Genomic DNA, 55,964 nt, shown 5'->3' with positions numbered 1-55,964 from the left:
CCCCATCGGGTTCGATGGGCTGCACGCGGGGTACCGGCTCGGCTACATCTCCTCCCATCCCGGCGCGGATCTCGCCCCGCTGAATGTGGAAGTGAGGGCGACGTTCGGCAATCTGTTTGTCAGCTATCCCTTCCTGCGCACCATCGAGCACAGCCTCTTCGGGCGCGTGGAGCTCAACTTCAAGAACAATGAAGTCAACATCGGGCCGGAGCTCAACGCCCTGGATGACAATCGCTGGCTGGCGGCCTCGCTGCGCTATCTCACCGAGTTTGAGGGCGGTTCCGCAACCGTGCTCGCCTCCGTGGCGCAAGGTCTCGATGATCTGGGTGCGCGCGCCAATGGCTGGGTGTTTCCCTCGCGATCCGGCGTGCCGGACGACTATCGCTTCGCTCGTCTCGACCTGGACGTCCGCAAGGAGGTGTTGCCGGACCTGAACGCACGCCTGCGCATGGCGGCGCAATATGCGTTCGATCCTTTGCCTTCGGTGGTGCGGCTGAACGTCGGCGGCGACCCGTTCGGGCGCGCCTTCGACAACTCGACGGCGGCGGGAGACAGCGGCATCGCCGCGACGTTCGAGCTCAGCCGGCCCCTCCCCTGGTCCGCGCCCGGCATCTCGGGCCTCCAAGCCTTCGCCTTCGTCGATTATGCGGCACTGTGGAGCCAGGAGGTCGGCGTGGACTATGCGGACGCCAGGCTCGGCTCCGCCGGCGCCGGCCTGCGCGCGCGGCTGGGCGAGGCGCTCAATGCGCAGCTGCTCATCGCCATTCCCTGGGAAGACTCCGCGGGACTTTCCACCACGGGCACGCGGGTGTTCGTTCAGATGGCACGGGTCTTCTGACGCACATGCATTCCGGGATGCCGGCGCGACCATGCGCCGGCCCCACCACCGACCTGACCCCTGACGTGGCCGCCCCGTTTGCAGGCGATCACATTGCTGGAGACCGATGTCATGGCCATGCTCACTTCGTTTGTTGGCCGCGGGGCACTGAAACTCGCCGCCGCCATTTTGCTCAGCTCCGCGGTGTTGCCGCTGCAGGCGCAGACCGTTCCCGTGACGCTTGGGACATTCCCGCCGGAAGACGTCATCCCGCTCGCCCAGGGCGGGACGGAGCGGGCGCTGGCGGACCTGCCGGCGGCGATCGAGAGCGTGCTGAAGCGCAGCGGCCTCCCGGGGGCGGCCGTCGCCGTGGTGCACGGCGGCAAGACGGTGTTCGCGCAGGGCTTCGGCGTTCGTGAGCTGGGCAAGCCGGGCTTGATCGACACGGCCACCGTGTTCCAGCTGGCCTCGGTATCCAAGCCGATCGCCGCCACCGTCGTCGCCGCGCAGGTGACGGCCGGTGTGGTGAAGTGGGACGACAAGGTGGCGCAGCTCATGCCGGGCTTTGCGCTGAAGGATCCCTATGTCAGCGCCAATGCGACGGTGGGCGACTTCTTCTCGCATCGCACCGGCCTGCCGCACGCAGGCGGCGACATGCTCGAGGACATCGGCTTCGATCGCGCCGCGATCCTGGCGCGGCTGCGCCTGCTGCCGCTGACGCCGTTCCGTATCTCCTATGCCTATTCCAACTTCGGCCTCACCACCGGCGCCGAGGCGGTGGCGCGGGCCTCAGGCCAATCGTGGGAGGACCTCTCCCAGAAGATGCTCTACGGGCCGCTGGGCATGACATCCACCAGCTCGCGGTATCAGGACCTGCTCAAGCGTGAGAACCGGGCGGTGCTGCACTCGCTGGAGGCCGGGCGCTTCACGCCGCGTTTCCAGCGCGACCCGGACCAGCAGTCCCCGGCCGGTGGTGTGTCGTCCAGCGTGACCGACATGGCCGAATGGATGAAGCTGGTGCTCGCCAACGGCCGCTACAACGGGAAGGAACTGATTGCCCCCGCCGCACTGCTGCCGGCCCTGCGGGCGCAGTCCTTCAGTTCGCCTGCCCCCACCGTCAACGCGCGATCCGGTTTCTACGGCTTCGGCTTCAACGTCGGGGTGGATGCGGACGGTCGGCCCGACCTGTCCCATTCCGGCGCCTTCGGCACCGGTGCGGGCACGCAGGTGCGCTTCCTGCCGTCCGCTGACATCGCCATCGTGGTGCTGACCAACGGCGCCCCCGTGGGGGCCGCGGAGGCGATCAGCAGCCAGTTCATGGACACGGTGCTCTATGGCGCGCCCACCCGTGACTGGTATGCGATGTTCAATCCGCTGCTGATGGCCTTCAATGACCCGTCGGGCGACCTAGCGGGCAAGACTGCGCCGGCGAAGCCCGCTGCCGCCCGGCCGGTGGCCGATTATGTCGGCACCTATAAGAATGCCTATTATGGCCCGGCGCGGATCACGCAGGCCCAGAGCGGCCTGGTGCTGGCGCTCGGCCCCGGCAAACTGTCCATGCCGCTGACCCACTGGGATGGCGACACGTTTGCAGTCGCCCCGCGTGGCGAGAACATGCCCTATGGCTCGCTGTCATCCGTGCGCTTCGTGGTGAAGGCCGGCAAGGCGACCGAACTCAAGATCGAATATCTTGACGCCGAGGGCCTCGCCACATGGACGCGGTGATCGGGGGGCTAGTCGCGCCCCCCGGCCCCCACGGCGCGCAGCGGTGTGCCGGCGAGCACGTCCGCCTCGATGGTCTCCAGCGAGCGGCTGCGCGTCTCCGGCACGAAGGCGAAGCAGATGGCCAGCGCCAGCAGGCACACCAGCATGAACAGGGCGATCACACCGGCGAGGCCCATCCACTCCACCAGGGAGAGGAAGACGAACGCCACCAGCATGTTGAACAGCCAGCTGGCGGCGGATGCGGCGGCGATGCCGGTCTCGCGGATGGCGGTGGGGAACAGTTCGGACATCAGCACATAAGGCAAGGGGCCGAGGCTGATGGCGAAGGCGGCGATGTAGAGGCCAAGGCCCGCGAGGCTCAGCCAGGGCCAGTCCAGCACCGCCGCGCCCACCACCGTGCCGAGGCCGATCGCCATGGCGGTGCAGCCGAGGATGAGCAGCGGCCGGCGGCCGGCGCTGTCCACGTAGCGCAGCGCCACCAGGGTGGCGATCACGTTCAAGAGGCCGATGCCGAACGTCGCCGCGAAGGCGGAGGTGCCGGCGGCAAAGCCGAGCTGCTGGAAGATGTGGGGCGCGTAATAGAGGATCGCATCAATGCCGCTGAGGTTCTGCAGCACGAACAGCGCGCTGCACAGCATCAGCACCGCCCCGGTGCTGCCCCGCGTCAGCAGCGGCCACAGCGATCCGCCGGATCGGGCCGCGCCGGCGGGCGCGCCCATCTCGGCGCCGATGCCGAGCCAGTGCGCGGCCTCTCCGGCGGCGGCGTGCCGGCCTTGCGCGGCAAGCCAGCGTGGGCTCTCCGGCAGGCCGAGCACGGCCAGCAGGCCGGCCGCTGCGGGGACGAGGCCCAGGCCCAGGATCAGCGCCCAGTGGATGGCCGGCGCGAACAGCAGCGGCGTGGCATAAGCGCCGAGGATGCCCAGGGTGACGGCCAGCTGGAACAGCCCCACCACGGCCCCGCGCCGGTGGGCGGGCGTGATCTCGGCCGCATACATGGGCGCGATCATGGCGGAGATGCCCACCGCGACGCCGATCAGCAGGCGGCCGAGCAGGAGGCCGGTCATCCCCGGTTGGGCCAGCGTGAGCCCGCAGCCGACGGCGGCCAGCAGGAAGGTGGCCACCATCGCCCACCGGCGGCCGATGCCGGACGACAGCGGCCCCGCCGCCACCGCGCCGAGGAAGGCCGCGCCCGGCAGGCTGGCGACGAACAGTTGCTGCCCGGTCAGCGACAGGGCGAACGCTGGGGTGATCACCTCCAGCACGCCGGCGATGGCGCCGGTGCTGTAGCCGAACAATATGCCGGAGCTCAGCACCATGAGAGACGGCATGGCGGCGCGCAGAAGGGTCTTCGGGACCATAGGGGGAAACTCCGTGCGCCAGCGCCGGGAAATCGCGTCGCGCATTTATTGAGCGATAGCTTATCAAATTGAAATGAGCTATGTAATCCGTAAAATTAGATCTGCATCCGGCAAAATATAATCTCACGGGTAAAGACAATGTCTTCTATTGAATCCGATAGCGAAAGTGTTCGCCATGAGCGGACAAACCGTCTGGCGATCGATGGTGGTGAGCCCGTGCGCACCGCGCCGCTGCCCTGGGAGTTGCCCGGCGCGCACTGGATCGGCGAGGAAGAACGGGTGCTGGTGGAGCGGGTGGTGCTCGCGCGCAGCCCGTTCCGCTTCTATGGCCTCGACCCTCAGCACATGGTGGACACGCTGGAGCGCGAATGGTGCGAAGCCTACGGGCACAAGCACGCGCTCGCGGTGTCCTCCGGCACCGCGGCGCTCGCCGTGGCGGTGGCGGCGCTGGAGATCGGACCCGGCGACGAGGTGCTGATCCCTGGCTATCTGTGGGTGAGCTGCGTGTCGGCGGTGGTGCGCAACGGCGCCATTCCGCGCTTGGTGGACATGGATGCCACCTACTGCATGGATCCCGCCGACGTGGCCCGCAAGATCGGTCCGCACACCCGCGCGGTGCTGTGCGTGCACATGAGCGGCGCGCCGGGGCATATCGAGCAGATCGCCGCCATCTGCAAGGCGCGCGGCGTGAAGCTGATCGAGGATTGTGCCCAGGCCGCGGGAGCGAGCATCAACGGAACCGCCGTCGGCCGGTTTGGCGACATCGGCATCTTCTCCTTCCAGCTGAACAAGAACATGACCTCCGGCGACGGCGGCATGATCGTGTGCGAGGACGACGCGCTGTTTCGGCGCATCGTGGCGCTCCACGATCTGGGCTATCCGCGCACGGCGGCGGGCCGGCTGGACGTGTCCGATCCCGAATGCCAGCTCTGGGGCATGGGCGCGCGCATGTCGGAACTGGCCGGCGCCATGGCGCTGGCCCAGTCCCGCAAGCTGCCGGCCATCACCGGGGCTATGCGCAACGCGAAATGGGCCATTCGTGCCGCCGTCGAGGGCATTGAGGGCCTCACCTTCCGCGAGGTGCCGGACCCGGCCGGGGATACCGGGCCGACGCTGCTGATGCTGCTGCCAGATGCGGAGAAGGCGAAATCCTTCATCGCCGCGCTGCGGGCGGAGGGCATCGCCGGCCCGCCCGGTTCGCTGTCCTGCATCACCATGCGGGAGTGGGGGCTGCATTGGTATTTCAACATTCCGAGCCTCGTGAACAGGCGCTCGAATGCCCGCGACGGCTTCCCCTGGACCCATCCCTCCAACGCGTTTGCCGCCGATTATGACTATGGCCACGGGGCACTGCCCGTCTGCGACGACGTGCATGCCCGCGGCACGCTGCTGACCATCAGCTCAAATCTGAGCGAAGAGGACATCCGCGACATCGTTCTCGCCATCCGCAAGGTGGCGGCGAACCTGTGGCGCTGAAGCGGACAGGACGACGGACATGATGATCTATGTGATTGCGATCGTGGCCGGCATCGCCGGCTTTCTCTTCGGTTTTGATGAGGGGGTCATCGCCGGGGCGCTGCACCTGCTCCATGCCCAGTTCGGCATCGACCCGTTCATGGAAGGCGTGATGACGTCGGCGGTGCCGTTCGGTGCCTTGTTCGGCGCGTTGCTTGCCGGGCGGCTGGTCGATGCGCTCGGCCGGCGGTGGGTGCTGCTGTGCGCGGCGCTGCTGTTCGCCGTCGGCGCGTTGGTCGCCGCTTCGGCGAGCGGCATTCCCATGCTCAGCGTCGCCCGCCTCGTGCTTGGCTTTGCCATCGGCATGGCCTCGCTGGTGGCCCCGCTCTACATCTCCGAGAGCGCGCCGCCCGAGAAGCGGGGCATGCTGGTCTCCATCTATCAGTTGGCGATCACGCTCGGCATCCTCGGGGCCTATCTCATCGCCCTCCTCTTCTCCGACTCCTGGCGCGCCATGTTCCTGTTCGGCGCGGTGCCCGGCGTCGCACTGTTCCTGGGCATGTATGTGCTGCGCGATACGCCGCGCTGGCTGGTCAAGCAGAGCCGGGGAGCGGACGCGCGCCTCGCCATCGCTAGCATCCGCAGCCTGCCGCCGGGCGATGCGCGCGTGGATGCGGAGCTTCAGGAGATCGCCCGCACCGCCGACAGCGAGCGGGGCAGGGGCACATGGGCCGAACTGTTCGGCCCGGTGGCGCGCCCGGCGCTGGTGGTGGGGATCGGCCTGTTCCTGCTCCAGCAATTGAGCGGCATCAACGCGGTGATCTATTATGCGCCGGTGGTGTTTCGCGAGGCCGGGTTTGACCTGTCTTCGGTGCAATTGATGGCCACCATCGGCATCGGGATCGTCAATGTTCTCATGACCGTGGTGGGCATGGGGCTGATCGACCGCATCGGTCGTCGCCCGCTGCTGATCATCGGCTTCTGCGGCGCGGCGCTGAGCCTCGGCATGATCGCCATCGCCGCCGCCACCGACGCGGAATCGCTGGATATCCTGGCTTTCATCGGTCTCGTGCTCTACATCGCCTCATTCGCGGTGAGCCTCGGCCCGCTGCCGTGGGTGATGATGTCGGAAATCTTCCCGCTCAATGTGCGCGGTCTCGGCATGGGCGCGGCCTCGCTGGCCAACTGGGGCTTCAACTTCCTCGTCGTCTTCTCCTTCCCGATGATGGTCGCCCATCTCGGCCTGGGCGGGGTGTTCGCCATCTATGCGCTGGTGTGCGCAGCGGGCGTCGTCTTCGCCGTGCGGCTGGTGCCGGAGACCAACGGCGTGGCGCTGGAGGACATCGAGCGCCACCTGCGCTCGGGGCAGCCGCTGCGCACGCTCAAGCGCGCCTCGGCCGGGCCGGATGCCGGCGTCCTGCTGAGCGGGGGGCGGGTGTGAGCGAGCCCTCCATCGATCTGGCGATGCCGGTCGCCGGCACCAATATGGACCTCGGCCGCCTTGTGGCCGCCCTGGTGGCGCGCAGCCCCTATCGGGACGTTCTGACTCCAATGCTGTCCGACATCACCCGCATCGCGCTGGCCAATGCACAGCTCAGCGCCGCCTTGGCGGACATCGCCCAGCGGTCCGAGGTCGCCATAACCGGCGTCCTGCACCGGAGCGATTTGGGCGCGCGCTCGGCCCCGCTCTCGGCCTTTCTCGAGCAGGTCTATTTCTCGTCGCCGGCCTTCCTGAAGTCGGTGGGGGAATGGCCCGTGGGAGGCGCACGTGGCTGAGGCCGAACACTGCGACGTCTGCATCGTCGGCACAGGGGCGGGCGGGGGAATCCTTGCCCATCGGCTGGCCATGGCCGGCCTGAACGTGGTCTCGCTGGAGCAGGGCGGGCTGCTGGCGCCGGATCATTTCCGCACCGAAGCGCCACCCGGCACGGCGCGGGACTTCGGCATCGGTCCCCGCACGGTGTGGCCGAGCGATCCGCACGACAGCCTCTTCATCCATCCCCTGTTCGCCGATCGCACCGAGGGCTCTACCGACCGGCCCAAGGGCGGATTCCAGCACTTTCAGGTGCTGAATGTGGATGGCCTCCAGACGCTCTGGAACGGGGTGAGCGTCCGCTTCTCACGCGCGGACTTCGCCGATTGGCCGATCGGATACGACGCGCTGGCCGACCACTACGCGGCTGTCGAGCAGCGGATCACCGTCTGCGGCACCCAGGAGAACATCCCCGAACTGCCCGACGGCCAGTTCGTGACCCCCAAGCCCCTGCGGCCGCCGGATGAACTGGTGGTGCGGGCGGTCAAGTCGCTGGGCGAGGCCTATTCGCACGCCATTCCCAACCGCAAGGCCATCAACACCCGCATCGGCACCGAAGGGGCGTGCGTCTCCACCGGCGTCTGCACGTCCGGCTGTCCGGTGGGTGCGGTCTATAAATTCTCGGCCCGTCTGCTGCCCGAACTGCGCCTCCGGCCCAATTATGAGCTGCGCACGCACGCAAAGGTGGTGCGGCTTGTGCGGGAGGACGGATCGCGGTCCATCTCCGCGGTGGAGTATGTGGACACGCGGACCAGCGAGCGCCGCAGCCTGAAGGCGAAGCTGGTGGTGCTGGCCACCGGTGCGGTCGAGACGCCCCGCATCCTGTTCAATTCCGCCGACGCGGCAAGCCCCACCGGCCTGTCCAACGACAACGGCCGCGTGGGGCTGGCACTGCAGGACAATCCCAAGGCGGTCCTGTCCACATCGCTCTGGAAGCTGTGGGGCCGGCGGCGCAGCTATGACATCGGCTATGGCGACCTGCTGATCCTGATGTCGCGCGGCAAGCTGCCGGACGGGTCGTCCTTCCCCTTCATCGGCCACGGCATCCACGGCATTCCCGATGTGCCGCATTATCTGACCGGCATGAGGGGCTTTCCGCCGGCCCTGAAGGTGCGGATGGCGCGGATGATGTTCTACAGCTACGTGACGCTCGGACTGTTCTGCGCCGGCGAGGTCGTGCCGGGCAACCGGGTCCGTCCCGGCCGGACGGAGGACCGCTATGGCGTGCGGCATGTGGATGTGGATTTCGCGGTCACCGACACCGGGCGCCAGCGCATGGACGCCATGCTCGCCTGGGGCCGCAAGGTGCTGCGGCGGGCATCCTCCACCCTCGTGCATGCCAGCGTGGACAATAGCGGCACCGGCATCCACTACGCCGGCACCACGCCCATGTCGGCGGATCCGGCCGGCGGCACGGTGGACATCAACCTGCGCAGCCATGAGATCGAAAATCTCTACATCTGCGATGGCGGTGTCATCCCCTTCCTGCCGGACAAGCACCTCACCTTGACCATCATGGCCCTTTCGGACCGCCTTGGTGATCATCTGATCGCCAAAGCCCAGCAGAGCGGCACGCGGGCGTGAGGAAGGCGGGGCCACCCGAGTAGTCCTTCTCGGGCGCACGAATGGTGCGCGGGCGTGGAGGCCGACGTCTCCATACCGTCGGCCTGTGAACCTGGGAGTCCGTCCCGCACTTCACGGGCACGCGCGAGGCTCGGAGGCGGGCGATAGATGCGGCGGCGTCAGGATCGGAGGGCGCTGGACGGGTGACGGGTGTCACCGCAGTCGGCAAGGTATTACCAGGTAAGTCCCTCAGATATCGGATTGCTTCGAAAGAGGCGGAATAGATCCTGGCGCGAAAGGGGGGCTTCAGGGTTGCAGTCGTGTGCCCGATCCTCATTGGAGATGGATCGACATGCAAACTGCCATCCCCTTGGGTATGGGCAGGTTGGCGGCATGGCCGAGCCGGTGGGCGAGCAGTTTCGGCAGCAGGTGGGTGTGTGGACCTTCCGGGCTGGTGCCGTCGGGCGGCGGAATCGGTTGAAACACCTCGATGCGGCCGAGCGCCGAGAGGAAGACGCGGTGCGGCCCTTTGGCGGCGATCTGGCCGAGCAGGTCCGGCCTCGTAAACAGCGCCGTGCCCTCGGCTGCGTGCAGGGCGGCGATCAAGTCGGCGTCCGTGGCCCGGATGAGGGCGTCCAGCGTCGGCGTGGCGAGACCGAGATCGAACAGTTCGCCGTCGCGATCCTGCGGGCGGATCGCCTGCGTATCCGGGCCGAGGGCGGTCAGCGCCGCGCGGGTGGCGCGTTGCGCTTGATCCTGCGGCAGGCAGAGCGCGAGTCCCGGTCGACGCCGCTCCGCGTGTCGGGATGGCGTCTCGTAGGTGATCACTTGCAGTGCGGGGTGGGCGTCCAGCCGCAGGGCGCCGCGCGCGGTCGAGAGTTCGAGCCGGCACGGCTGCCGATCGATGCGGGTGGCTTCGTCTGCGTCGCGCATGAACTCGGCCACGGCGCCGAACACGCCAAGGCTCCAGCCGCAGGTGGCGTCACGGGCGTGGCGTTCGGCCAGATCGATGGCGTCGCTATTCATGGGCGGGGGTCCTTATGCGGGTCCAGGGCAGGATGAAGGTCTCGCCGGCTCGCGTGCCGGCTTCCACGGTGACGCCATAGGCGGCGGCGAGAATATCGGCGGTGAGGACCGCGCCGGGTGTCCCGAAGGCGATGAGGCGCCCCGCGGAGAGCATCGCGATGCGATGGCAGAAGCGGCTGGCCAGCGTGAGGTCATGCAGCACCACCACCACGGTCTGGCCGTCACGGGCCTTGGCCCGCAACACCTCCATGGTGTGGAGTTGATGGGCGGGGTCCAGCGCCGCCACGGGCTCGTCGGCGAGCAAAGCGCGCCCTTCCACTGCCAGTGCCCGCGCCAGCAGCACGCGCATGCGCTCGCCGCCGGAGAGTGATCCGGCCGGGCGTGCGCGCAGGTGGGTGGTATCCGCCGCCGCCATGGCACGGGCGATGGCGGCTGCCTCTGTCGGGGCATCGCCGTGCGGCAAGCGGCCCAAGGCCACCACCGCTTCGACGGTCATGGGCCAGGAGACGGCACCGCCTTGAGCGAGATAGGCCAGTTGCCGACCCATCTCCGCCCGGCCAATGGAGGAAGCCGCCCGCCCGTCGAAGGTGACGTTGCCGCCTGCGGGGGGCTCCAGACCGGCGAGCAGGCGCAGCAGCGTGGTCTTGCCGGCGCCATTGGCGCCAAGCAGGCCGAGCACTTCGCCGGGGCGGGCCTCCAGCGAGACGCCGTCCAGCACTGTGCGGGTGCCGCGCACGGCACGCAGATCTTGCCCGGTGATGATCATTCCGCCTCCCGCCGCAGGCGCCACAACAAGGCGAGGAAGAAGGGCGCGCCGATGAGCGCGGTGACGACGCCGAGCTTCAATTCCGGCCGGATCGGCAGTAGCCGCAGCGCGATATCCGCTGCCAGTGTCAGCGCCGCGCCGCCAAGGCCGCTGGCCAGCAGCAGGCGGCCGGGCCGGTGCCCCACCAGTGGCCGCAGCAGATGCGGCACCACCAACCCCACGAAGCCGATGGCTCCCGCCACCGCCACCGAGGCACCCACCGCCGCGGCGGTGCCGCCGATTACCAGCAGGCGCAGGCGGCGCAGGGGAATGCCGAGGCTCGCCGCCGTGTCCTCGCCGAGCGTCAAGGCATCGAGGCCGCGCGCGGTGGCCAGGACCAGGCCCCAGCCGACCACCATGAACGGCAGAGCGAGTGCCACATGATCGAGACTGCGGTCGGCCAGCGAGCCCATGAGCCAGAACACGATCTCCAGCGCGGCGTAAGGGCTGGGGGAAAGGTTGAGGGCCAGCGCCGTCAGGGCGCCGCACAAGCTGTTGAGCGCAACGCCGGCCAGGATCAGCAGCGTGGTGCCGCCGCCGCGGCGGGCGAGCGCCAGCAGGAGGGCGGTAGCGACTGCCGCCCCGGTGAGGCCGCCCAGTGGAAGCGCGAGCGCGAACGCATTGGCGAAGCCGGAATAGAAGGCGATTACGGCGCCCAGCGCCGCCGCGCCGGAGACGCCGACAATGCCCGGGTCCGCCAGAGGATTGCGCATGAGCCCCTGCATGGCGGCGCCGGTCAGTCCGAGGCTGAACCCCACCGCCGCGCCGAGCAGCGCGCGGGGCAGGCGCAATTGCAGCAGCACCAGTGCCGGCAGGCTTTGCCGGCCCGCCAGCACGTCGCCGAGGGCCGCTTTGAGATCCAGCGGCGCATAGCCGATGGCCAGCGACCCCAGGAGCAGAACCGCCACCAGAAGGCCGAGGCCGGGGATGAGCCAGCGATGCGACCTGCTCATGGGAGATCCGCCCGTGCGCCGTCGGCGAGCAGGCGCGCCGCATCGACCAGTTCCGGGCCGGCGCAGGCCCACAAGCGGCCCGGAACCGAGACGCGGCGGGCCGTGCTGGCGACGAGCGCGGGGTGGCGCAGCACCTCTTGCGCCAAAGAGGGCGGCGCGCCGGGCGCGGCGTCGGTGATCAGCACATCCGGCTGCGCCGTGACGATCTCTTCCACGCTCCATTGCCCCATGCGGTCGGTAGGGTGGCGGCGGGCGAGGTTGTGCAGCCCCGCCCGCTCAATGAGGGCATCGGCCATGGAGCCCGACCCGGCGGTGAAGCCGTTGGGCCGCACCACCACGGCGCCCGGCGGCTGTGCCGGCGGCGACGGCAAGGCTGCAAGGCCGGTTTCCAACTGCCGGGCCAAGTCTGCGCCCCGCTGCGGCTCGCCGATCCGGTCGGCCACGGCGCGGATCTGCGCGGCCGCGGCTTCGGGCGTCGTCGGAACGGACAGCTCCAGCACCGGAATGCCGAGGCGCTGGAGCAGACGCACCGTGGTGCGGGTGGTGAAGGTGCCGGCGATGACGAGGTCCGGCGCCAGCGGCACGATCTCCTCCGCCAGGCCGTAGTTCACGGGAATGCCCGCCGCCGCCTGCGCCACCGTGGAGCCGATGGGATCGCGGGCCAGATAGGTGAGGGAGGCGATGTGGGCCCGATCCGCCAGCGCCACCAGCAGTTCATCGGCGCACAAATTGAGCGACACGATGCGGCGCGGCTTCGCCGCCGTCCCGTCCGCGCGGCCGGGCAATGGCGCAAGCGCGGCCGCGACACAGGCGAACCAAAGGAGACGAGAAAAACGCCGCATCGTGCCCGCCCCCTTCAGTAAGTGAACTTCACGCCGCCATAGGCGCCGAATCCGGTACCGAGGAAGCCATTGGGATTTTCGTACTGCGTGTTCAGCAGGTTATCGACGCGGCCGAACACGGTGGCATTGCCATTGAGGGCGTAGTTGGCGGCCAGATTCACCACCGTATAGCCCGGCTGGTCCACGGTATCGGATGTGAAGCGCACGATGTCCCACCAGGACGACACGTAGACGAGGCTTGCCGACAGGGTGAGCGGATCGATGGGCTTCCAGTCGGCGGTCATGCTGAATTTGTTGTTGGGGCGCCGCAGCAACGTGCAGGTGGTCGTGCTGCGCGGCGCGCACGACGCCCCGAACGGCGCATCCTCTGGCAGATAGCCGATGGCCTGGGTGTAGGTGTAGTCAAACCGCAGGTTCAGGCGATCGGTGACCGCCATGGCGAGGAAGGTTTCCACCCCCTGCGTGGTGGCGCTGGCGACGTTGATGTTTACATAGGTTGCGGGGTCATAACTGATCAGATTGGTGATGTCGTTGTGGAAGTAGGTGGCGCCGAAGCTGGCCTTGCCGCCGAAGACCTGCTGCTCGAAGCCGACATCATAGCCGGTGCTTTCCTCGGGCTTCAGGTCCGCATTGCCATAATAGGGCGCGTAGAGCTGATACAGGCTCGGCGCCTTGAAGCCGGTGCCATAGGTGGCCTTCAGCTTGGTGCCGGTCTCCGGGAACAGCAGCGCCGGGGCGACGCGCCAGGTCGCGTGGCTGCCGAAGGTGTCGTCATCGTCATTGCGCCCGTTGAGGGCCAGGAAAAAGCGCTCGCCGAATGCCGCCTGCCATTCGCCATAGACCGCGGTGTTGCCGGTGCTGGCGGTGAGGTCCGTGTAGGTGGTGGAGGAGGTCATGCTCTCGTTGCGCCGTTCGAGGCCGAGCAACAGAGTCTGTCCTGGCGCGAACGTGAGGTTGGAGCGGGCGTAATAGGTCTGCCGATCACCGTCATAGGTGCCATTGGCGGAGGTATTCGGCCCGACCGTCGGGCGTGAGATATCCAGTTCGCTGATGCCGAAGGTGCTGACGAGGTTTCCGTCCAGCGCCGTCCAGACCCCTTCGCCCTTGGTCAGGAACTGGCGGGCAAACGAGGTGCTGCGCTCAGCCGCCGGGACACCGGCAAAGGTCGGCGCCGGATAGATGTCCGGCGTGAAGCCGAGCTGGGACGAGGTATAGCGCGCCATGAAATTGAGGGCGAAGGCTTCGGATAATTGGGCATCGAGCCGGGTGGAATAGGTCCAGTTGTCATAGGTGTTGGGGTTCAGCGGCCAGCCCGGCGGGGCGATATTGGCGGGCGTCACCGGCGTGTCGCTGGAGGCGAAATGGGCGACATTGAAGGCATAGGACAGTTTATCGGTCGCGCCGCTCACGCCCATGGCCTGGTTGAAGGTCCCGAACGCGCCACCTTCTACGAAACCGGTGAAGCGGGTGGGTCCTTCGCCCTTCTTCGTCGTCACCGAGATGACACCGCCGATGGCGTCGGAGCCATAGAGACCGCTCTGCGGGCCGCGCAGCACCTCGATGCGGGCCACATCCGCAGTGAGCAGCTGACCAAAATCAAAGGCGCCGTTGGGGGTGGAAGGATCGCTCGCTTCGACCCCGTCGATAAGCACCTTCACTTGGTTGGAATTGGTGCCACGGATGAAGACGGAGGTCTGTCCTCCGGGACCACCCGTTTGCACCACATTGAGGCCAGGAACGGTCTTTAGCGCATCGGGCACGGTGCGGATCTGCGCCCGGTCCAGATCCTGTGCGGTGATGACGGTGACCGAACTGGCCACCTGATCGGCTGGGGTAGGCGTGCCAGTGGCGCTGACCACCACATCCGGCAAAGCAATGGTGGAGGCCGCATCCTCAGCGCGCGCAGCGGCCGCCGGCAGGAGCAGGGGAAGGGCCAGGCATGAGGCGAGCACGAGCGATGGCGCGCGTGCGGCGCGTTGGGGAAACGGAAGCATCGGACCCTCGGCGGGACGTCTGTGGCACGTCACCGCGAACGAAGATCCTGCAGCCGAACCAAATCGGATGCATTCACCACGGCCAGTGCACCCCGCCTGACGTGCTCGCGTGTGACCACGACTGACGGCAGGTCTCCTGGCTCACGGGTCAACGCTTGTGCGCCGCCTTCCCAAGCCGTTACAGGCCCAGTGGCATTCGACGCAAAGCTCGCCGCTTACAGTTGCGGGGGCAGCCGCGGCATTGGGCGGAAAATTCCACCCGCACCGCGTTCCCTTTTGATCCCCGAGGGGAACCGTCGCGGCAACGCTAGAGGAAAGGAAGCCTGCTCGTCAACCAAGGCGATTTCCGATCCAAGGTCGGCCGCTGGGAGATCCACCAATTCACGTGTCCGGCCATTTCTGGCGCGCGGAGCGCCGGCAGCTTCGCTCCATACACATGCGTGCGCTTCGGGCGGCCGCAGCCGATGTGCGGGGCTGGCCACCGGCGCCCGCTTCCATGCCAGCCCGGGACCCGCGGGCGAAAGGCGCAAGCCGGACCCAGATTAATATGACTCCAATTCAGCAACTAGTTGCTATCGAGGCGGCGGTCGCAGGTGTCCAATCGGGCTCATGACGGCTCATGCACAGGCACCCACCTCCCTTTTCGATCTTGACGCGGTGCCGGACGAGGTCCGGCTCACCGCCGCCCGCGATGGCCTGGTGCTGACCTGGGGGGCGGAAGATCCGATCCCGTTCGCGGCCGAGGCGTTGCGGGCAAGCTGCCGCTGCGCCTGGTGCACCCGCCAGCGGGCCGACAACCGGTTTCCGGACGCATTCCCCGGCATCGCCATCACCCATCTGGCGCTGGTGGCCGACTATGCGCTGAACCTGCATTTTTCCGATGGCCACGCGCGCGGAATCTATCCCTTCAGCACCTTCCGTGCCCGCGCCGCCGCCCCTTCCGCGGAGCAAAATCCATGAGCGAGATCAAGACCGAGATCGTCGAGACCGACATCCTCGTCATCGGCGGCGGTACGGGCGGGCCCATGGCCGCCATCAAGGCCAAGGAGAAGAATCCCGGCCTCAAGGTGCTGCTCATCGAGAAGGCCAACGTGAAACGCTCCGGCGCCGTCTCCATGGGCATGGACGGGCTGAACAATGCGGTCATCCCCGGCTACGCCACGCCCGAGCAATATGTTAAGGAAATCACCGTCGCCAACGACGGCATCGTTCATCAGAAGGCGGTGATGGCCTATGCCACCGGCTCCTACCCGATGATCCAGTATCTGGACAAGATCGGGGTGAAGTTCGAGAAGGACGGTTCCGGCGAATACAATGTGCGCAAGGTCCACCACATGGGCACCTATGTGCTGCCCATGCCGGAAGGGCACCATGTGAAGAAGGCGCTCTATCGCCAGTTGCGCCGGCTCCAGGTGGTGGTCACCAACCGCTACATGGCCACCCGCCTGCTCACCGGCCCGGATGGCCAGGCGGCGGGCGCCATCACCGTCAACACCCGCACCGGCGAGTTCCTGGTGGTGCGGGCCAAGACCGTCATTCTCGCCTGCGGCGCTGCCGGGCGGCTCGGCTTGCCGGCCTCGGGCTATCTGTTCGGCACTTATGAAAACCCGGCCAATTGCGGCGACGGTTATGCCATGGCCTATCACGCGGGGGCGGGCCTGGCGAACCTCGAATGCTATCAGATTAATCCGCTGATCAAGGACTATAACGGCCCGGCCTGCGCCTATGTCACCGGCCCGTTCGGCGGCTACACCGCCAACAACAAGGGCGAGCGCTTCATCGAGTGCGATTACTGGTCCGGGCAGATGATGAAGGAGTTCTATTCCGAATTGCAGAGCGGCAACGGACCGGTGTTCCTCAACATGACCCATCTGGCCGAGGAGACCATCGGCGAGATCGAGACCATCCTGCATTCCAACGAGCGGCCCTCGCGCGGGCGCTTCCATGAGCGGCGCGGCACCGATTATCGCGAGAGCATGGTGGAGATGCACATCTCGGAGATCGGCTTCTGCTCCGGCCATTCCGCCTCCGGCGTGTGGGTGGACGAGAACGCCCGCACCACCATTGCCGGCCTCTATGCCGCCGGCGACATGGCCAGCGTGCCGCACAATTACATGCTCGGAGCTTTCGTGAACGGCGGCATCGCCGGCCAGGATGCCGCCGATTACTGCGCCTCCACCGACCTGCCGGCCTATGACGCCGGCCAGGTGCTGGCCGAGCAGGAGCGGGTGCTGGCGCCCACCCGGCGCGAGGACGGCTTCTCGCCCTTTGAGGTGGAATACAAGACCCGCCGGCTGGTGAACGATTATCTCCAGCCGCCGAAGGTCACCGCCAAATATCGCATCGCCCAGCAGCGCTTCGGCGAGATCCGCGAGGACCTGAAGCATCTGGCGGTGCGCGACCCGCACGAACTGATGCGGTCCTTGGAACTCAGCTCCATTCTCGACTGCGCCGACATGGCCGCGGCCGCCTCGCTCTATCGCACCGAGAGCCGCTGGGGCCTCTATCACTGGCGGGTGGACCACCCCGCCACCGACAATGAGAACTGGTTCTGCCACACCTTGCTCTACAAGGACGGTCAGGGCCGCATGGCCCACAAGAAGCGGGAGGTGGACCCCTATGTGGTCGAGATCCCGGACGAGGAAATGGGGGCCTACCATCAGCTCCGCACCCCCGCCATCGCGGCGGAATGATCCGCACCGACCCGCCCTTCTGCAAGATTTCGGAGCCCCCATGCCCCTCGCCAATCACGCCACCAGTGTCCCGGTCACCGTGGACGATGAAAAGTGCATCGCCGAAAAAGGCTGCCGCGTGTGCATCGACGTGTGCCCGCTGGATGTGCTGGCCATCAATCCCGCCTCGGGCAAGGCCCACATGAAGTATGACGAATGCTGGTACTGCATGCCGTGCGAGGTGGATTGCCCCACCGGCGCGGTGACCGTCGAGATTCCCTATCTGCTGCGCTGAGGGCCACGACATGGCGATGTTCGAGACCTTCGACGACGAACTGCAGGCTCTGGCGGTCCGCGCCCGCGACGGCGATGCGGGCATCCGCAAGGTGGCGATGATGGAACTGGCCGAAGCGGTGGAGGAGGGCGCCGCCGACCTCCTGCTGGCGGGCCTTTCCGACAGCGACGCCGGCGTACGCGCCGCCGCTGCCAAGGCGCTGGACGAGCACCAGGGCAGCGCCGTGGCGCTGGGCCTGATCGCGGCCCTGGACGATGCGGACGAGGCGGTGCGCCTCGCCGCCGCCGAGAGCCTCGCCGACAAGAAAGAGCCCGCCGCCACCGACCGCTTGATCGAGCGGGCGGGCGAGGGCAATGCCTTCGTTCAGGCGGCGGCCTTGCGGGCGCTGCGGGAGATGCAGGAGCCCGCGGCCATGCCGGTGGCGCTGGCCGCGCTCCAGCATCCGGACGCCACCGTGCGCCGAGAGGCTCTGGCGGTGCTGGGCTATCTGAAGGCGGAGGCCGCGCTGCCGGCGCTGCTGGTGGCCGCCAAGGACAGCGACGCCTCGGTGCGACGTTCGGTGATGGCCTCGCTGGTTTTCGTCAAATCCGGCACGCCGGGCGTTCCGGCCCTGCTTGCCGGGCTGCGCGATCCCCATTGGCTGGTGCGTGAGGAAGCCGCCTTCTCCATCGGCAAGGCCAAGCTCGCGGAGGCAACCTTGCCCCTGATCGCGGCCCTGGATGACGAAGCCTGGCAGGTGCAGGCCAAGGCCGTGAACGCGCTGGGGAAGATGCAGGCGACTGCCGCGGTGGCGGCCATTGGTGGCGCGCTGGGGCATGAACTGAGCAACGTGCGCAAGGAAGCCGCGGCGGCCTTGGGCGAGATTGCCGATCCTGCCGCCTTGGGCGCTCTGGAAGCGGCCTGCAATGATCCCGACCCCGATGTGCGCAAGCTGGTGCGGTGGGCCTTGGGCCGGTGCCAGGCCGTGGCGTGACGGTCTCGGCAGACTGCGGGCTATAAATTAATTAAATCAGTAGACATAATGTTGTTATGCTTGGTACGCTTCTTGCGGCGGTTCCAAACTGGAAAACGGGTTTCCAGGCCTACGGACCACGGAGGATCGCGTTGCTCGCACACGATGCGCCACCCCCTTCCCGCGGCACAGGATCGGTGCTCTTGTCCAACACCGCCACCGCCCAGGCGCTGCTGCTCAGCGAGAATGCGCTGCTGAGCGGCGGCCCACCGCAATTGCTGCAGCGCCTGTCGCTGAAGGAGCGCGAAGACGTGCTGCGGGAGGGCCAGCGCCGCGTGGTCTATCGCGGCAAGATGGTCTTCTCCCAGGGCACCCCGCACGACGGCATCTATCTCATCGAGAGCGGCCGCATCCGGGTGTTCTATATCGCCCCCTCGGGGCGCGAGATCACCCTGGCCTATTGGCAATCGGGACATTTCGTCGGCGGACCGGAATTGTTCGGCCAGAGCCCGCATGTCTGGTCCGGTGTTGCGGCCGCCAATTCCGTGGTCATCCACCTTCCCGGCAAGACCTTGCGCCGCCTCATGGGCCATATTCCGGCGCTGGCGCTGGGTTTGATCGAGGGCCTGACCTTCAAGGGCAAATGCTATTCGGCGCTGGCGCAGATGCTCGGCACCCGTTCGGTGACCGAGCGGCTGGCCCACCTCCTGCTGCATCTGTGCGACGCCTATGGCGTGAAGGAGGCCAATGGCATCGCCATCGGCACCGCCCTCACCCATGCGGACCTGGCCCATATGGTGGGCGCCACCCGGCAATGGGTCACCATCAGCCTCAAGCGCCTGCAGGAGCAAGGCGTGCTGACCGCCGAGAAGTCCAAGCTGGTGGTGCACGAGGTGGAAGCCCTGCACGCCTTGCGCGGCGGTGCTTGAGGCCAAGGCAGGCCATGAGGGATCTGCCGAAAAATTCACCAGGGCCTCATTGGAGGCAACTAATCGACTGTCCGGCCCGGTCTTCCTTTGAACAGCTCGAAGCTGGCGACGGAAGATGAGCTTAAGGCCGCAAAGAGCCGTGCTTCCCTTTCAGAGGTGACCCACATGCGGATGGACTGCTTCGCCTCCCGACCCCGCCTACGGGGTTCCCGCCTTCCCAGTCGTTTGGCTGCCGCCGGCCTTGGCGCGCTGGTCGCCGCCGGCCCCGCCCACGCCCAGCAGACGGTCAATGTCGGCATCGGCACCCAGGACACCACCACCAACACGGTCACCACCGGCGTGGTGATCCGTGAGTTGAAGCTGCTGGAAAAGTACCTGCCGAAGGACGGCAAATACGCCAACATCACCTTCAAGCTCGACTGGCAGAACTTCACCTCCGGCCCGCCGGTGACCAACGGCATGATGGCCGACAAGCTCCAGTTCGGCGGCATGGGTGACTTTCCGCTGGTGGTGAACGGCTACACCTTCCAGTCCAATCCGGACAGCAAGAGCCAGCTCATCGCCGTCGCCGCCTACAACATCTACGGCTCCGGCAACGGCGTGGTGGTGCACAAGGACTCGCCCTATTTCCAGCTCTCGGATCTCAAGGGCAAGGTGCTGAGCGTGCCGTTCGGCTCCGCCGCCCATGGCATGGTGCTCAAAGCCATGCAGGACAACAAATGGTCCGATGATTACTTCCGCCTGGTGAGCCAGAGCCCGGAAGTGGGCGCCACCAACCTCCAGGAAAAGAAGATCGACGCCCACGCCGACTTCGTGCCCTTCGCCGAGCTGCTGCCGTTCCGCGGCTTTGCCCGCAAGATCTTCGACGGCGTCGAGACCTCCGCCCCCACCTGGCACGGGGTGGTGGTGCGCACCGATTTTGCCAGCAAATATCCCGAAGTGGTGGTGGCCTACATCAAGGCCATCGTCGAGGCCGACGCCTGGGTGCGCAAGGATCCCAAGAGCGCGGCCGAGCAGATCGCCAAATGGACCGGCATCGACAAGGAAGTGGTCTACATCTTCCTCGGCCCCGGCGGCATCATGACCATGGACCCCACCATCAAGCCGCAACTGGTGGAAGATGCCGCACAGGATGCGGGCGTGCTGCAGAAGCTCGGCCGGATGAAGGAGTTCGACGTCAAGGCCTGGGTCAACGACAGCTATGTGCGCAAGGCCTATGGCGAACTGGGGCTCGATTACGACAAGCAATTGGCCAGCCTCGCCAATTACGAAGTCACCGGCGAGGACGGCTTCTGCAAGGTCGCCATCACCGAGCCGCGCAAGGCCGGCGAGATCTGGGTGGAGGGCGAGGGCATCAAGGCCTTTTCCAGCCCGCTCTGCACCCTGGGCGCGCTCGCGCAGATGAAGACCCAGGGCAAGAAGGTGGCGGTGACCTATCTGTTCGACACCCCGCGCGGCATCAAATTGTTTGCCAGCGAGGCCTTCTATGCCGCCGTGCCCAAGGACGGAAAAACCCAGATCCTGCCCTTCCTGCTGAAGAAGGACGCCGAGGCGGAAGCGGCCAAGTCCGGCGGCACCGTGATGAGCTTCGACGACGCGCTGAAAAGCGTCGCCGCGGGCCGAGGGTGATCGCCATGAAGCGCAGCGCCACCGCATTTACACCCGAGGCATTCACGCCCGAGGCCTTCCCTCCCAAGATCTTTGCCGCCGGCGGTTTTACGCCGGCGGAGCCGGCCCCCCATGCGCCACTCGCCACTGGAGTCGGAGCCGGGGACAGCGGCATGATGACATCGCTCACCCTTGCCCCTGTGCCCAGCGCTTCCGGCGCCATCCGCCTGCGCCCGCCGCGCGCGCCGCAGCTCGAGGCCTCGGCGCCCGCCGGCGGCGGACGCGCCATGCGCTGGTTCCGCCTGCACAAGGGCGAATTGCGCGCGGCGCTGCTGGCGCTGCTCTCCATCGCCGCCTTCATCGCGGCTTGGCACCTGCTGACCACGCACCGCATGACGCTGTACGTGCGCTTCTCCAACGTGCCCTCCCCGGAGCAGGTGCTGGAGAGCGCCTCGCGGGCATTTCGCAGCGGGCGATTCATTGATCATCTGCTCATCTCCTGCCGCCGTATCCTGTTCGGCTTCACGCTCGCGGCGGTGGTGGCGGTGCCGCTGGGGCTGCTCATGGGGCGCTACAAGCTGCTGAAGGAGGCGGTATTCCCGGTCTCCGAGGTGCTGCGGCCGATCCCGGCCATCGCCTGGGTGCCCATGGCCATCATGCTGTGGCCGAGCAATGAGGAAAGCATCGTCTTCATCACCTTCCTCGGCGCCTTCTTCCCGATCCTCATCAATACCCTGCATGGCATGTCCACCATGGACGAGGTGCTGGTGCGCGCCGCCCGGTGCCTCGGCGCCCGCGAGGCGGCCACCTTCCGCGAGGTCTATTTCCCCGCCGCCTTGCCGCACATCTTCACTGGCCTCACCGTGGGCATGGGGGTGGCCTGGGTGTCGCTGATCGCCGCCGAGATGATCTCCGGCCAGTTCGGCATCGGCTATTTCACCTGGGAGGCCTATTCCCTCGTGCAGTATCCGGACATCGCCCTGGGCATGATCTGCATCGGTGTGCTGGGCCTGATCTCCTCGGTGGCGATCCGCTTTCTCGGCCGCAAGGTGGCGCCCTGGTCCCATGCCCGTTGACCGCCGGAACCTCTGCCTCCCGCTTTCCGCCTGCCCATGGAGACTGCCGTGACCGCCACATCCAGCCAGCCGGACACCCGCCTGAGGCCGGAGCGGGGCCTGATCGAGGTCCGCGATTTCTGCCTGTCCTATGAAACCATGGACGGGGCCATGTCGGCGGTGGAGGAGGCGGACCTGCGGGTGGAGCCCGGCGAGTTCGTCTCCATCATCGGGCCGTCCGGCTGCGGCAAGTCCACCTTGCTGAATGCGGTGGCCGGCTTCCTCACCCCCACCGCCGGGAGCGTGCGGGTGGACAGTGAGCCGGTGCGTGGCCCCGGTGCTGATCGGGGCATGGTGTTCCAGCAATATTCCTTGTTTCCCTGGAAGACCGTGCGGGAGAATGTGGAGTTCGGTCTCAAGATGAAGGGCGTTTCCGCCCATGAGCGCAAGCAGTCCGCCCGCACCCTGCTGGGGCTGGCCGGGCTGTCGCAATTCGAGGACCATTATCCCGATCGCCTCTCCGGCGGCATGAAGCAGCGCGTGGGCATCGTGCGCGCGCTCGCCACCGGGCCGAAGGTGCTGTTGCTGGATGAGCCGTTCGGCGCGCTGGATGCCCAGACCCGGCAGATCATGCAGCAGATCCTCACCAATCTGTGGCAGCGGCTGGGGATCTCGGTGCTGTTCGTCACCCATGACATCGACGAGGCGATCTTCCTCTCTGACCGCATCTATGTGATGACCGCCCGCCCCGGCACCATCAAGGCGGAAGTCACCGTGCCCCTCGCCCGCCCGCGTGATGCCCAGGTGATGCTGTCGGCCGAATTCCTGGCCCTGCGCGGCGAGCTGGCGGCGCTGATCCGCGAGGAGAGCCTGAAAGCCATGGGCGGTGAGCTGAACGAGGATGCCCTCAAGGGCCTCGCCATCAATCTCCACGGCCAAACCCTGGCGGACGTGATCTGAGTGCGTCCACGAGGCGATCGCGCAGTCCTGAAAATCGACGTAACTAATTGACCGCTTAGTGAAGCGATGCGCGATCCCCCGCCGCCATTCCGTTAGTCTTGGACAATAAACGGAGTGGATCGCCGCTATGACTTACGTTGTCACCGACAATTGCATCCGCTGCAAATTCATGGATTGCGTCGCTGCCTGCCCGGTGGACTGCTTCTATGAAGGCGAGAACATGCTCGTCATTCATCCCGACGAATGCATCGACTGCGGCGTGTGCGAGCCGGAATGTCCGGCCGATGCCATCCGCACCGCCGATCATGCCGAGGGCGCGCCCTGGGTGGCGCTGAACGCCCGCTATGCGCAGGTCTGGCCCAATATCGCCGAGAAGAAGGAACCGCCGGACGATGCCCAGGCCTGGATGGGCGTGCCGGACAAGTTCACCACCGTATTCAGCGCCGCCCCGGCGGCGGAGTGAGGCCCCATGAGCACCATCGCCGCCGAAACCGTGCTGGAGGTCCGCCACTGGACCGAGCGCCTGTTCTCTTTCACCGCCACCCGCGATCCCTCGTTCCGCTTTCGCAGCGGCCAGTTCACCATGATCGGGCTACAGGTGGGCGAAAAGCCGCTGCTGCGGGCCTATTCCATGGCCTGCGCGCCCCATGAGGACCAGTTGGAGTTCTTCTCCATCAAGGTCCCCGACGGCCCGCTCACCTCCCGCCTGCAGGCGCTCAAGCCGGGCGATCCGATCCTGGTGGGCCGGCGCCCCACCGGTACGCTGCTGCTGGACAATCTCATCCCCGGCCGGCACCTCTACATGCTGGCCACCGGCACCGGCCTCGCCCCCTTCGTCAGCCTGATCAAGGATCCGGAGACCTATGAGCGGTTCGAGGCCGTGGTGCTGGTGCATGGCTGCCGCACGGTGGCGGAACTGGCCTATGGCGAGGCGGTGGTGGCGGCGGTGCGCGGCCACGATGTCCTGGGCGAGATGTGCGCCGGCAAACTGCTGCATTATCCCACCGTCACCCGCGAGCCGTTCCGCAACCAGGGCCGCGTGAGCGACCTTCTCGCCAGCGGCACCATCGCCGCCGATCTCGGCCTGCCGGCGCTGAATAAGGAGACCGACCGTGCCATGCTGTGCGGCAGTGCGCAGATGATCGCCGACCTCGGCGTGATCCTGGAGGCGCGCGGCTTCGTGGAGGGCGCTGGCGCTCGCCCGGCCACCTATGTGGTGGAAAAGGCGTTTGCGGAGCGCTGACGCCATCCGGACGCGCCGATTTTGCTTTCCGCCCGGCGCTCCCGCATGTGCGGATCCACGACGTCGGGCGAGGGGGCGACATCGCCGCCATGATCAACATGGCCAAGACGGTGCTGGCGCTCGATGACGACCCGCGCGCCACCGGTGGCGAGCGGGTGCTGGACGCGGACTTCATCGCCGAGCACACCGACGGATTTCCAGCCTTCGAAGCCATGGTGCGGGCGACCGCCTGGGACGAGATCCAGCGGGCCTCCGTCTTGCACCAAGCTTCGCTCGAAGCCGCCGCCCTGACCTTCGCCCGCGCCCGGTCGGTCATCCGGAGGCCTACGTCATCTTCTTGCCGGCGGCCGGCGTGCTGTCGACGGTCCCGCGCTGTGTCGCACGCGGATCGTCGGCTATGGCGCCATCGTCGCGGCAATTCTCGGCATGGTGTTCCTGAGCTTTGGGCTGTGGGTGCACCATATGTTCGCCGTCGGCATTCCCCACCTCGCACTGGCGTTCTTCTCCGCGGCATCGATGCTGGTCGCGGTGCCCACGGCGGTGCAGATCTTCGCCTCGATCGGCACGATGTGGCGCGGGCGGCCGGATGGGCAGCACCGTTTCCGCATGCTGCGGGCCCCGTCTCCAAGCGAGCGGTCGGCGTCTGTCAGCGCACGCGCGGTCTACGGCGCTGCGAGACAGGGCGACACGAACAATTCGCCGCGCCAGGCGCCTCGTGCGGTGCGGGTGGACACGACCACCCACATCACGCTGAGCAGCGCCACGAAGATGCTGCCCAGGATGCCGAACAACCCGATGGGAAGAAGGCTTCCCAGCCGCAACGTCGCCACCGCATAGACCCCCAGGGGAAAGGTATATCCCCACCAGCCAAGATTGAACGGCAGCCCTTGGCGCACATAGCGGATGGTGATGAGCAGGGCCATCGCGAACCACCATAGGCCATAGCCCCACAGCAACAGGCCGCCCATCAGGCCGATGCCGCGGGCAGCGCCGGCATAGGCGTCCAGGCCATTGGCGGCGAAAGCGGCGGGCGTCGCTTCTCCCAGCACCAAGAGCCCCAGAGCGCCGGTCCCGATCGGGCCGAGCGCGAGCCAGCTCGTGGCCGCCATGCTCACATGGGGGAGTTTGTGGATCGCCATGCGCAGCACCAGGATCACCAGCACGCTCATGGCCAGCGGCACCGACAACGCCCACAGCAGATAGCTGCCGATGAGCACATTCAGCTGGGTGTGCACGTCGCCCAGATGCGGCGCGAGCAATCCGCCGCTGACCGCTGCCACTTCCGCGGCCACCACCGGCAGCAGCCAGACCGCGGTCATCTGATCGATGGCATGGCTCTGGCGGGTGAACATCATGAAGGGAATGGCGATACCGCAGACGGCGGCGAGCCCGGCATCGATCAGCCAGAGGACCTCGGCAATGCGGACCGCCGTCTCACCCCAGCGGGCGAGGCCAAAAATCAGGAAGCCGTTGATGATGGTCGCAAGTCCCATGGGAATGCAGCCAAAAAACATGGACACGACGGAGTGCCCGAAGATGCGTCGCGCGCCATCAAAGAAGAAGATCCATCGCGCCGTATACAGCAGCGAGAACACGCCGAAGAGCCCGATATTGAACAGCCAGAGCCCCTCGCCGACGGTCCGCAGCTGCGGCCACGCCGGGAATTGCGCCAGTGCAATGGCGAGGATGCCGGTGCCCATCGTCGCGGCGAACCAATTGGGCGTGAACTGACGCACGGCTTCGCTGGGTTGACTGAGGCGCGAGAACGGCTTGAGGCCAAAGGCAACGGCACTCGCATGGGTCTCAAGGGCCATGAGACATATCCAGAGGGCATAGGTTCGATGGGACAGGGCAGGCGCTGCAGTCGCCCCTGGATACCGCAGATCCATTTTCCCTCATGCCGGCTTGGCTACCATGGCGCAAGGAAAAATCATGGAGTGGCCGCCGGTTTTCGGCTTGCCGGCTTCCTTTGGGGCGGCCTGATTGGCGCATCTGCCTTTGCGAGCAGGTCTGGTGCGACTTGACCAGTCATCCGGGCCGGATCGAGCCGGGCGAGGCGTCCATGCCGCACCGATCCTCGAGGGAGCGCGCGATGCGATGATCGCCCGCGTCGAAGGCGTGCCGGACGCGACAGCCCACCTCACCTTCATTGACGCAGATGCGCTGAAGGCTCCGGTTCAACCGCCCCGCCTGTTCGTGGGATCTCCCAGCGGCGGGGTGCGTCTGAACCGCCCCTCGAGTCCTGGTCGCCTTCTTCCCTAAGTTTTGAGGCAAGGAGAACGTCCCGGATCATTCGAATTCTAGGGAGGGATAAATTGGGGGCGGCCTGCCGCAGGCAGATCGTAATCCATTAAAGACAAGGACGAATTTTACGTTGAGTGGCGGAGAGGGAGGGATTCGAACCCCCGATAGGCTTGCACCTATGCCGCATTTCGAGTGCGGTGCATTCGACCACTCTGCCACCTCTCCAGCCGAGGCACGAGGGTATGATCCCTCGCCGTGGTGAATGCGCTTCTAGCTGAGAGCTTGGCGCGAGACAAGAGAGGCGGCGGCGGGAGCGCAAGGCTGGCGCAATCACCCACAGGGACTTGCGGCGTCCACCGGCCGGTGAGCCCCTTGATCCGGCCTGCCATGCAATGGCTGGACGCTCGCAGGACGCCTTCGGCTCATCCGGCGCGGGCCGGGGAGCGCTTCAGGGCTGCACGGGGACAGGGCGGGCCTGGCCGTTCGAGTCGATGGCCACGAAGGTGAAGATCGCCTCGGTCACCTTGCGGGTGTCCTCACTCTCGCGGGCCCGGCGCCAGGCTTCCACTTCGATCCGCATGGAGGTGCGCCCGACAGTCAGCAAGGTGGCGAACAGGCTGACCTCATCGCCCACGGAGACCGGGCTGAGAAAGGTAATGGCTTCCACCGCCACGGTCGCGGCACGGCCGCGGGCCCGGCGTGCGGCCACGTTCCCCGCCGCCAGATCCATCTGCGACATCAGCCAGCCGCCGAAGATGTCGCCGCTGGGATTGGTGTCCGCCGGCATGGCGATGGTGCGGATGACCGGAGCATCATTGGGCATCTGCGAGGAGGGGGGATGCATGGGGCGGCCTTTTGCTGGCGGGGCGCCGCTGCCCCAGTATGCGCAGGCGCGGCCTGTGCTTCGATGCCAAAGGATAAGGCGTGAGGCAAGCCGGTCGTGCCGGTCCGCGCCGGATACCTCCCCACAAGGCGCTGCAGGGCCGTCGATCGGGGCGGCGCGGATGGGCTTGCGCATTGACAGCGCAGGGGGGGACCGCGTAAAGGGACCGTTCTCCTGGGCACCTGTGTGCCTGTGAGATCCCAATCCGACCGGAAGAAGCCGGCCCTTCGAGGCTTGGCTGAACACGAAAGCGAGACAAGATGTTCGCGGTCATCAAAACAGGCGGCAAGCAGTATCGCGTTGTCGCCGATGACGTCATCACGGTGGAAAAGCTGACGGCGCAAGCCGGCGAGAGCGTGACCTTCCCCGTGCTCCTCATCTCCGGCGAGGCCACCCATGTGGGTGCGCCGTTCCTGGAAGGCGTGTCCGTCACTGGCGAAGTGGTGGAGCAGACCCGCGGCGAGAAGGTGATTGCCTTCAAGAAGCGTCGTCGGCAGAATTCGCGTCGCAAGCGCGGCCATCGTCAGGATCTGACCGTGGTGCGCATCACTGAGATTTCCGGGCTCAATGGCGAAATCGCCAAGGCTTCGGTTCGTGTCCGTCGGGCGCCGGCTGAAGCCGTCGCCGCAGACGCCTGATTTAAGGACGGAGAGCGCAAATGGCTCATAAAAAAGCAGGCGGCTCGTCTCGCAACGGGCGCGATTCTGACGGTCGTCGCCTTGGCGTGAAGAAGTTCGGTGGCCAGGCGGTCATTTCGGGCAACATCATCGTGCGCCAGCGCGGCACCAAGTGGCATCCGGGCACCAATGTGGGCATGGGCAAAGACCATACCCTGTTCGCCCTCGTGGAAGGCCGCGTCGAGTTCCGCACCAAATTGAACGACCGAACTTACGTATCGGTTGTCCCCGCCGCCCTCCAAGCGGCTGAATAAGCGGCGAGAATCCAAGGTGAAGGATCCCGCCGCGCTCGTCGCGCCGGTGGGAGCCTGACCAGGACGCCTGGGCTCCAGAAAACCGGGGGGACGAGCCATCGTCTCCCCGGTTTTCGTTCGTTCGTCTGCCTGACCGCCGACAAGGAGCCCGCCATGACCATCGTTGAACAGCCTTTGGGCGCGCCGCTCGCGGAGAGCTGTATCCCCGTCCTCGAAACCGAACGGCTCGTCCTCCGCGCGCCGCGCATCGAGGACATCGCGGCCATTGCGGCCTTGGCCAACAACCGCACGATCGCCGAAATGACGGCGAACCTGCCCCATCCCTATCGCCTGTCGGACGCCCGCGCCTTCGTGGAGACCCAGGCCCAGGTGAGCGATGCGGCCACCTATGCCCTGTTCGTAAAAAGCGAGGCCGGTCAGACGTTTGCCGGCATGTGCGGCTTCGGCCGGCGCCCGCCCGAGACCGTGCATGAGATCGGCTACTGGATCGGCGAGCCGTTCTGGGGCCGCGGCATCGCCACCGAGGCCATGCGCGCCGTGATCGACTATGTGTTTTCCGAGACCGACATCGACCTGCTGTCCGGCGCGGCGCGGGTGGTCAATCCGGCCTCGCGGCGGGTGCTGGAGAAATGCGCCTTCCAATGGTCCGGCGTCGGGCTGTGCCGGGTGCGGGCGCTCTCCGCCTCGGTGCCGGTGGATCGGTTCCAGCTGGAACGCCGCACCTGGGCCTCCCTGCGCGCCTGGGGCTCCACCGCCATGCCGGTGCGCTCCCGCGCCCATTGACGCGAAGGGGGCGGTCCGCCACGGGCCGCCCGGTCGCGCATGTCGCATCGCTGCGCTAGGCTGGCCATCAGTGGAGTACGACACCGATGACCCTTCACTTCACCAGCGATTCCCACTTTTGCGACATTCGCATTTTGAACCTGCAAAAGCGCCCATTTGCGTCACTTGCGGCCCATGATGACCAATTGGAGCAACGGTGGAACGAAACCGTTAAACCGGGCGACGATGTCTGGCATCTCGGGGATTTCGCGCGCGGCGAGCCGGAAAAAATTGCCGCGCTGCTCTCCCGCCTCCATGGCCACAAGCACCTCCTGATCGGCAATAACGATCCCGCCCACACGGCCCAGCTGCCCGGCTGGGTGGATGTGCAGCATTATACCGAGCTGGAGGTGGCGGGGCACAAGTTGGTGCTCTGCCATTATCCGTTCCGCTCCTGGAATGGCGACCGGCGCGGCAGCATCAATCTGCATGGCCACTCCCATGGCCGCCTGTCGCCCATGGCGCGGCAGATCGATGTGGGCGTGGATGTGTGGGACTTCCGGCCGGTGACGTTGGACCAATTGCTGGCCCATCCCCGCGGCATTCCGCGGCCATCGCCGGCGGCGGGCGGCCCTCCGCCGGAGCCCGCATGAGGGGATGGCGCGCATCCGGGGGCAGCGCTGACGCGCCAGTCGTGGCATAAGGCACAGCATCCCCTGCCGCGAAAGGTGAGCCATGAGCCGTCTTGACGATCTGCCCTACCGCCCCTGTGTCGGCCTTGCGGTGTTCCATGGCGAGGGCAAGGTGTTCCTGGGCCAGCGCCTGGGCGGGGCGGAGCATGTGGATGCGACCCATTCCTGGCAGATGCCGCAGGGCGGCATCGACAAGGGCGAGGCGCCCTATGCCGCCGCGCTGCGGGAGCTCTATGAGGAGACCTCCATGCGCTCGGTCACCTTGCTGGGCGAGATCGACGACTGGCTGACCTATGACCTGCCCGGGCGGGTGGCCGGCGAGGCCTGGCGGGGGCGTTATCGCGGCCAGACGCAGAAATGGTATGCGCTGCGCTTCACCGGCCAGGAGCGGGAGATCGAGATTCTCAAGCCCGGCGGCGGCGCCCACAAGGCCGAGTTCAGCGCCTGGCGCTGGGATACGCTGGATCGGGCGGTGGAACTGGTGATCCCGTTCAAGCGCCAGGTCTATGAGCGGGTGGCCAAGGAGTTTCGCCGGTTCGCCCAAGGGTGAGGCCGGTGGCGCGCCGGTGAAGGCCCAAGGCTAAAGTCGTTCGAAAATCTTGGACGTAACGCATCATTTTATTCGACTATTTCCTGATGCCGCCCCGTGCGAGGGTGCCGCCGGGTTTGAGACGGCGCCCTCTCGCGCCGCGCGATCTTCTGGAGGCCACCATGGCTAAGGTTCTGGTTCTTTACTATTCCACCTACGGCCACATCGAGACCATGGCGCAGGCGGTTGCCGAGGGCGCCCGCAGCGCCGGCGCCACCGTGGACATCAAGCGCGTGCCCGAGACCGTGCCGGAAGAGATCGCCAAGGGCGCCCATTTCAAGCTCGATCAGGCCGCTCCGGTGGCCACCGTGGCCGAGCTTGAGCACTATGATGCCATCATCGTCGGCACCGGCACCCGCTTCGGGCGCATGTCGTCGCAGATGGCGGCGTTCCTGGATCAGGCCGGCGGCCTGTGGGCCCGCGGCGCGCTGAATGGCAAGGTCGGCGCGGCGTTCGCCTCCACCGCCACCCAGCATGGCGGCCAGGAGACCACGCTGTTCTCCATCATCACCAATCTGCTGCACTTCGGCATGGTGATCGTGGGCCTGCCCTACAGCTACCAGGGCCAGATGAACATGAGCGAGATCGTGGGCGGCGCGCCTTATGGCGCCACCACCCTGGCCGGCGGCGACGGCTCGCGCCAGCCGTCCGAGATCGATCTGGCCGGCGCCCGCCACCAGGGTGAGTTGGTGGCCAAGACCGCCGCCAAGCTGTTCGGCTGATCGCCGCGGCGGCTCAGACCGCCGGAGACAGTCGCGCCGGCCGCCCACCCAGGCGGCCGGCTTTTTATTGGGTCCATGGGCTGAACTCCCGGACGAGCAACGGTCCCGACGCCGACGCCGGTGCCGGCACCGCGACGCGCGCCTTCCGGACCGTGGCTCAGCCGGCTTTGCCCGCCTTTTCGCCGTCCGCGGCGGCCTTGGCCACTTCCGCTTCATACAGTTTGCGGATCTCCACCACGTCCACCGTCGCCTGCGGCGGCTGCATGTCCATGTCGTCCATGGTGTTGGCGATGATCTGGGAGATCGCCAGATCGCGGAACCATTTGTGGTTCGAGGGGATCACATACCAGGGCGCATGGGGCGTGGAGCAATGGGAGATCATGTCGTCATAGGCGGCCATGTAATCGTCCCAATAGGCCCGCTCGGTATAATCGCTGGCGCTGATCTTCCACTGGCGGTCGGGATCATCCAGCCGCGCGGCGAAGCGCTTCAGCTGCTCTTCCTTCGAGATGTACAAGAAAAATTTGAGGATGGTCGTGCCTGCCAGCTGCAGGCCGCGCTCGAAATCATTGATGACATCATAGCGCTGCCGCCACACCGCCTCCGGCACCAATTTGTGCACCCGGGCCACCAGCACATCTTCATAGTGGGAGCGATTGAACACCGCCACGGTGCCCAGCGCCGGGGTATGGGGGTGCACCCGCCACAGGAAGTCGTGGGCCTTCTCCTCTTCCGAAGGCACCTTGAACGCGGCCACATGGCAGCCCTGGGGGCCGATGCCCTTCAGCACATGCCAGCACACCCCGTCCTTGCCCGCGGCATCAATGCCTTGCAGCACGATCAGCAGCGAGCGCTTCTTTTCCGCATACAGCTTCTCCTGGAACGTGCCCATGCGCTTGAGTTGGGCATCGATCTCCGGCTGCGCATCGGCACGCCCTGAGAAGGAGTTGTGGGCAGCGGGGTCCCGCTTGTCGAGGCGGAAGGCGGTGCCGGCGGGGGCAAGGCATAAGGTGCGATAATCCATGGCCTATTGTGCATGTTTCGCAGCGCATTTCGAGCCATCCGGCGAGCGTCGCGGGATCGACTCAACTGGCGCGTGCGGCGATGTGCGGAAAAATGCGGCACCGGCGGGTGTGAGCCGCCTGTCGCCAGCCACAGGCAAGCCTCGCGACCGAGTTTCCCCTGGTGGTGGGGACCATGAAGCTCGGGATGCAATCATGTCCAGTATTTCAGCCACGCAGAGTTCTACAACCTCGGCGTTATTTACGTCGAACAGCAACTCCAAGGTGTCAAAACTGGAAGCCGACAAGGCGAAGGCGGAAGCCGCCCTGGCCGAAGCCCAGAAGAACAATGACGCCCAGGAAGTCGCGGTCCAGGAGGCCTTGATCGAAAAGCTCACCCAGCAGATCGCGCAGGCGCAGCAGCAGTCCCAGCAGTCGCAGGGCACCGGCGGCGTCAGCTCGAGCAGCAAGACCAGCGAGACCTTCGCCACCTCCGAGACCTCGGACACGGCGGCCACCACCGGCACCACCGCCACATCGGGCACCGGCAGCACCACAAAGAGCGACGGGACCAATCCCTATGCGCCGGTGGTGAAGCTGGACCTTTCGGCCATTGCCGAGGCGGTGCAGGCCAAGGAAGCCAAGAAGGAAGCCGAGACCGAAGCCGCCGAGAAGGCCGCAGCCGAAAAGGCTGCGGCCGAAAAGACCGACCCCGCCACCTCCCAGGCGGCCACGACCTCGGAAGTCGTCTAGAGCGCTCCCGTGCGGAGCGGGGACCGGTTGGCATGACGAAAGCACGATCAAGCCGTTAGAGAGAGACATTCACCGGTTCGAAGAACAGGGTGATGCTCTCGACACCGGCGCCGACGTTCGGGTCCCGAATGATCGGCCTTCGCGCCGGATGCGCTGAGACGGGCCGTACCGCGCGCCCGTCTGAGCCCCGCTTCCGTCTCTCGGCAAAGAGGAAAGGGGTATTCCTCTTTGCGGTGAAACGCGCGTCGCCCCGGATCGGTGGCCCGTACCATCGAGTCCGGGGATCCGCCCTGCGCCGGGGCAAACCTGACCCCCACATCCAGAGGCAGCGGCGCCCGGCGGCACGTTTGCCGCTGGCGGGTCCGTGGCCTTTGGCGCCGGACCGCGTGCTCGAACCATGGCCAGGCTCCAGCTGTCACGGGCCTGTCACATCTCGCCCGCAAAGATCCCGCCCGCAGATCAGCGGCCACGGGACGCTCCCTATCAAACTGTGAGAGGCTGAGTCACCGATCATGGTGATCCATGACCGGATCAGGCTCTAGGGGCGTCGCATCTCAGCGGGTTTCCATGGAATATTTCCGGCGTTTCAAGTTCTTGTTCTCTGCCCCCGCGTTCGATGCGGACGATCTGGAGGGCATTCGCTTCAACCAGATCGTGGACGAGATCGAGCGCTCCGGCTTCGAGGTGGTGAAGGCGCGCAAGGTCGAGGACGCCGAGATCGCCGTGCAGACCGACGCCGCCATCGGCTGCATGATGGTGGACTGGGGCAAGAAGGGCCTGGAAGGCAAGACCGCCTCGCTCATCAATCTGATGCGCCGCCGCGGCCTGGATTTCCCCATCATCCTGCTGATCCGCCGTAAAAGGTTTGAAGACCTGCCGGTGGAGGTGCTGGACTTCATCGACGGCTATGTCTTCCTCTCCGAGGAGACCCCCGCCTTCATCGCCAAGAACCTCATCAGCCGCCTCAAGCAATATGCCGAGACGCTGAAGACGCCGTTCTTCGGCGCCCTGGTGGATTATGCGGAGGAGGGCAACCAGCTCTGGACCTGCCCCGGCCATAATGGCGGCGTGTTCTATTCCCGCAGCCCCATCGGCCGGGTATTCATGGAGCATCTGGGCGAGGCGGTGTTCCGCGACGATCTGGACAATTCCGTGCTCGATCTCGGCGATCTGCTGACCCATGAGGGCCCTGCGCTCCAGGCGCAGAAGGAAGCCGCCCAGATCTTCGGGGCGGAGAAGACCTATTTCGTGCTCAACGGCACCTCCACCTCCAACAAGGTGGCGCTGGCGGCGCTGGTGACCGACGGCGACCTGGTGCTGTTCGACCGCAACAACCACAAGGCCGCCCACCATGGCGCGCTGATGATCTCCGGCGGCGTCCCGGTCTATCTGCCCACCGAGCGCAACGCCCATGGGCTGATCGGCCCCATGCGCTGGGAGGCGTTCGACGAGACCGCGCTGCGCGAGCGCATCCGCACCCATCCTTTGGTGAAGGATCCGGACGCGTGGCAGAAGCCGCGCCCGTTCCGGGTGGCGGTGGTGGAGCAGTGCACCTATGACGGCACCATCCATAGCGCCGAGATGATCGTCGCCCGCATCGGCCACCTGTGCGACTACATCTTGTTCGACGAGGCCTGGGCCGGCTTCATGAAGTTCCATCCGCTCTATGCGGGGCGCTTCGCCATGGGGCTGAAGGATCTGGGGCCGGACGCGCCGGGCATCATCGCCACCCAGTCCACCCACAAGCAATTGGCCAGCTTCTCCCAGGCCTCGCAGATCCACATGAAGGATCGCCACATCCGCGGCCAGAAGCGCCGGGTGGAGCATCGCCGCTTCAACGAAAGCTTCATGCAGCACGCCTCCACCTCGCCGTTCTATCCCTTGTTCGCCTCGCTCGACGTGGGCGCGCAGATGATGAAGGGCCGTTCCGGCGAAGTGTTGTGGGACGATACCATTCGCCTGGGCATCGAACTGCGCAAGAAGATCCGCGCGGTGCGGCGCGAGTTCGAAGAAAAGGAAGTGCGGCCCGAGCGGCGCTGGTTCTTCGAGCCGTTCGTGCCCGACCGGGTGAAGATCCCCGACGTGCTGCGCGACGGCGGCGTCCATGACGTGGCGTGGGAAGCGGTGGGCACTGACCAGCTCGCCTCCGACCCCGCCTTCTGGCAACTGACCCCGGATGCGACCTGGCACGGCTTCTCGCGCATGGCGCCGGGTTTTGCCATGACCGACCCCAACAAGCTCACCTTGCTCACCCCCGGCTTCGACCGGGCCACGGGCGCCTATACGGAGCACGGCATTCCCGCGCCGGTGGTGGCGCAATATCTGCGCGAGAACCGCATCGTCGCGGAGAAGAACGACCTCAACTCACTGCTGTTCCTGCTCACCCCCGGCGTGGAGGCCTCCAAGGCCGGCACGCTGATCAGCGGGCTGGTGGCGTTCAAGAAGCTGCATGATGACAATGCGCTGCTGGAAGAGGCGATCCCGGAATTCTTCCGCCGCCGGCCGCAGCGCTATGCGGGCGTGCGGCTGCGGGATCTGTGCGGCGAGATGCACCGCTTCTTCCGCGACGCCAATGTGAGCGGGCTCCAGGCCATGCAGTTCTCGCCCGAGCATCTGCCGGAACCGGCCATGTCGCCCCATGATGCCGCCCGCGCCTTGGTGCGCAACGATGTGGACTTCCTGCCCATCGACGCCATCTCCGGGCGCATCGCCACCACGCCGTTCGTGGTCTATCCGCCCGGCATCGCCACCATCGTGCCCGGCGAGCGGCTGAGCGCGCGGGCGCAGCCGATGATCGACTATCTGAAGATGTTCGAAGCCTGCTTCAACACCTTCCCGGGCTTCGACGTGGAGATCCAGGGCGTATATCGTGAGGTGGATTCGTCGGGCCGGGTCCGACTTCACACCTATGTGGTCGCCGAATGAGCGCCACCCACGGAGCCGTAGAGCCGATGACGGACGACGATTTGCCGGTGCTGATCCGGCCGTCGCGGGATGGCGATGTGGAGGCGATGCTGGCGATCTATCGTCGCCACATCCGCCGGGGAGTGGAGGAGGGGGTCGAGGACACCGACACCCCGCAGCCGGACGACCTGCGCGACCGGCGCAAGAACCTGCGCAACCGGCGCTTTCCCCATCTGGTGGCGACCCGGGGCGGCGTGGTGGTGGGCTATGCTTATGTGGTGCTGTTCCGCAAGCGGCCGGCCTATCGCTATACGGTGAAGCATTCCATCTATGTGCATCACGACCATCTGGGCCGCAGCATCGGGCGGCTGTTGATGCAGGGGCTGATCGATGCCTGCGCGGCGGCAGGCTTCCGGCAGATGATCGGTTATATCGACGCCGACAATGCCGCCTCGCTGGCGCTGCATGACAAGTTCGGCTTTTCCCGCGTGGGGCTGCTGCCGGCGGTGGCCTATCGCTATGGCCGCTGGTCGGACAGCGTCATGGTCCAGCGCTCGCTGGGGCCGGGCCGCACCGAGCCGCCGCCGATCCTCACCACGGGTCGCTGATCTGGGCAAGCTGTTCTGGGCAAGCTGTTCTGGGGACGTGTTCCGGGACGCTGAGCCCGGTGCGCGGCCGCTGCGGCCTGCGCGTGCGGCAGGGGCCTGAGGCCCGCCCGCACGGTGCATCTCTCGTCACGCTTTGCGTCTTTCTTCCGTCTGTCCGCTCTTTCAGCGGTGCGCCACGGCGCGAGCGTCCCCCCGGCACGGTGCCGTGCGCTCAGCGCTGTGCCGCATCAGCGCTTGTCGGAACGCTTGGCGTCCTGGATCGCCGCGTCGTGATACCAGCCGCTGCCGAAGTCCACGGCGGGCGCCTGCGCCATATCGGCCATCAGCCTTGCGGCATCGTCATGGCTCGCAGTGGTCGCACGCCCGCGCAGCGGGAAGGCGTAGATCTTGGCGGTCCCCCGAGGGGAAGTCATAGTCATTGCTCAACTTTCCTTTCAAGCAGTGCGCAGCGATGCGCCACGCATGCAGCCTTCATAGCATGATTTGCCCGCCATTTACACAGTTTGCTCAAATTTAGATCAGCGTTTGACTGCATTATAGGCATGCGTGTTTTTGCTTCTTTGGATAGCGTTGTTTGCGAAGCACACGCGGGGTGCGGCAAAGTTCGCTGCGTTGCACCACGGCCCGGTCCGGTTAATGCGGACGGGTGCCGGCCCGCAGGCGCCCCTGCCGGGCGCGCGGCATTGGTGCGCCGCGCATGGGTTCCGGTTGAGGAACGCCGGGGTGGGCAGGAGGTTCCGGATGGGTCCGCCGGGTGCGGCGGCGCCGGATGATGCTGTGGGTCGCATCGTGTCGTGGGTTGTGTGGGGTGGATGTTGCCTGGTTTTGGTTGCGTCCGCTGTCGGTTGGCATGGTCCGTGCTTTCAGTCGGCTAGGCTTCTGGCGGCCGGGGGGCGCAACAGGAATTTCCGAACGCATCGCGTCATGAGCTTATGGGGAGCCTGCAATGGCAAAGTATAAACTCGAGTACATCTGGTTGGACGGGTATACCCCCGTGCCAAATCTGCGTGGAAAGACGCAGATTAAAGAGTATGACGAATTCCCGACCCTTGAGCAGCTTCCGCTGTGGGGTTTTGACGGCAGCTCCACCATGCAGGCGGAAGGCCGCAGCTCCGATTGCGTGCTGAAGCCCGTTCGCGTGTTCCCGGATGCGACCCGCACCAATGGCGTGCTGGTGATGTGCGAAGTGATGATGCCCGATGGCGTCACCCCGCATGCCAGCAACAAGCGCGCCACCATCCTGGATGACGAAGGCGCCTGGTTCGGCTTCGAGCAGGAATACTTCTTCTACAAGGACGGCCGTCCGCTCGGATTCCCCGAGGCCGGCTATCCCGCGCCCCAGGGCCCCTATTACACCGGCGTCGGCTACAGCAAGGTGGGCAGCATCGCCCGCCAGATCGTCGAGGAGCATCTCGATCTGTGCCTCGCCGCCGGCATCAACCACGAAGGCATCAATGCCGAAGTGGCCAAGGGCCAGTGGGAATTCCAGATCTTCGGCAAGGGCTCCAAGCGCGCCGCCGACGAAATGTGGATGGCCCGCTACCTGATGGAGCGGCTGACCGAGAAGTACGGCATCGACATCGAGTATCACTGCAAGCCGCTCGGCGACACCGACTGGAACGGCTCCGGGATGCACGCCAACTTCTCCACCACCTATCTGCGCGAGACCGGCGGCAAGGACTATTTCGAAAAGCTGATGGCAGCGTTCGAAACCGCCCGCGCCGACCACATCGCCGTCTATGGCCCGGACAACCATCTGCGCCTGACCGGCAAGCACGAGACCGCCTCGATCCACACCTTCAGCTATGGTGTGGCCGATCGTGGCGCCTCGATCCGCGTGCCGCATAGCTTCGTGAAGAACGACTACAAGGGCTATCTGGAAGACCGCCGCCCCAATTCCCAGGGCGACCCATACCAGATCGCCTCCCAGATCCTGAAGACCATTGCCTCGGTGCCCACCGAAGGCAGCGTGTCGGCTGCGGCCTGAGACGCGAACCGGTTCCCATCCGGGTCCGATCATCGAATGGCGCAGGCTCCCAAGCCTGCGCCATTCGCGTTTTCGCACATGCGTTGAGCGGCAACGCTCCGCCGGGCGACAGCCCGTTGCAGTCGGCTTTGCCGCCGGACCGCCGGACCACCGGACCGCCGCACCGGCTCCGAGGCTGCGGAGGCATCGCCCGCAGGCGCGACGCGCCCGCCCTGGCCGGGCGCTCAGTGTGCGCCGTCAGTCCTCACGCGCGTGCCCCGGCTTGCCCTTTCGCGGGGTAGCGGCCAGGGCCTTCAATTCCTTTTCGGTCATGGACTGCGCCATCTCCTTGGAGGCGCCCTTCAGGTCGCTCTCCTTCTGCTCGCCGCGCTTGGCCGACAAAGCGGCACCCGCGGCCATCTGCTGGGCCTTGGATTTTGCAGGCATAGGGGCTTCTCCCGCGTGATTGCCAATGAGGCAACGCGGAACCCGCCGGGTCGGTTCATTGTCGCTGCACCATCGACGCCGCTGGTCCGCCCGCCGGCGCGCCGGAACCATGTCCTTTGGTCGCAGCGCTCATGCGTGCGCCGCATTGCGTGCATCGGACAGGTCTGATAGCTACTTTATAGCAATTCTAAAAAGGTACTGTCATGATCCCCGGCTTCGCCGCGCGGCGGCAATTCTCTGACCTGACGGAGCAGGAAGTGCTCGCCTTGGCCATCTCGTCCGAGGAGGACGATGGCCGGATCTATGCGGATTACGCCGAGGCGGTGCGGGCAGAGTTTCCGGCCACGGCGCGGGTGTTCGAGGGCATGTCGGCGGAAGAGAACGCCCATCGCCGCCAGTTGATCGCCGAGCATGAGCGCCGGTTCGGCAATCATATTCCCCTGATCCGCCGCGAATACATCTCCGGCTACTATGCCCGCCGCCCGGTGTGGCTGGTGAAGAATTTGGGCATCGAGCGCATCCGCTCCGAAATCGCGCGCATGGAGCATGACAGCGCCAATTTCTATCTCGCCGCCGCCAAGCGCAGCAGCGATCCGGGCACCCGCAAATTGCTGGGCGATCTGGCGGAACAGGAGCGCCGCCACGAAGAAGTGGCCGAGGAACTGGAGGCGGTGAACCTGCCCCCCGACGCCAAGGCCGAAGAGGAGGGCAAGGCGCGGCGCCAGTTCATCCTCACCTGGGTGCAGCCGGGCCTCGCGGGGCTGATGGACGGCTCGGTGTCCACCCTGGCGCCGATCTTCGCCACCGCATTCGCGACCCAGAATTCCTACACCACCTTGCTGGTGGGGCTGGCCGCCGCCGTGGGCGCGGGCATCTCCATGGGCTTCACCGAGGCCGCCCATGACGACGGCGTCATCTCCGGACGCGGGTCACCGATCAAGCGCGGCTTTGCCTCGGGCGCGATGACGATGGTGGGCGGGCTAGGCCATGCATTGCCCTATCTGATCCCGCATTTCTGGACTGCCACCGCCATCGCCGGCGTGGTGGTGTTCGTGGAATTGTGGGCCATCGCCTGGATCCAGAACCGCTACATGGAAACGCCATTTCTGCGGGCTGTCACCCAGGTGGTGGTGGGCGGCGCCCTGGTGCTGGCCGCCGGCATCCTCATCGGCAGCGGCTGAGCGAGACGGCGCGCACAACCGGGCGTCCGTCGGCAACTGACGGCAGCCTCAGTCCAGCGGCGAGGCCTTGCCGCCGCGCTTGTTGTTGTACATGCGCAGATCGGCGCGCTTCACGGTGGTTTCCAGGCGCTCGCCCAGCTTGCTGGTGGCCATGCCCACCGAGATCTTCAGCAGGCTCTGGGAATAGAACTGGTTGTTCATTTCCACCAGCTTGAACAATTGCTCAACAACCAATTTGCCGGCTTCCGAATCCATCCCCGGCAGCAGCACGGCGAATTCGTCGCCGCCGATGCGCGCGGCATGGTTCGGCTTTTCCACCAGCGAGGTCAGCACCTCGCCCAGCCGCCGCAGCAGATCATCGCCGGCCGCATGGCCCAATTGGTCGTTGACCACCTTGAGGTCATCCAGGTCGACGATCAGGATGGTGACGGGCAGCGGGCCCTTGCGCTCCAGCCGGTTCATCTCGTCCACATAGAAGGAGCGATTGTACAGGCGGGTGAGCACGTCGTGCTTGCCGAGATATTCCAGATAGGCTTCCGCCTTCTTGCGGGCGGAGATGTCGATCAGCGCCACCTGCACCTGCGACCAAGTCCGCTCATGTCCCGGCAGCACCGAGAATTGCAGCATGAGATGCAGGGTGGTGCCGTCCAGGGCGAAGTTCACCACTTCCCGCTGCTGAAACAGCTTGCCGTCCCACAGGTCGATCAACTGCTCGCGGAAGTGCGGCAGCACCTCGTCGCGGAAGACGTCGCCGAGACGGCGCATCAGGGTCTGCTTGTCCGGGGCGGCGAACAGATGCAGCGTCTGGCGATTGACGTCGAGAACCCGGATCTCGCTCATGCATTGGGAGACGAATTCGGGATGCACGTCGGTGAACACCCGGAAATCCAGGATGCCCTGGTGCCGCACCGTATCGAGCAGGCGCTTCACCCCGGAGAAGTCCTCCACCCAGAGCGACACCGGAGAGTGCTCGAACAGACCCCGCGCATAGGCCTCGCTGAGCGCCAGCTGCCGGCGCATCTGCTGGCTTTCGGTGACATCTTCCAGCGAGACCAGGACGCGGCCCCAGCTCTCCTCATAGCCGGGCATGATGGCGCCGTGGAGCTGAACGTCCAGGCGCCGCCCGTTCAGGGTGTAGTTGCAGGTGTGGCTGGAGAAGGACTTGGCCCCGGACCACAGATGCACCAGTTCTTCCGCATGCACCGCCAGCATGTCGTCGCGGAACACCTTGTCCAGATTGGATGACAGTTCGGCAAAATCGCGGGCCTCGAACATCTCCAGCGTGCGGCGGTTGACCTTCACCAGGTCGATATGGGCGGAGCACACCTTCACCCGTCCCATGTCTTCCGCAAGGTAACCGCGCAGATCCCGCACCCCCGCCTGCCGCCAGGTCTCGAACAGGGCGCGCAGGCGGCTGTAGTCCTCGAGCCAGAGAGAGACCGGGGACAGATCGAAGATGGCTGCGTCATCAAGCATCGGAAGATCCGCAATGGAGGGCCGCTCGCCACGAGCGCAGAGGAGGTAGTGTCGTGCGCGTGCCGTCAACGCAGAGTGTTCGGCAGGGGGAGCGCGGAACCTGGGGAGCGATCCAGCACGTCCCGATGGCGCCAGACGGCGCCGGAACGATGACAATGAAAAGGCGGTTCGACGTTTCCTTTTGCGAAACTGGCAGGAAAAATCAACCGATCATTCGTGTGTCCCTTGCGCTGCATCACGGCGCGGCCAGCGCCGCAGATGCAAACTGAAACATATGAGCCCACCGGAGGCGTGTTGCAGGGCGTGTTCCTGCCCGCGGTGCCGTAGGGGAGGGGCAGGCATGGACGTCATGAGTCTCATCCGCCATGGGGCGCCTTTGGTGCCGCAAACCTGGCCCACGCCGGAGCCCGGCCCGGGGGAGGTGTTGATCCAGGTGGCCGCCTGCGGTGTCTGCCGCACCGATCTGCATGTGGTGGACGGGGAATTGCCGGACATGCCCCTGCCCATCGTGCCGGGCCACGAGGTGGTCGGCCGGGTGATCGCGCGCGGGGCCGGGGGCAGCCATCTGACGCTGGGAGAACGGGTGGGCGTGGGCTGGCTGGGACGCTCGTGCCAGGCCTGCCCCTATTGCCGCGCGGGCGCCGAGAACCTGTGCGATGCGCCGCAGTTCACCGGCTACACCCGGCCGGGCGGCTTTGCCACCCACATGCTGGCCGATGCCCGCTTTGCCTATGCGCTCGGCGAGGCGGGGGAGGATGCCCATGTGGCGCCGTTGCTGTGCGCCGGCCTGATCGGCTGGCGCGCGCTGGTGATGGCGGGGGAGGGCGCCCGCATCGGCCTCTATGGCTTCGGCGCGGCGGCGCACATCATCGCCCAGGTGGCGCGGTACCAGGGGCGGGAGGTCTATGCCTTCACCACGCCGGGCGACGTGACGGCGCAGGACTTCGCCCGCCACATGGGGGCAGTGTGGGCCGGCGGTTCCGATGAAACCACGCCCGAGCCGCTGGACGCGGCGATCCTCTTCGCGCCGGTGGGCGCCCTGGTGCCGGCGGCGCTGCGCGCGGTGCGCAAGGGCGGCCGGGTGGTGTGCGCCGGCATCCATATGAGCGATATTCCAAGCTTTCCCTATGCTTGGCTGTGGGAGGAGCGCAAGATCCTCTCGGTGGCCAACCTCACCCGCGCCGACGCGGCGGACTTCCTCGCTCTGGTGCCGAAGGTGGGCATCAAGACCGAAGTCACCCCCTATCCCCTGCGCGCGGCCAATGCGGCCCTGGACGATCTGCGCGCCGGGCGCCTCTCGGGCGCCGCGGTGCTGATCCCCTGAGGGGGCACCGCCGCGCCCGGCGTCAGCGTTGCAGCACATAAGTGCCGGGGGCAGGCTCCAGCGGGGCGTATCCCGCCGCCGGGGCACCCATCTGCGGCGGCGCCACGCGCTGCGGGGAGGAACGCGCCGCCAGCCAGGCGCTCCATTCCGGCCACCACGACCCCGCCTCGGCCTGCGCGCCCGCGACCCATTCGTCGGGGCTGATATAGGCATCGGAGGCGGCTTTCCGGCGGATGCGGAAATGGCGATGGGCATGGCCCGGCTCGCTGACGATGCCGGCATTGTGGCCGCCGGAGGTGAGCACGAAGGTCACCTCCGTATCGGCCAGGAAGTGCAGCTTGTAGACCGAGCGCCACGGCGCCACATGGTCGCGCTCGGTGCCCACGGCGAACATGGGCACCCGGATGTTGGGCAGAGCGGCGGGATGGCCGTCGACGATATATTGGCCGCTGGCGAAGGCGTTATCCAGGAACAGCTGGCGCAGATATTCGCTGTGCATGCGGTAGGGCATGCGGGTGGAATCGGCGTTCCAGGCCATCAGGTCGATCATCGGCGCGCGCCCGCCCATGAGATAGTCCTGCACCAGGCGCGACCACACCAGATCGTTGGAATGCAGCATCTGGAACGCCCCCGCCATCTGGTCGGCGGAGAGATAGCCCTGGTCCCACATCATGCTTTCCAGGAAATGCAGCTGGCTCTCGTCGATGAACAGCTGCAGTTCGCCCGGCTCGGTGAAGTCGGTCTGGGCGGCGAACAGGCTGACGCTGGCGAGGCGGTCATCGCGCACCCGCGCCATGGCGGCGGCGGCGATCGCCAACAGCGTGCCGCCCAGGCAATAGCCGGTGGCATGGACCTTGGCGCCCGGCACGATGGCGTTGATGGCGTCCAGCGCCGCCAGCACCCCGAGCTTGCGATAATCGTCCAGGCCCACATTGCGGTCTTCGGCGGTGACGTTGCGCCAGGAGATGCAGAACACCGTGTGCCCGCGCGCCACCAGATCCCGCACCAGCGAGTTATGGGGCGACAGGTCGAGGATGTAATATTTCATGATCCAGGCGGGGATCAGCAGCACCGGCTCGGCGAACACATCCGGCGTGGTGGGGCTGTATTGGATCAGTTCGATCAGATGGTTGCGATAGACCACCTGGCCGGGCGTCACCGCCACCTCCACTCCGGGGCGGAACGCCTCCGTGCCGATGGCGGGCTCGTTGGAGCCCATGGCCGCCATGTCTTCCAGCGCATTCTGGAAGCCGCGCATGAAATTGGCGCCCTTCTCCTCATGGGCGCGGGCCAGCACGTCGGGATTGGTCATGGGGAAGTTGGAGGGCGAGGACATGTCCAGCATCTGCCGGGCCACGAAGGCGGTCACGTCCTGAGCATGGCGCGAGGTGCCGGGCACCTCGTGGGTGGCGTTGTGCCACCATTGTTGCGCCATCAGGAAGCTCTGGGCATAGAGGCTGAACGGCCATTTCTGCCAGGCCGGGGTGGAAAAGCGCTCGTCGCCGGGCAGCGGCTCGATCACCGGCGGGGTCTTGGGATCGACGCTGGCGCGGGCCATGTAGCCGGCCAGACGGTTGGCCTTGCGCCAGGCCTTCAGCCCCAGTTCCGCCCGCTTGCCCGGCGCCGAGGCGAGATGGATGCCCCAGTCCGCACAGGCCAAAGCCATGGCCGCCGGCGACAGGCCGCCGGTCATGCGCGCCATCAGCGCCTCGGTCATGCGGTCATAGGCGCGGAACCCTTCCAGGCCCAGCGGCAGATCCTCCGGCGGCGGGGCGGGCAGGCGGGCCTGCGGGCGGGCGGGCTTGGGTTCGGTTTCGGGCGCGGGTGCGGCGACGAACGGGGCATTCATCTTGGGCGCTCCAGGGGCGGCGGGAGGTTCATGTGCTGGCAATGGACCGTCCCGCGGCAGGCTGCCTTGAGGCGCATCAACTGCGACGAACAAACGCTTTTACAGCCACTTATCGCGCCATTTCGCTGAGCCGGCTGAGCATCCCGCCGCTCCCGTCCTGCCGCTACATGCCGCCCTGTTCCTGGGCGATGGCAGTGGCGATCTCCACCAATTGCCGCGCGGCGCCATTGTCGGCGGAGGCGCTCCACACCGCAAAGAACGGCAGGTCGGGCAGGGCGACGCGGGTCTCCACCAAGGCCAGCCGGCCGGTGGCCAATTCGGAGGTGACGATGGCGGGAGGGATGACCGCAATGCCCAGCCCTTCGGTGGCCATGTGCACCACGGTGGAGAGGGAGGCGCTGGCGTGCAGCCGCACCGCCGGCAAATCATGGCGGGAGAACAGTGCCCGCACCGCCACATAGGGATGGGTGTTGCGGGAGAAGGTGATGATGGGAAAGGTCGCCAATTCCTCCAGCGGCACCGGCTGGCGCTTCCAGCGGATGGCGGGGCTGGCCACGAAGGCCACCGGATAGGAGCACAGCTCCCGGTTTTCCATGGTGGGCAAGGTGCTGGGGCCGAGCACGAAGGCCAGATCCAGCTCCTGCGAGGCCAGCCGGTCGCGCAGGTTCGGCGTGATGTCCACCTCGATCTCCAGCCCCAGATGGGGATGGACCGTGTTCACATGCTTCAGGAAGCGCGTCAGCCAAGTGTGGACGATGGTCTCGGCCACGCCGATGCGCATGACGCCGCGCAGGCTGCTGACATCGCTGAAGGCCTCCAGCATCTCGGCGCGCAGGGCCAGCAGCTTTTCCGCATAGGCCAGCAAGGTGCGCCCGCGCGGGGTGGGGGTGACGATCCGCCGTTCCCGCTCCAGCAGCCGGGTGCCCAATTCCGCCTCCAATTGGGCGATGCGCTGGGAGATGGCCGGCTGGGTGGTGTGAAGCTTGTTGGCGGCGGCGCGGAAGCTGCCCAGCTCCGCCACCCACAGGAACGTCTCCAAAGCCTTGAGATCAATCATCTTTTGCCTTTCGATAAATCCAGCTTATCAAAAGTCATGCGAAATTAAAATTCGACACGCAGATCAGGTGGTGATGACATAGGCATGCTTAACCTGTGAGCAGATCCATGACAGCCCATGCTTTCGCCATGTCTTCCGGTGGGACCCCTCTGGCCACGGGGCTTGATGTGCGCCTCGCCAGCCGCAGCGGCACGCTCACCGATTCCACCGCCGGCTTTGCGCCGGGCTATGTGCAGGCGAATCTGGCCATTCTGCCGGAGCGTTTGGCCGGGGATTTCCTGCGCTTCTGCCAGCGCAACCCCAAGCCGTGCCCGCTGATCGGCGTGTCGGAGGTGGGCGACCCCACGCTGGCGGCCATCGGCGCCGATCTCGACATCCGCACCGACGTGCCCGGCTACCGGGTGTTCCGCGATGGCGTTGTGATCGCCGAGACCACCGACATCCGCGACTATTGGCGCGACGATCTGGTGACCTTCGCCATCGGCTGCTCGCTCTCGTTCGAGGAAGCGCTGCTGGATGCGGACGTGCCGCTGCGGCACGTGGAAGCCGGGGTGAAGGTGCCCATGTTCCGCACCAACATCGCCTGCATCCCCGCCGGCCCGTTCGCCGGCCCCATGGTGGTGTCCATGCGCCCCATGACCCCCGCCCAGGCGATCCGCGCGGTGCAGATCACCTCGCGCTATCCCGCCGTCCACGGCGCGCCGGTGCATATCGGCCTGCCCGAGGCCATCGGCATCACCGACCTGTCGAAGCCCGACTATGGCGATGCGGTGGAAATCCGCCCCGGCGAACTGCCGGTGTTCTGGGCCTGCGGCGTCACTCCGCAATCGGTGATCGCTGCGGCCAAGATTGACTTTGCAATGGCCCACGCACCGGGGATGATGCTGGCCACCGACCTGAAGAATCACGCTCTCGCCACCGGCTGAAGCCGCGGAGCGCTTTCCGGTTCCGGGCGGTGCTGGTTTCCATCTCAGCTTTTCCAACACACTGATCTTCCAACATATCTCGCCCCGCGCTGAATGACGCCGCAGAGCGCCACCGGGGCCAACCACCAGAGGGACCACATCATGTCGTTCACGCTCAATCGCCGCGATCTTCTCGTCGGCACCGCCGCTTCGCTGGCGCTCGCCGCCGCCATGACCCCCGCCCGCGCCCAGACCAAGGAAGTGGTCATCGGCGCGCTCTATCCGCTGTCGGGCGCCAGCGCGCAGATCGGCGTCGATGCGCAGAAGGCGTTCGAGACCGCGGTCGCCATCATCAACGAACAGTCCGATCTCGACCTGCCGCTGGCGGCGACCGCCGGCCTGCCGAATCTCGGCGGCGCCAAGATCCGCATCGTGTATGCCGATCACCAGGGCGACCCGCAGAAGGGGCGCGCCGAAGCTGAGCGCCTGATCACCCAGGAGAAGGTGGCGGCCCTGGTGGGCTCCTACCAGAGCGCGGTGGCCGCCACCGTGAGCCAGTCGGCGGAGCGCTATGGCGTGCCGTTCCTCTCGGCCGACAATTCCTCGCCGACCCTGACCCGCCGTGGCCTGAAGTACTTCTTCCGCGCCGCCGCACATGACGAGATGTTCTCGGCGGCGATGTTCGATTTCCTCGATGCCCAGCGCAAGAAGGGCGAGAAGATCGAGACCATCGCGCTGTTCCACGAAGACACCATCTTCGGCACCGACAGCGCCAATGCCCAGCTGAAGCTGGCCGCTGAGCGCGGCTACAAGGTGGCCGCCGACATCAAGTATCGCGCCAACTCGCCCTCGCTCACCGCCGAAGTGCAGCAGCTGAAAGCCGCCGACGCCGACGTGCTGATGCCCTCCAGCTACACCACCGACGGCATCCTGCTGCTGAAGACCATGAACGAGCTGGGCTACAAGCCCAAGGCGATCCTGGCCCAGGCCGCCGGCTTCTCCGAGCAGGCGCTCTATGACGCGGTCGGCCCCCTGGCCGAGGGCGTCATCACCCGCGGCTCGTTCTCGCTGGATCTGGCCGCCAAGCGCCCCTCGGTGGGCAAGGTCAACGACGCCTTCAAGAAGCTGTCCGGCAAGGATCTCAACGACAATACCTCGCGCGAATTCATGGCGCTGCTGATCCTGGCCGATGCCATCAACCGCGCCAAGTCCACCGAGGGCGAAGCCATCCGCGCCGCGCTGGTGGCCACCGATATCCCGGGCGAGAAGACCATCATGCCGTGGTCCAAGGTGCAGTTCGACGCGACGGGGCAGAACCCCTATGCGGACCCGGTGCTGCTGCAGCGCATCGGCGGCAAGTTCGTCACCGTGGCGCCCGCCCAGGCGGCGGTGGCGCAGGCCATCTGGCCGATGAAGAAGAACTGAGCGTCGGCAGAACAGGAGCCGGCCCATGACTGCCGCAACCATCATCCAGAGCTTGGCCAGCGGCCTGCTCATGGGCCTGCTCTACGGCTTGATCGCCGTGGGCCTCGCCCTCATCTTCGGGCTCATGGACGTGACGAACTTCGCCCATGGCGAGTTCCTCATGTTCGCCATGTACGTGACGTTCTTCTGCTTCGCCTTCTTCGCCATCGACCCGATCCTGGCGGCGCCCATCGTGGCGGCGGTGCTGTTCGTGTTCGGGGCGGTGGTCTATCTCGGCATTGTCAGGTTCGCCATGCGGGCCAAGACCAATGTGGGCATGGTGCAGATCTTCGCCACCTTCGGCCTCGCCATCGTCATGCGCGGCCTGGCCCAGTTGTTCTTCACGCCCGACTACCGTTCGATCCCCACCACCTGGCTCGGTGGCAAGACGGTGGCCATCGCCGGCATCTATCTGCCGGCGCCGCAACTGGCGGGCGGGGCGGTGTCGATCCTGGCCTTCGCCGTACTGTACCTGCTGATCAAGAAGACCGACTTCGGCAAGGCTTTGGAAGCCACCCGTGAGGATGCCGGCGCCGTGGCGCTGGTGGGCATCGACAAGAACAAGGTGTTCGCTCTGGGCTGGGGCCTCGGCTCCGCCCTGGTGGGGCTGGCCGGCGCCATCATGGCCAGCTTCTTCTACATCTATCCCGATGTGGGCGCCTCGTTTGCGCTGATCGCCTACGTCACCGTGGCGCTGGGCGGCTTCGGCTCGGTGTTCGGCGCGTTCGCCGGGGGCATCGTGGTGGGGCTGGTGGAAGCCTGCACCGCCATGGTGCTGCCGCCGTCGATGAAATCCGTGGGCATCTACGCGGTTTATCTGCTGGTGGTGTTCTTCCGCCCCCGTGGCCTGTTCGGGTCGATCTGATGCCAACCCCTTCCTTCACCGCGCGTCGTACGCGGCAACTGGGCCTTGCCCTCATCATTCTGGTGATCGTCGCTTTGCTGCCGTTCGGCATCAAGGACGTCTACACCCAGAACATCCTCATCCTCACGCTGATGTATGCGGCGCTCTCGCAGAGCTGGAACATCCTCGGGGGCTATTGTGGCCAGCTGTCGCTGGGCCATGCGCTCTATTTCGGCATCGGGGCCTATACCTCGACGCTGCTCTACACCAAGTTCGGCATCCTGCCCTGGTTCGGCATGGCGCTGGGTGGGGTGATCGCCGCCGGCATCGCTCTCGCCATCGGCCATTCCTGCTTCCGCCTCGCCGGCCATTATTATGTGATCGCCACCATCGTGATCGCGGAAATCGGCCTGCTGCTGTTCCACAATTGGGACTGGGCGGGCGCGGCCACCGGCATCGAACTGCCCATCGGCAAGGACAGTTGGGCCACCTTCCAGTTCGCCCGCAACAAGCTGCCCTATTTCTACTTCGCGCTCGGCCTTGCGGCCGTCACCTGGCTGGTCACCTGGAAGATCGAGAATTCCAAGTGGGGCTATTGGTGGCGCGCGGTGAAGGACAATCCCGAGGCGGCGGAAAGCCTCGGGGTGATGGTGTTCAGCTCCAAGATGGCGGCGGCGGCCCTCTCGGCCTTCTTCACCGCCGTGGGTGGCAGCTTCTACGCCCAGTTCGTCGCTTATATCGATCCGGAATCGGTGATGACGTTCCAGTTCTCCCTGCTCATGGCCCTGCCGGCCGTGCTGGGCGGCATCGGCACCCTGTGGGGACCGGCGCTGGGGGCGGCCATCCTCATTCCCATGACCGAACTGACCCGCACCTTCATGGGCGGCTCGGGCAAGGGCATCGACCTCATCGTCTACGGCGTTCTCATCATGCTGATCGCGCTCGCCCGTCCCGATGGTCTCGTGGGCCTGTTCCACCGTCGCAAGAGGAGCGCCGCATGAGCCCCGCGCCTCTCCTCGATGTCCGCAACGTCTGGCAGCGCTTCGGCGGCCTGGTGGCAAACAGCGATGTCAGCCTTCAAGTGCAGGCCGGCGAAATCGTCGGTCTCATCGGCCCGAACGGGGCGGGCAAGTCCACCTTGTTCAACGTCATCGCCGGGGTGCGGCCGCCCACCGAAGGCTCGGTGTGGTTCAATGGCGAGGACGTGACCGGGCTGTCTGCCCCGGTGCGCTGCGCCCGCGGCATCGGCCGCACCTTCCAGGTGGTCAAGAGCTTCGACAGCATGAGCGTGGCCGACAATGTCATCGTCGGCGCCCTGGTGCGCACCTCCTCCACCCGCGAGGCCCGCCGCAAGGCGGAAGAGGTGCTGGACTTCGCCGGCCTCGGCCATCGCGCCGACGTCCCGGCCAGCGAACTCACCCCGCCGGAAAAGCGCCGGCTGGAGGTGGCTCGCGCGCTGGCCACCGACCCCAAGCTGCTGCTGCTGGACGAAGTGATGACCGGCCTCACGCCGTCGGAAGCCCGCACCGGCGTGGACCTGGTCCGCGCCGTGCGCGCCAAGGGGGTGGCGGTGCTGATGGTGGAGCATGTGATGGAGATCGTCATGCCGCTGGTGGACCGGGCCGTGGTGCTGAACCTCGGCGCCGTGCTGGCGCAGGGCATTCCTGCGGACGTGGTGCGCGACGAGCGCGTCATCGGCGCCTATCTGGGGGAGCGCCACCGTGCTTGAGGTTCAGGACATCACCGTCACCTATGCGGGCCTCATTGCGGTCGCCGGCATCTCCATCGACGTGAAGGCGGGCGAGATCGTCTGCGTCGCCGGCGCCAACGGGGCCGGCAAGTCCTCGCTGCTGAAAGCCATCGCCGGCATGGAGCGGGCGAAATCCGGCACCGTGCGCTTCGAGGGCGAGGATCTGGTGGGCGTCGCGCCGCACCTGATCACCGCGCGCGGCATCGCTTATGTGCCGGAGAACCGCCGGCTGTTTCCGCGCCTCTCGGTGCGGGACAATCTGCGGCTCGGCAGCTATCTGCACCGCTCCAAGGAGGATCGCGAGCAGCCCATGGAGCGTGTGTTCCAATTGTTCCCGCGCCTGGCGGAACGGCTGGAGCAACGGGCCAACACCCTGTCGGGCGGCGAGCAGCAGATGCTGGCCATCGGCCGGGCGCTGATGACCCGTCCGCGCCTGTTGATGCTGGACGAGCCCTCCCAGGGCATCATGCCCAAGCTGGTGGACGAGATTTTCGACGCCGTCACCGCCATCCGCGATGCCGGGACCACCATCCTGATCGTCGAGCAGCGGCTCACCGAGTGCCTGGAAATCTCCGACCGGGCCTATGTGCTCCAGACCGGGCGCGTGACCATGAGCGGGCCGGCGGATGAGATCCGCGCCAATCCGGACGTGCGCCGCGCCTATCTCGGGCTCTAGAAGATGATACGCCCCGGCGGTCCGCCGCCGGGGTATGTTGTTCCGCAGGACCAGCCCGGCATGCGCCGGCCCGTGATGCGAGAGTGTCCATGCCCACCATCGATCTGAATTCCGACCTCGCCGAAGGCTTCGGCATCTGGCATCTGACCGATGACGAGGCGCTCATGGGCGTCGTCACCTCGGCCAATATCGCCTGCGGCCTGCATGCGGGCGATCCCGAGATCATGGCCACTGCCTTCCGCATCGCCAAGGCCAAGGGCGTGGCGGTGGGCGCCCATCCGGGCTTCCCGGACCTGTGGGGCTTTGGCCGTCGGCGCATGCCGTTCACCCCCGGCGAGATCGAGCGGCTGGTGGCCTATCAGGTGGGCGCGGCGCAGGCGCTCGCCACCTATAGCGGCCACCGCATCACTTATGTGAAGACCCATGGGGCGCTGGGCAATATGGCCGAGCAGGAGAGCGACATTGCGCAGGCCGTGGCCCGCGCGGTCAAGGCGGTGGACCCCACCCTCGCCATCCTCGCCGGCCCGCTGGGCGAGCAGGCCCCCGCCACCCGCGATGCCGGCCTGCGGGCGGTGGCGGAGATCTTCGCCGATCGCGGCTATAGCGAGCAGGGCCGCCTGATCGCCCGCGGCCAGCCCGGCGCCATGATCCATGATCCCGATGTGGCGGCGGACCGCATGATCGCCATGGTTCAGGCCGGCGCCATCATCACCGCGAGCGGCACCCATCTGCCCACCGACATCGCCTCGATCTGCGTCCATGGCGACGGACCGCACGCGGTGGAGACCGCCCGCCACGTCCGCACGCGGCTGGAGCAGGCCGGGATCACCGTCGCATCCTTCGCCCCATGAGCGGGGCGGCGGAGAGGCCGACACCCCGCTTCCTCAATTCGGGGGAGACGGCGCTGGTGGTGGAATTCGGCGCCAATGTCGATCCGGAAACCAACGGCCGGGTGCTGGCGCTGGATGCGGCGCTCACCCTGCGGCAGGTGCCGGGCGTGCGCGAGAGCGTGCCCACCTATCGCTCGCTGATGATCCATTACGACCCGCTGATCATCAGCCGCGCCGAGCTGGTGGCGGCGGTGGAGGCCATCGAAGGCGATGCCGCGCTCACCGCGGCACCCGCCAGCCGCTGGACCCTGCCGTGCTGCTATGATCCCGAATATGGCGAGGACGTCGGCGAGATCGCGCGCATGACCGGCCTTTCCGAGCAGAAGGTGGTGAGCCTGCACGCCGGGGCGACGTTCCGGGTCTATATGTACGGCTTCGCGCCCGGCTTCTGCTATCTGGGCGGCCTGCCGCCGGAACTGGCGGTGTCGCGCCGCACCCGGCCGCGCCCGCCGCATCCGCCCAACACCACGCTGATCGGCGGGGGCTTGGCCATCGTCACCACCTTCTCCATGCCCACCGGCTGGTGGCTCATGGGCCGCACGCCGGAGCGCATGTTCTCCCCCCATCGCGACCCCGCCTTCCTGGTGGCCGTGGGCGACGAACTGCGGTTCGAGCCCGTGGACCGCGCCACTTTCCTGGCCTTGGACGCCCGCGCTGCCACCGGCGAAGTGGTGGCGCGCCGGGAGAGTGTGTCGTGAACGACGCTCTCTCTTCCGCTCCCGCCCAAGGCGCGCTGCGCATTCTCTCCGCCGGCCCCGGCGTCACCCTCCAGGATGCGGGGCGGCATGGCCTGTTGCGCTTCGGCGTCACCGGCGCCGGCCCCATGGATCCGCTCGCCTTCGCCTTGGCCAATCGCGTGGCCGAAGTCCCTGAAGGATCGGCGGCGCTGGAAATCTCCATGGGCGGGGTGGAACTGGAAGCGGTGGATGCGCCGGTCACCGTGGCGCTAGCCGGGGGCGCGTTCCGCATTGCCCTTGATGGCCAGCCGGTGCCCGCCGCCGCCCGCCTGACCCTTCAGCCCGGTGCCAAGCTTCAGGTGCGCCCCGGCAGCGTGGGCGCCTGGTGCTATCTGGCCCCGAGCGGGCGCATCGACATCGCCCCGACCCTGGGCTCGCTTTCCACCCATACCCGTTCCGGCATCGGCGGCCCGGCGGGGCGGGCGCTGGCGGCGGACGATGTGCTGCCGTTGGCCGGGCCAAAGGTTCTGCCTGGCGGCACCATGGAAATCCTGGCGCCGTTCCTGGCCCGCGGCGGGGATACCATCCGCGTGGTGCTGGGGCCGCAGGACGATTATTTCTCGCTCGCCGAGATCGCCGCGTTTCTCGCCGGCCCCTGGACCATCTCCGTGCGCAGCGATCGCATGGCCTCGTTTCTGGACGGCACGCCGCTGACCCATGCGGGCGGCTTCAACATCGTCTCCGACGGCATCGCCCATGGCGCGATCCAGGTGCCGGGAGAGGGCTATCCGGTGGTGCTGATGGCCGACCGCCAGCCCACCGGCGGCTATCCCAAGATCGCCACCATCATCGGCGCCGATCTGGGGCGCATGGCGCAACTGCGACCGGGCACGGTGATCCATTTTGCGGCGGTGAGCGTGGAGGAAGCGGTGGCGGCGCGCCGGGCGGAAGCCGCGGACCTCGCCACTGGCTGGTCCCTGGCGCCGCTGGTGCGCACGGACCTCTCGTCGGACTTCCTGTTGGGCTGCCGCCTGATAGACGGCTGGGTCAACGCCTTGGCCCCCTGACGTCAGGCCCGTTGCGGGAGCGGCAGAGGACGTCACCGGTGGTTCGAACCGGCGACATCCTCTGCGTGTCTTATCGTGTTCTGTTCCCGCGATCCGGTATCCCCGTCGCTCGCAAACGCTCGGGCACGACGGGGCGCACCGGCACGTCCGATGGCGGCGCTATCCGGTCACGCCGCCAGGAACATGGTTCAGGCGCCGGGAGAACGGTCGTCCTCGGTGGCGCGGGCCAGATCCACCAGGCGGGCGACCATCGCCGATGCCGGGTCCGCCAATTGGCTCACAATGGAGAAATGATTGGCGCCGTCGATCACCGCGCTGTCGGCGGTAATGCCCTGTGCCGCCCAGGCGGCCGCGAAATCACGGCTCTGACGCAGGAATTCGGAACTTTCCTCGCCGCCGACGAAGGCCGAGAACTGCCGCCCCTCCGGCACCGGCCAGAAGGTCGGCGACAGGCGATGGGCTTCCGCCTCCCCCAGCCGCAGCGCGTCATTGAGGCGGGTGGGCAGCAGCGGCTCCAGTTCATACACGCCGGACAGGCCGACGCCGGCGGTCACGATGTCATCGGCGCCGCGATCGTCCAGATCGTGCCAATGGGTGGCGGTGAGTGCCGCCGCCAGATGACCCCCGGCGGAATGGCCGCTGGCCACCATCCGCCGCTTGATGCGGTGATGCAGGCACACCGCCGCCGCGCGCGCCTGCGCGATGATGGTGCTCAGGGGCACGTCGGGGGCCAGGTCATAGCCGGCCAGGGCGACGGCGACCCCATGGGCCAGGCACCCCTGCGCCACGAACGTCACTTCACGGGGATGCTGACGCTGCCAGTAGCCGCCATGGAAGAACAACACCACCGGGGCTTTCCGCGTGGTGTCGGGCCACATCACATCGAGGATCTGCCGCGACGAGGGACCATAGGGAATGCCGAGATCCGCCGCCGGCACATCCCCGCGCAGGCGCGCCGAGCGCGCGATCCAGTCGGCCACGATGTCCGGAAAGTCCGGAACGCGGGCGCGATTGTCGTATTCTGCTTCGTAATCCACGAAGTCTCCTTCCAGTGTGTGTCGGAGCGGCGATCCGCAGGATCACGCCAGAAAACCGGCGCCGGAAGGCCGTGGTGCCCGCGTCGAGGGGCTGCGGCCTGTCATGCCGTGATGCCCGGACAAGTCCGCCGGCCCGCCCCCTGTTCCCGCGGGCAGGGTCTCAGTCATGCTCACCATGGGCGTTGCGGATGCGTCGCACCACCCACCACACGGCGAGAACCGCCACCGGTACAGCCACTGCGGTCACCGAGCCGGGGTCGATGTGGAACCCCATGCGCACATCCGTACCACTGGCGTGCACGCCTTCCGCCAGCAGGTGCACGAGGCTGACGACATAATAAGAGATGGCCGCCACCGAGAGCCCCTCCACCGTGCGCTGCATGCGCAATTGCAGGCGGGTGCGCTCGTTCATGGAGGTGAGCAGATCGCGGTTCTGCTGTTCCAGCTCCACGTCCACGCGGGTGCGCAAGAGATCGGCGCTGCGGGCCAGCTTGGCGGAGATGTTTTCCTGGCGCTCCTCGACCGACTGGCAGGTGCGCATGGCGGGGGCCATGCGCCGCTCCAGGAATTGCTGCCAGGTGGGGAAGCCCGGCACTACGGTCTCGCGAATGGTGGCGAGCCGCAGGCGCACGATCTCCTGATAGGCCCGGCTGGCGCCGAAGCGGAACAGCGAGGCGGTGGCGCCCGCCTCCAGTTCGGCCGCCAGCGCCACCAGTTCGTCCAGCAGCTTGTTGTTGGCGGCAAGCCCCACGGAGCCGGTCATCTCGCCGGTGGTCTGGGCAAGGCGCGCCTCGATCTTGGCGATGGAGGGGGCCAGCGCCTGCGCCTGCGGCAGGCCCAGCAGCGCCAGGGTGCGATAGGTCTCGATTTCCAGCACCCGCTGCACCAGCGCGCCGGCCGCTTCCGTGCCCAGGCCCCGGTCGCGCAGCAGGATGCGCACGAAGCCGGCGGGGTCGGGCTTGAAGTCGGTGGCGATCTCGGCGGCGCCGTCGTTCACGTCGGAGCGGGCGAGGCTGGCGCGATCGAACACGCCGTCCAGCTGCACGTCCTCCATGGAGTCCGTGACCATGTGCAGGTCCACCGCCACCAGCAGCGGCCCGGGTTGGCGCACCTGCGCCAAGGGACTGGCGAGAGCGGCGGCGGGCGGCTGGAACGGCAGCAGGCCGGCGGTGGCCTCGGTGGCGGGCAGATCCCAGGTAT

General features: G+C 66.8%; 53 protein-coding genes, 1 tRNA gene, 2 pseudogenes and 1 riboswitch (2 of these 57 cut by a window edge). Of the genes and pseudogenes, 38 read left to right on the top strand and 18 right to left on the bottom strand.

What is annotated here, in order from left to right; all coding sequences use genetic code 11:
• Both AAG816_RS06730 and AAG816_RS06725 read left to right on the top strand, forming a co-directional pair.
• A protein-coding gene (locus AAG816_RS06730) for a ShlB/FhaC/HecB family hemolysin secretion/activation protein (RefSeq protein ID WP_341988793.1) crosses the window boundary here: on the top strand, positions 1-838 show its end. It extends 902 nt beyond the left edge of the window; the window shows 838 of its 1,740 coding nt (coding positions 903-1,740); the start codon falls outside the window, past its left edge; it ends in the stop codon at positions 836-838.
• A gap of 111 nt (positions 839-949) precedes the next feature.
• Positions 950-2,542 carry a serine hydrolase gene (locus AAG816_RS06725; protein ID WP_341988792.1) on the top strand — a complete coding sequence of 531 codons (1,593 nt, stop codon included), beginning with the start codon at positions 950-952 and terminating at the stop codon, positions 2,540-2,542.
• A gap of 8 nt (positions 2,543-2,550) precedes the next feature.
• On the opposite strand, the gene AAG816_RS06720 is transcribed toward AAG816_RS06725, so the two are convergent.
• Entirely contained in the window at positions 2,551-3,900 is a 1,350-nt protein-coding gene (locus AAG816_RS06720) for a sugar porter family MFS transporter (RefSeq protein ID WP_341988791.1), read from the bottom strand.
• Positions 3,901-4,116: 216 nt separating this feature from the next.
• On the opposite strand from AAG816_RS06720, the gene AAG816_RS06715 reads away from it, so the two are divergent.
• Genes AAG816_RS06715 through AAG816_RS06700 form a run of 4 tightly spaced genes read left to right on the top strand, consistent with a single transcriptional unit; the run spans position 4,117 to position 8,752 of the window.
• A complete protein-coding gene (locus AAG816_RS06715; RefSeq protein ID WP_341988789.1) occupies positions 4,117-5,376 on the top strand; it encodes an aminotransferase class I/II-fold pyridoxal phosphate-dependent enzyme in 1,260 nt (419 codons plus the stop codon).
• 19 nt (positions 5,377-5,395) lie between these two features.
• Positions 5,396-6,796 (top strand): sugar porter family MFS transporter, encoded by a 1,401-nt coding sequence (locus tag AAG816_RS06710; protein WP_341988788.1) that lies wholly within the window; start codon positions 5,396-5,398, stop codon positions 6,794-6,796.
• Positions 6,793-7,131, top strand: coding sequence for a hypothetical protein (locus AAG816_RS06705; RefSeq protein WP_341988787.1), 339 nt, complete (start codon positions 6,793-6,795; stop codon positions 7,129-7,131). The genes AAG816_RS06710 and AAG816_RS06705 overlap by 4 nt, the downstream gene beginning before the upstream one ends.
• Complete coding sequence (locus tag AAG816_RS06700; RefSeq protein WP_341988786.1) at positions 7,124-8,752, top strand: GMC family oxidoreductase; 1,629 nt, start codon at positions 7,124-7,126, stop codon at positions 8,750-8,752. Before AAG816_RS06705 ends, AAG816_RS06700 begins: the two co-directional genes overlap by 8 nt.
• Before the next feature lie 312 nt (positions 8,753-9,064).
• On the opposite strand, the gene AAG816_RS06695 is transcribed toward AAG816_RS06700, so the two are convergent.
• The 5 genes from AAG816_RS06695 to AAG816_RS06675 form a co-directional block, all read right to left on the bottom strand.
• Positions 9,065-9,757 (bottom strand): hypothetical protein, encoded by a 693-nt coding sequence (locus AAG816_RS06695; RefSeq protein ID WP_341988785.1) that lies wholly within the window; start codon positions 9,755-9,757, stop codon positions 9,065-9,067.
• Positions 9,750-10,523, bottom strand: coding sequence for an ABC transporter ATP-binding protein (locus tag AAG816_RS06690; RefSeq protein ID WP_341988784.1), 774 nt, complete (start codon positions 10,521-10,523; stop codon positions 9,750-9,752). The genes AAG816_RS06695 and AAG816_RS06690 overlap by 8 nt, the downstream gene beginning before the upstream one ends.
• The gene (locus AAG816_RS06685) at positions 10,520-11,515 is read right to left on the bottom strand and encodes an iron ABC transporter permease (RefSeq protein WP_341988783.1); all 996 of its coding nucleotides are present in this window, start codon (positions 11,513-11,515) and stop codon (positions 10,520-10,522) included. The genes AAG816_RS06690 and AAG816_RS06685 overlap by 4 nt, the downstream gene beginning before the upstream one ends.
• Positions 11,512-12,255 (bottom strand): ABC transporter substrate-binding protein, encoded by a 744-nt coding sequence (locus AAG816_RS06680; RefSeq protein ID WP_341988782.1) that lies wholly within the window; start codon positions 12,253-12,255, stop codon positions 11,512-11,514. The genes AAG816_RS06685 and AAG816_RS06680 overlap by 4 nt, the downstream gene beginning before the upstream one ends.
• A 116-nt stretch (positions 12,256-12,371) precedes the next feature.
• On the bottom strand, positions 12,372-14,309 hold the full coding sequence (locus tag AAG816_RS06675; protein ID WP_341988780.1) for a TonB-dependent receptor: 1,938 nt from the start codon (positions 14,307-14,309) through the stop codon (positions 12,372-12,374).
• A gap of 150 nt (positions 14,310-14,459) precedes the next feature.
• A riboswitch (cobalamin riboswitch) is annotated at positions 14,460-14,664 on the bottom strand.
• Positions 14,665-14,960: 296 nt separating this feature from the next.
• Here AAG816_RS06675 and AAG816_RS06670 point away from each other — a divergent pair.
• The 10 genes from AAG816_RS06670 to AAG816_RS06625 all read left to right on the top strand — a co-directional run bounded on the left by AAG816_RS06670 (position 14,961) and on the right by AAG816_RS06625 (position 24,065).
• Positions 14,961-15,311: a DUF971 domain-containing protein gene (locus AAG816_RS06670; RefSeq protein WP_341988779.1), complete on the top strand. Its 351-nt coding sequence runs from the start codon at positions 14,961-14,963 to the stop codon at positions 15,309-15,311.
• Positions 15,308-17,044, top strand: coding sequence for a fumarate reductase/succinate dehydrogenase flavoprotein subunit (locus AAG816_RS06665; RefSeq protein WP_341988778.1), 1,737 nt, complete (start codon positions 15,308-15,310; stop codon positions 17,042-17,044). Before AAG816_RS06670 ends, AAG816_RS06665 begins: the two co-directional genes overlap by 4 nt.
• A 40-nt stretch (positions 17,045-17,084) precedes the next feature.
• Positions 17,085-17,318 (top strand): ferredoxin family protein, encoded by a 234-nt coding sequence (locus AAG816_RS06660; protein WP_341988777.1) that lies wholly within the window; start codon positions 17,085-17,087, stop codon positions 17,316-17,318.
• A 10-nt stretch (positions 17,319-17,328) separates the two neighbouring features.
• Positions 17,329-18,291 carry a HEAT repeat domain-containing protein gene (locus AAG816_RS06655; RefSeq protein WP_341988776.1) on the top strand — a complete coding sequence of 321 codons (963 nt, stop codon included), beginning with the start codon at positions 17,329-17,331 and terminating at the stop codon, positions 18,289-18,291.
• Between the two features lie 182 nt (positions 18,292-18,473).
• Positions 18,474-19,199, top strand: a complete 726-nt coding sequence (locus AAG816_RS06650; protein ID WP_341988775.1) for a Crp/Fnr family transcriptional regulator — start codon at positions 18,474-18,476, stop codon at positions 19,197-19,199.
• A 225-nt stretch (positions 19,200-19,424) separates the two neighbouring features.
• On the top strand, positions 19,425-20,828 hold the full coding sequence (locus tag AAG816_RS06645) for an ABC transporter substrate-binding protein (RefSeq protein WP_341988774.1): 1,404 nt from the start codon (positions 19,425-19,427) through the stop codon (positions 20,826-20,828).
• A 155-nt stretch (positions 20,829-20,983) separates the two neighbouring features.
• A complete protein-coding gene (locus tag AAG816_RS06640) occupies positions 20,984-21,883 on the top strand; it encodes an ABC transporter permease (RefSeq protein ID WP_341988830.1) in 900 nt (299 codons plus the stop codon).
• 36 nt (positions 21,884-21,919) lie between these two features.
• Positions 21,920-22,822 carry an ABC transporter ATP-binding protein gene (locus AAG816_RS06635; RefSeq protein WP_341988773.1) on the top strand — a complete coding sequence of 301 codons (903 nt, stop codon included), beginning with the start codon at positions 21,920-21,922 and terminating at the stop codon, positions 22,820-22,822.
• A gap of 127 nt (positions 22,823-22,949) precedes the next feature.
• Positions 22,950-23,285, top strand: coding sequence for a ferredoxin FdxA (gene fdxA, locus AAG816_RS06630; protein ID WP_341988772.1), 336 nt, complete (start codon positions 22,950-22,952; stop codon positions 23,283-23,285).
• 6 nt (positions 23,286-23,291) lie between these two features.
• Positions 23,292-24,065 (top strand): ferredoxin--NADP reductase, encoded by a 774-nt coding sequence (locus AAG816_RS06625; protein ID WP_341988771.1) that lies wholly within the window; start codon positions 23,292-23,294, stop codon positions 24,063-24,065.
• Here the strand turns inward: AAG816_RS06625 and AAG816_RS06620 are convergent.
• Complete coding sequence (locus tag AAG816_RS06620; protein ID WP_341988832.1) at positions 24,032-24,331, bottom strand: hypothetical protein; 300 nt, start codon at positions 24,329-24,331, stop codon at positions 24,032-24,034. The genes AAG816_RS06625 and AAG816_RS06620 overlap by 34 nt on opposite strands.
• Before the next feature lie 44 nt (positions 24,332-24,375).
• On the opposite strand from AAG816_RS06620, the pseudogene AAG816_RS06615 reads away from it, so the two are divergent.
• Positions 24,376-24,650: pseudogene (locus AAG816_RS06615) on the top strand (cbb3-type cytochrome c oxidase subunit I); the annotation flags it as partial.
• Positions 24,651-24,727: 77 nt separating this feature from the next.
• On the opposite strand, the gene AAG816_RS06610 reads toward AAG816_RS06615, so the two are convergent.
• From AAG816_RS06610 to AAG816_RS06600, 3 genes are all read right to left on the bottom strand, one after another.
• A complete protein-coding gene (locus tag AAG816_RS06610) occupies positions 24,728-25,879 on the bottom strand; it encodes a TDT family transporter (RefSeq protein ID WP_341988770.1) in 1,152 nt (383 codons plus the stop codon).
• 565 nt (positions 25,880-26,444) lie between these two features.
• A tRNA-Ser gene (locus tag AAG816_RS06605) sits at positions 26,445-26,534 on the bottom strand.
• A gap of 223 nt (positions 26,535-26,757) precedes the next feature.
• Positions 26,758-27,153 carry an acyl-CoA thioesterase gene (locus tag AAG816_RS06600; RefSeq protein ID WP_341988769.1) on the bottom strand — a complete coding sequence of 132 codons (396 nt, stop codon included), beginning with the start codon at positions 27,151-27,153 and terminating at the stop codon, positions 26,758-26,760.
• Positions 27,154-27,452: 299 nt separating this feature from the next.
• On the opposite strand from AAG816_RS06600, the pseudogene rplU reads away from it, so the two are divergent.
• The 6 genes and pseudogenes from rplU to wrbA all read left to right on the top strand — a co-directional run.
• Positions 27,453-27,752: pseudogene (gene rplU, locus AAG816_RS06595) on the top strand (50S ribosomal protein L21); the annotation flags it as partial.
• Positions 27,753-27,850: 98 nt separating this feature from the next.
• Complete coding sequence (rpmA, locus tag AAG816_RS06590) at positions 27,851-28,123, top strand: 50S ribosomal protein L27 (protein ID WP_341988768.1); 273 nt, start codon at positions 27,851-27,853, stop codon at positions 28,121-28,123.
• A 153-nt stretch (positions 28,124-28,276) separates the two neighbouring features.
• Positions 28,277-28,906, top strand: coding sequence for a GNAT family N-acetyltransferase (locus tag AAG816_RS06585; protein WP_341988767.1), 630 nt, complete (start codon positions 28,277-28,279; stop codon positions 28,904-28,906).
• An 86-nt stretch (positions 28,907-28,992) separates the two neighbouring features.
• Positions 28,993-29,538 (top strand): metallophosphoesterase family protein, encoded by a 546-nt coding sequence (locus AAG816_RS06580; protein ID WP_341988766.1) that lies wholly within the window; start codon positions 28,993-28,995, stop codon positions 29,536-29,538.
• 82 nt (positions 29,539-29,620) lie between these two features.
• Positions 29,621-30,127 (top strand): RNA pyrophosphohydrolase, encoded by a 507-nt coding sequence (locus AAG816_RS06575; RefSeq protein ID WP_341988765.1) that lies wholly within the window; start codon positions 29,621-29,623, stop codon positions 30,125-30,127.
• 161 nt (positions 30,128-30,288) lie between these two features.
• Positions 30,289-30,888, top strand: coding sequence for an NAD(P)H:quinone oxidoreductase (gene wrbA / locus AAG816_RS06570; RefSeq protein WP_341988764.1), 600 nt, complete (start codon positions 30,289-30,291; stop codon positions 30,886-30,888).
• A 157-nt stretch (positions 30,889-31,045) separates the two neighbouring features.
• Here wrbA and AAG816_RS06565 read toward each other — a convergent pair whose 3' ends face one another.
• Positions 31,046-31,912 carry a polyphosphate kinase 2 family protein gene (locus AAG816_RS06565; protein WP_341988763.1) on the bottom strand — a complete coding sequence of 289 codons (867 nt, stop codon included), beginning with the start codon at positions 31,910-31,912 and terminating at the stop codon, positions 31,046-31,048.
• 193 nt (positions 31,913-32,105) lie between these two features.
• On the opposite strand from AAG816_RS06565, the gene AAG816_RS06560 reads away from it, so the two are divergent.
• The 3 genes from AAG816_RS06560 (at position 32,106) to AAG816_RS06550 (ending at position 36,154) form a co-directional block, all read left to right on the top strand.
• Positions 32,106-32,642 carry a hypothetical protein gene (locus AAG816_RS06560; RefSeq protein ID WP_341988762.1) on the top strand — a complete coding sequence of 179 codons (537 nt, stop codon included), beginning with the start codon at positions 32,106-32,108 and terminating at the stop codon, positions 32,640-32,642.
• A gap of 567 nt (positions 32,643-33,209) precedes the next feature.
• Positions 33,210-35,567: an Orn/Lys/Arg decarboxylase N-terminal domain-containing protein gene (locus tag AAG816_RS06555; protein ID WP_341988761.1), complete on the top strand. Its 2,358-nt coding sequence runs from the start codon at positions 33,210-33,212 to the stop codon at positions 35,565-35,567.
• A gap of 26 nt (positions 35,568-35,593) precedes the next feature.
• A complete protein-coding gene (locus AAG816_RS06550) occupies positions 35,594-36,154 on the top strand; it encodes an N-acetyltransferase family protein (RefSeq protein WP_341988760.1) in 561 nt (186 codons plus the stop codon).
• Between the two features lie 227 nt (positions 36,155-36,381).
• Here the strand turns inward: AAG816_RS06550 and AAG816_RS06545 are convergent, their stop codons facing one another.
• Positions 36,382-36,573, bottom strand: coding sequence for a DUF2735 domain-containing protein (locus tag AAG816_RS06545; RefSeq protein ID WP_341988759.1), 192 nt, complete (start codon positions 36,571-36,573; stop codon positions 36,382-36,384).
• A gap of 527 nt (positions 36,574-37,100) precedes the next feature.
• On the opposite strand from AAG816_RS06545, the gene AAG816_RS06540 reads away from it, so the two are divergent.
• Positions 37,101-38,141: a glutamine synthetase beta-grasp domain-containing protein gene (locus AAG816_RS06540; RefSeq protein WP_341988758.1), complete on the top strand. Its 1,041-nt coding sequence runs from the start codon at positions 37,101-37,103 to the stop codon at positions 38,139-38,141.
• 237 nt (positions 38,142-38,378) lie between these two features.
• Here the strand turns inward: AAG816_RS06540 and AAG816_RS06535 are convergent, their stop codons facing one another.
• Complete coding sequence (locus tag AAG816_RS06535; protein ID WP_341988757.1) at positions 38,379-38,567, bottom strand: DUF3008 family protein; 189 nt, start codon at positions 38,565-38,567, stop codon at positions 38,379-38,381.
• A gap of 203 nt (positions 38,568-38,770) precedes the next feature.
• Between AAG816_RS06535 and mbfA the strand changes: the two genes are divergently transcribed.
• Complete coding sequence (mbfA, locus tag AAG816_RS06530) at positions 38,771-39,748, top strand: iron exporter MbfA (RefSeq protein ID WP_341988756.1); 978 nt, start codon at positions 38,771-38,773, stop codon at positions 39,746-39,748.
• A gap of 48 nt (positions 39,749-39,796) precedes the next feature.
• On the opposite strand, the gene AAG816_RS06525 is transcribed toward mbfA, so the two are convergent.
• Entirely contained in the window at positions 39,797-41,224 is a 1,428-nt protein-coding gene (locus tag AAG816_RS06525; RefSeq protein WP_341988755.1) for a GGDEF domain-containing protein, read from the bottom strand.
• A gap of 340 nt (positions 41,225-41,564) precedes the next feature.
• Here AAG816_RS06525 and AAG816_RS06520 point away from each other — a divergent pair, with 340 nt between their 5' ends.
• A complete protein-coding gene (locus tag AAG816_RS06520; RefSeq protein ID WP_341988754.1) occupies positions 41,565-42,548 on the top strand; it encodes a zinc-dependent alcohol dehydrogenase family protein in 984 nt (327 codons plus the stop codon).
• A 22-nt stretch (positions 42,549-42,570) separates the two neighbouring features.
• On the opposite strand, the gene AAG816_RS06515 is transcribed toward AAG816_RS06520, so the two are convergent.
• Together AAG816_RS06515 and AAG816_RS06510 are read right to left on the bottom strand one after the other, a co-directional pair.
• Complete coding sequence (locus AAG816_RS06515; protein WP_341988829.1) at positions 42,571-44,265, bottom strand: alpha/beta fold hydrolase; 1,695 nt, start codon at positions 44,263-44,265, stop codon at positions 42,571-42,573.
• Positions 44,266-44,560: 295 nt separating this feature from the next.
• Complete coding sequence (locus AAG816_RS06510) at positions 44,561-45,454, bottom strand: LysR family transcriptional regulator (protein WP_341988753.1); 894 nt, start codon at positions 45,452-45,454, stop codon at positions 44,561-44,563.
• A gap of 128 nt (positions 45,455-45,582) precedes the next feature.
• On the opposite strand from AAG816_RS06510, the gene AAG816_RS06505 reads away from it, so the two are divergent.
• The 9 genes from AAG816_RS06505 (at position 45,583) to AAG816_RS06465 (ending at position 53,727) form a co-directional block, all read left to right on the top strand.
• The gene (locus AAG816_RS06505) at positions 45,583-46,380 is read left to right on the top strand and encodes a putative hydro-lyase (protein WP_341988828.1); all 798 of its coding nucleotides are present in this window, start codon (positions 45,583-45,585) and stop codon (positions 46,378-46,380) included.
• A gap of 141 nt (positions 46,381-46,521) precedes the next feature.
• Positions 46,522-47,784, top strand: coding sequence for an ABC transporter substrate-binding protein (locus AAG816_RS06500; RefSeq protein WP_341988752.1), 1,263 nt, complete (start codon positions 46,522-46,524; stop codon positions 47,782-47,784).
• Positions 47,785-47,809: 25 nt separating this feature from the next.
• The gene (locus AAG816_RS06495; RefSeq protein ID WP_341988751.1) at positions 47,810-48,688 is read left to right on the top strand and encodes a branched-chain amino acid ABC transporter permease; all 879 of its coding nucleotides are present in this window, start codon (positions 47,810-47,812) and stop codon (positions 48,686-48,688) included.
• Entirely contained in the window at positions 48,688-49,668 is a 981-nt protein-coding gene (locus tag AAG816_RS06490; protein ID WP_341988750.1) for a branched-chain amino acid ABC transporter permease, read from the top strand. Before AAG816_RS06495 ends, AAG816_RS06490 begins: the two co-directional genes overlap by 1 nt.
• The gene (locus tag AAG816_RS06485; RefSeq protein ID WP_341988748.1) at positions 49,665-50,396 is read left to right on the top strand and encodes an ABC transporter ATP-binding protein; all 732 of its coding nucleotides are present in this window, start codon (positions 49,665-49,667) and stop codon (positions 50,394-50,396) included. The genes AAG816_RS06490 and AAG816_RS06485 overlap by 4 nt, the downstream gene beginning before the upstream one ends.
• Positions 50,389-51,093 carry an ABC transporter ATP-binding protein gene (locus tag AAG816_RS06480; RefSeq protein ID WP_341988747.1) on the top strand — a complete coding sequence of 235 codons (705 nt, stop codon included), beginning with the start codon at positions 50,389-50,391 and terminating at the stop codon, positions 51,091-51,093. Before AAG816_RS06485 ends, AAG816_RS06480 begins: the two co-directional genes overlap by 8 nt.
• A gap of 89 nt (positions 51,094-51,182) precedes the next feature.
• Positions 51,183-51,944, top strand: coding sequence for a 5-oxoprolinase subunit PxpA (locus tag AAG816_RS06475; RefSeq protein ID WP_341988746.1), 762 nt, complete (start codon positions 51,183-51,185; stop codon positions 51,942-51,944).
• Complete coding sequence (locus AAG816_RS06470) at positions 51,941-52,681, top strand: allophanate hydrolase subunit 1 (RefSeq protein ID WP_341988745.1); 741 nt, start codon at positions 51,941-51,943, stop codon at positions 52,679-52,681. The genes AAG816_RS06475 and AAG816_RS06470 overlap by 4 nt, the downstream gene beginning before the upstream one ends.
• Positions 52,678-53,727, top strand: coding sequence for a biotin-dependent carboxyltransferase family protein (locus AAG816_RS06465; RefSeq protein ID WP_341988744.1), 1,050 nt, complete (start codon positions 52,678-52,680; stop codon positions 53,725-53,727). Before AAG816_RS06470 ends, AAG816_RS06465 begins: the two co-directional genes overlap by 4 nt.
• Positions 53,728-53,915: 188 nt before the next feature.
• Here AAG816_RS06465 and AAG816_RS06460 read toward each other — a convergent pair whose 3' ends face one another.
• A complete protein-coding gene (locus tag AAG816_RS06460) occupies positions 53,916-54,764 on the bottom strand; it encodes an alpha/beta hydrolase (RefSeq protein ID WP_341988743.1) in 849 nt (282 codons plus the stop codon).
• A gap of 160 nt (positions 54,765-54,924) precedes the next feature.
• Positions 54,925-55,964, bottom strand: partial view of a DUF3422 domain-containing protein gene (locus tag AAG816_RS06455; protein ID WP_341988827.1) — the 3' portion only. 259 nt of this gene lie beyond the right edge of the window; the window shows 1,040 of its 1,299 coding nt (coding positions 260-1,299); its start codon lies beyond the right edge, outside the window — the gene reads right to left on this strand; it ends in the stop codon at positions 54,925-54,927.

The organism is Azorhizobium sp. AG788 (assembly GCF_943371865.1).
Classification (GTDB): Bacteria; Pseudomonadota; Alphaproteobacteria; order Rhizobiales; family Xanthobacteraceae; genus Azorhizobium.
The sequence above is the reverse complement of the archived record's forward strand: the minus strand, read 5'-3'. Positions and strand labels throughout refer to the sequence as shown.

Bases quoted from the DNA above. Each gene is read 5' to 3' on its own strand.
- AAG816_RS06510 (WP_341988753.1), bottom strand. From the start codon at position 45,454: ATGATTGATCTCAAGGCTTTGGAGACGTTCCTGTGGGTGGCGGAGCTG.
- AAG816_RS06640 (WP_341988830.1), top strand. From the start codon at position 20,984: ATGACATCGCTCACCCTTGCCCCTGTGCCCAGCGCTTCCGGCGCCATC.
- AAG816_RS06725 (WP_341988792.1), top strand. From the start codon at position 950: ATGGCCATGCTCACTTCGTTTGTTGGCCGCGGGGCACTGAAACTCGCC.
- AAG816_RS06665 (WP_341988778.1), top strand. From the start codon at position 15,308: ATGAGCGAGATCAAGACCGAGATCGTCGAGACCGACATCCTCGTCATC.
- AAG816_RS06525 (WP_341988755.1), bottom strand. From the start codon at position 41,224: ATGCTTGATGACGCAGCCATCTTCGATCTGTCCCCGGTCTCTCTCTGG.
- AAG816_RS06610 (WP_341988770.1), bottom strand. From the start codon at position 25,879: ATGGCCCTTGAGACCCATGCGAGTGCCGTTGCCTTTGGCCTCAAGCCG.
- AAG816_RS06580 (WP_341988766.1), top strand. From the start codon at position 28,993: ATGACCCTTCACTTCACCAGCGATTCCCACTTTTGCGACATTCGCATT.
- wrbA (WP_341988764.1), top strand. From the start codon at position 30,289: ATGGCTAAGGTTCTGGTTCTTTACTATTCCACCTACGGCCACATCGAG.
- AAG816_RS06655 (WP_341988776.1), top strand. From the start codon at position 17,329: ATGGCGATGTTCGAGACCTTCGACGACGAACTGCAGGCTCTGGCGGTC.
- AAG816_RS06555 (WP_341988761.1), top strand. From the start codon at position 33,210: ATGGAATATTTCCGGCGTTTCAAGTTCTTGTTCTCTGCCCCCGCGTTC.
- AAG816_RS06500 (WP_341988752.1), top strand. From the start codon at position 46,522: ATGTCGTTCACGCTCAATCGCCGCGATCTTCTCGTCGGCACCGCCGCT.
- fdxA (WP_341988772.1), top strand. From the start codon at position 22,950: ATGACTTACGTTGTCACCGACAATTGCATCCGCTGCAAATTCATGGAT.
- AAG816_RS06535 (WP_341988757.1), bottom strand. From the start codon at position 38,567: ATGCCTGCAAAATCCAAGGCCCAGCAGATGGCCGCGGGTGCCGCTTTG.
- AAG816_RS06670 (WP_341988779.1), top strand. From the start codon at position 14,961: ATGACGGCTCATGCACAGGCACCCACCTCCCTTTTCGATCTTGACGCG.
- AAG816_RS06560 (WP_341988762.1), top strand. From the start codon at position 32,106: ATGTCCAGTATTTCAGCCACGCAGAGTTCTACAACCTCGGCGTTATTT.
- AAG816_RS06505 (WP_341988828.1), top strand. From the start codon at position 45,583: ATGTCTTCCGGTGGGACCCCTCTGGCCACGGGGCTTGATGTGCGCCTC.
- AAG816_RS06600 (WP_341988769.1), bottom strand. From the start codon at position 27,153: ATGCATCCCCCCTCCTCGCAGATGCCCAATGATGCTCCGGTCATCCGC.
- AAG816_RS06485 (WP_341988748.1), top strand. From the start codon at position 49,665: ATGAGCCCCGCGCCTCTCCTCGATGTCCGCAACGTCTGGCAGCGCTTC.
- AAG816_RS06695 (WP_341988785.1), bottom strand. From the start codon at position 9,757: ATGAATAGCGACGCCATCGATCTGGCCGAACGCCACGCCCGTGACGCC.
- AAG816_RS06520 (WP_341988754.1), top strand. From the start codon at position 41,565: ATGGACGTCATGAGTCTCATCCGCCATGGGGCGCCTTTGGTGCCGCAA.
- AAG816_RS06635 (WP_341988773.1), top strand. From the start codon at position 21,920: ATGGAGACTGCCGTGACCGCCACATCCAGCCAGCCGGACACCCGCCTG.
- AAG816_RS06625 (WP_341988771.1), top strand. From the start codon at position 23,292: ATGAGCACCATCGCCGCCGAAACCGTGCTGGAGGTCCGCCACTGGACC.
- AAG816_RS06720 (WP_341988791.1), bottom strand. From the start codon at position 3,900: ATGGTCCCGAAGACCCTTCTGCGCGCCGCCATGCCGTCTCTCATGGTG.
- rpmA (WP_341988768.1), top strand. From the start codon at position 27,851: ATGGCTCATAAAAAAGCAGGCGGCTCGTCTCGCAACGGGCGCGATTCT.
- AAG816_RS06550 (WP_341988760.1), top strand. From the start codon at position 35,594: ATGACGGACGACGATTTGCCGGTGCTGATCCGGCCGTCGCGGGATGGC.
- AAG816_RS06660 (WP_341988777.1), top strand. From the start codon at position 17,085: ATGCCCCTCGCCAATCACGCCACCAGTGTCCCGGTCACCGTGGACGAT.
- AAG816_RS06470 (WP_341988745.1), top strand. From the start codon at position 51,941: ATGAGCGGGGCGGCGGAGAGGCCGACACCCCGCTTCCTCAATTCGGGG.
- AAG816_RS06575 (WP_341988765.1), top strand. From the start codon at position 29,621: ATGAGCCGTCTTGACGATCTGCCCTACCGCCCCTGTGTCGGCCTTGCG.
- AAG816_RS06685 (WP_341988783.1), bottom strand. From the start codon at position 11,515: ATGAGCAGGTCGCATCGCTGGCTCATCCCCGGCCTCGGCCTTCTGGTG.
- AAG816_RS06490 (WP_341988750.1), top strand. From the start codon at position 48,688: ATGCCAACCCCTTCCTTCACCGCGCGTCGTACGCGGCAACTGGGCCTT.
- AAG816_RS06545 (WP_341988759.1), bottom strand. From the start codon at position 36,573: ATGACTATGACTTCCCCTCGGGGGACCGCCAAGATCTACGCCTTCCCG.
- mbfA (WP_341988756.1), top strand. From the start codon at position 38,771: ATGATCCCCGGCTTCGCCGCGCGGCGGCAATTCTCTGACCTGACGGAG.
- AAG816_RS06475 (WP_341988746.1), top strand. From the start codon at position 51,183: ATGCCCACCATCGATCTGAATTCCGACCTCGCCGAAGGCTTCGGCATC.
- AAG816_RS06690 (WP_341988784.1), bottom strand. From the start codon at position 10,523: ATGATCATCACCGGGCAAGATCTGCGTGCCGTGCGCGGCACCCGCACA.
- AAG816_RS06495 (WP_341988751.1), top strand. From the start codon at position 47,810: ATGACTGCCGCAACCATCATCCAGAGCTTGGCCAGCGGCCTGCTCATG.
- AAG816_RS06565 (WP_341988763.1), bottom strand. From the start codon at position 31,912: ATGGATTATCGCACCTTATGCCTTGCCCCCGCCGGCACCGCCTTCCGC.
- AAG816_RS06585 (WP_341988767.1), top strand. From the start codon at position 28,277: ATGACCATCGTTGAACAGCCTTTGGGCGCGCCGCTCGCGGAGAGCTGT.
- AAG816_RS06710 (WP_341988788.1), top strand. From the start codon at position 5,396: ATGATGATCTATGTGATTGCGATCGTGGCCGGCATCGCCGGCTTTCTC.
- AAG816_RS06515 (WP_341988829.1), bottom strand. From the start codon at position 44,265: ATGACCGAGGCGCTGATGGCGCGCATGACCGGCGGCCTGTCGCCGGCG.
- AAG816_RS06540 (WP_341988758.1), top strand. From the start codon at position 37,101: ATGGCAAAGTATAAACTCGAGTACATCTGGTTGGACGGGTATACCCCC.